51 protein-coding genes (2 of these 51 only partly in view) are annotated in these 57671 nt (G+C 57.4%); 40 read left to right on the forward strand and 11 right to left on the reverse strand.

The window, feature by feature from the left end:
- The 5 genes from AC50YL_RS28420 to AC50YL_RS28440 form a co-directional block, all read left to right on the forward strand.
- Window positions 1-1222: the 3' portion of an MFS transporter gene (locus tag AC50YL_RS28420; RefSeq protein ID WP_494836733.1), read on the forward strand. The gene continues 113 nt to the left of window position 1, outside the view; only the last 1222 of its 1335 coding nucleotides appear in the window; its start codon lies beyond the left edge, outside the window; it ends in the stop codon at window positions 1220-1222.
- A 150-nt stretch (window positions 1223-1372) separates the two neighbouring features.
- Window positions 1373-1945, forward strand: a complete 573-nt coding sequence (locus AC50YL_RS28425) for a cob(I)yrinic acid a,c-diamide adenosyltransferase (RefSeq protein ID WP_494836420.1) — start codon at window positions 1373-1375, stop codon at window positions 1943-1945.
- Window positions 1942-3072 carry an RluA family pseudouridine synthase gene (locus AC50YL_RS28430; RefSeq protein ID WP_494836422.1) on the forward strand — a complete coding sequence of 377 codons (1131 nt, stop codon included), beginning with the start codon at window positions 1942-1944 and terminating at the stop codon, window positions 3070-3072. The genes AC50YL_RS28425 and AC50YL_RS28430 overlap by 4 nt, the downstream gene beginning before the upstream one ends.
- 104 nt (window positions 3073-3176) lie before the next feature.
- Window positions 3177-3536, forward strand: coding sequence for a Spx/MgsR family RNA polymerase-binding regulatory protein (locus AC50YL_RS28435; RefSeq protein WP_494836423.1), 360 nt, complete (start codon window positions 3177-3179; stop codon window positions 3534-3536).
- Between the two features lie 17 nt (window positions 3537-3553).
- Window positions 3554-4759, forward strand: a complete 1206-nt coding sequence (locus AC50YL_RS28440; RefSeq protein WP_494836424.1) for an aminotransferase class I/II-fold pyridoxal phosphate-dependent enzyme — start codon at window positions 3554-3556, stop codon at window positions 4757-4759.
- A 446-nt stretch (window positions 4760-5205) separates the two neighbouring features.
- On the opposite strand, the gene AC50YL_RS28445 is transcribed toward AC50YL_RS28440, so the two are convergent.
- Window positions 5206-5385, reverse strand: a complete 180-nt coding sequence (locus tag AC50YL_RS28445) for a hypothetical protein (RefSeq protein WP_494836425.1) — start codon at window positions 5383-5385, stop codon at window positions 5206-5208.
- Window positions 5386-5602: 217 nt separating this feature from the next.
- Between AC50YL_RS28445 and AC50YL_RS28450 the strand changes: the two genes are divergently transcribed.
- Both AC50YL_RS28450 and AC50YL_RS28455 read left to right on the forward strand, forming a co-directional pair.
- Window positions 5603-7093, forward strand: a complete 1491-nt coding sequence (locus AC50YL_RS28450) for an alpha/beta fold hydrolase (protein WP_494836427.1) — start codon at window positions 5603-5605, stop codon at window positions 7091-7093.
- An 88-nt stretch (window positions 7094-7181) separates the two neighbouring features.
- Window positions 7182-8042, forward strand: coding sequence for a 5'-3' exonuclease (locus AC50YL_RS28455; protein WP_494836428.1), 861 nt, complete (start codon window positions 7182-7184; stop codon window positions 8040-8042).
- Window positions 8043-8202: 160 nt separating this feature from the next.
- Here the strand turns inward: AC50YL_RS28455 and AC50YL_RS28460 are convergent, their stop codons facing one another.
- From AC50YL_RS28460 to AC50YL_RS28470, 3 genes are all read right to left on the reverse strand, one after another.
- Window positions 8203-8409, reverse strand: coding sequence for a hypothetical protein (locus AC50YL_RS28460; protein WP_494836429.1), 207 nt, complete (start codon window positions 8407-8409; stop codon window positions 8203-8205).
- A gap of 113 nt (window positions 8410-8522) precedes the next feature.
- A complete protein-coding gene (locus AC50YL_RS28465) occupies window positions 8523-8699 on the reverse strand; it encodes a hypothetical protein (RefSeq protein WP_494836431.1) in 177 nt (58 codons plus the stop codon).
- 102 nt (window positions 8700-8801) lie between these two features.
- The gene (locus AC50YL_RS28470) at window positions 8802-9044 is read right to left on the reverse strand and encodes a hypothetical protein (protein WP_494836432.1); all 243 of its coding nucleotides are present in this window, start codon (window positions 9042-9044) and stop codon (window positions 8802-8804) included.
- Window positions 9045-9456: 412 nt separating this feature from the next.
- On the opposite strand from AC50YL_RS28470, the gene AC50YL_RS28475 reads away from it, so the two are divergent.
- Window positions 9457-10851: a phosphodiester glycosidase family protein gene (locus AC50YL_RS28475; protein ID WP_494836433.1), complete on the forward strand. Its 1395-nt coding sequence runs from the start codon at window positions 9457-9459 to the stop codon at window positions 10849-10851.
- A gap of 95 nt (window positions 10852-10946) precedes the next feature.
- Here the strand turns inward: AC50YL_RS28475 and AC50YL_RS28480 are convergent, their stop codons facing one another.
- Together AC50YL_RS28480 and AC50YL_RS28485 are read right to left on the reverse strand one after the other, a co-directional pair.
- Window positions 10947-11207, reverse strand: a complete 261-nt coding sequence (locus tag AC50YL_RS28480; protein WP_494836434.1) for a hypothetical protein — start codon at window positions 11205-11207, stop codon at window positions 10947-10949.
- A 151-nt stretch (window positions 11208-11358) separates the two neighbouring features.
- Window positions 11359-11655: a DUF3055 domain-containing protein gene (locus AC50YL_RS28485; protein ID WP_494836436.1), complete on the reverse strand. Its 297-nt coding sequence runs from the start codon at window positions 11653-11655 to the stop codon at window positions 11359-11361.
- A gap of 268 nt (window positions 11656-11923) precedes the next feature.
- Here AC50YL_RS28485 and AC50YL_RS28490 point away from each other — a divergent pair, with 268 nt between their 5' ends.
- Window positions 11924-12934 carry an HRDC domain-containing protein gene (locus tag AC50YL_RS28490; RefSeq protein ID WP_494836438.1) on the forward strand — a complete coding sequence of 337 codons (1011 nt, stop codon included), beginning with the start codon at window positions 11924-11926 and terminating at the stop codon, window positions 12932-12934.
- On the opposite strand, the gene AC50YL_RS28495 is transcribed toward AC50YL_RS28490, so the two are convergent.
- On the reverse strand, window positions 12935-13927 hold the full coding sequence (locus tag AC50YL_RS28495; RefSeq protein WP_494836439.1) for a zinc dependent phospholipase C family protein: 993 nt from the start codon (window positions 13925-13927) through the stop codon (window positions 12935-12937).
- A 332-nt stretch (window positions 13928-14259) separates the two neighbouring features.
- On the opposite strand from AC50YL_RS28495, the gene AC50YL_RS28500 reads away from it, so the two are divergent.
- The 14 genes from AC50YL_RS28500 to AC50YL_RS28565 all read left to right on the forward strand — a co-directional run bounded on the left by AC50YL_RS28500 (window position 14260) and on the right by AC50YL_RS28565 (window position 31021).
- On the forward strand, window positions 14260-14721 hold the full coding sequence (locus AC50YL_RS28500; protein WP_161745473.1) for a chemotaxis protein CheX: 462 nt from the start codon (window positions 14260-14262) through the stop codon (window positions 14719-14721).
- 106 nt (window positions 14722-14827) lie between these two features.
- Window positions 14828-15607: an SDR family NAD(P)-dependent oxidoreductase gene (locus AC50YL_RS28505; protein WP_494836440.1), complete on the forward strand. Its 780-nt coding sequence runs from the start codon at window positions 14828-14830 to the stop codon at window positions 15605-15607.
- A gap of 16 nt (window positions 15608-15623) precedes the next feature.
- Window positions 15624-17111, forward strand: coding sequence for a DEAD/DEAH box helicase (locus AC50YL_RS28510; RefSeq protein ID WP_494836441.1), 1488 nt, complete (start codon window positions 15624-15626; stop codon window positions 17109-17111).
- Window positions 17112-17629: 518 nt separating this feature from the next.
- Window positions 17630-18724 carry a Gfo/Idh/MocA family protein gene (locus AC50YL_RS28515; protein ID WP_494836442.1) on the forward strand — a complete coding sequence of 365 codons (1095 nt, stop codon included), beginning with the start codon at window positions 17630-17632 and terminating at the stop codon, window positions 18722-18724.
- Window positions 18711-19520: a sugar phosphate isomerase/epimerase family protein gene (locus AC50YL_RS28520; protein WP_494836443.1), complete on the forward strand. Its 810-nt coding sequence runs from the start codon at window positions 18711-18713 to the stop codon at window positions 19518-19520. Before AC50YL_RS28515 ends, AC50YL_RS28520 begins: the two co-directional genes overlap by 14 nt.
- A gap of 367 nt (window positions 19521-19887) precedes the next feature.
- Complete coding sequence (locus AC50YL_RS28525; protein ID WP_494836445.1) at window positions 19888-20883, forward strand: LacI family DNA-binding transcriptional regulator; 996 nt, start codon at window positions 19888-19890, stop codon at window positions 20881-20883.
- Between the two features lie 50 nt (window positions 20884-20933).
- The gene (locus AC50YL_RS28530; protein WP_494836447.1) at window positions 20934-21890 is read left to right on the forward strand and encodes an ABC transporter permease; all 957 of its coding nucleotides are present in this window, start codon (window positions 20934-20936) and stop codon (window positions 21888-21890) included.
- An 18-nt stretch (window positions 21891-21908) separates the two neighbouring features.
- Complete coding sequence (locus AC50YL_RS28535) at window positions 21909-22880, forward strand: carbohydrate ABC transporter permease (RefSeq protein WP_494836448.1); 972 nt, start codon at window positions 21909-21911, stop codon at window positions 22878-22880.
- A gap of 53 nt (window positions 22881-22933) precedes the next feature.
- A complete protein-coding gene (locus AC50YL_RS28540) occupies window positions 22934-24886 on the forward strand; it encodes a hypothetical protein (RefSeq protein ID WP_494836449.1) in 1953 nt (650 codons plus the stop codon).
- 324 nt (window positions 24887-25210) lie between these two features.
- Window positions 25211-26437 carry an S-layer homology domain-containing protein gene (locus AC50YL_RS28545; protein ID WP_494836450.1) on the forward strand — a complete coding sequence of 409 codons (1227 nt, stop codon included), beginning with the start codon at window positions 25211-25213 and terminating at the stop codon, window positions 26435-26437.
- Window positions 26438-26599: 162 nt separating this feature from the next.
- A complete protein-coding gene (locus AC50YL_RS28550) occupies window positions 26600-27376 on the forward strand; it encodes an ABC transporter ATP-binding protein (RefSeq protein WP_494836735.1) in 777 nt (258 codons plus the stop codon).
- A complete protein-coding gene (locus AC50YL_RS28555; RefSeq protein WP_494836451.1) occupies window positions 27360-28604 on the forward strand; it encodes an ABC transporter permease in 1245 nt (414 codons plus the stop codon). The genes AC50YL_RS28550 and AC50YL_RS28555 overlap by 17 nt, the downstream gene beginning before the upstream one ends.
- A 668-nt stretch (window positions 28605-29272) precedes the next feature.
- On the forward strand, window positions 29273-30148 hold the full coding sequence (locus AC50YL_RS28560; protein ID WP_494836452.1) for a copper amine oxidase N-terminal domain-containing protein: 876 nt from the start codon (window positions 29273-29275) through the stop codon (window positions 30146-30148).
- Window positions 30149-30166: 18 nt separating this feature from the next.
- Complete coding sequence (locus AC50YL_RS28565) at window positions 30167-31021, forward strand: P-loop NTPase family protein (protein ID WP_494836453.1); 855 nt, start codon at window positions 30167-30169, stop codon at window positions 31019-31021.
- Between the two features lie 24 nt (window positions 31022-31045).
- Here the strand turns inward: AC50YL_RS28565 and AC50YL_RS28570 are convergent, their stop codons facing one another.
- A complete protein-coding gene (locus AC50YL_RS28570; protein WP_494836455.1) occupies window positions 31046-31771 on the reverse strand; it encodes a sulfite exporter TauE/SafE family protein in 726 nt (241 codons plus the stop codon).
- 539 nt (window positions 31772-32310) lie between these two features.
- On the opposite strand from AC50YL_RS28570, the gene AC50YL_RS28575 reads away from it, so the two are divergent.
- Window positions 32311-34614 (forward strand): glycoside hydrolase family 97 N-terminal domain-containing protein, encoded by a 2304-nt coding sequence (locus tag AC50YL_RS28575; RefSeq protein WP_494836457.1) that lies wholly within the window; start codon window positions 32311-32313, stop codon window positions 34612-34614.
- A gap of 128 nt (window positions 34615-34742) precedes the next feature.
- Here the strand turns inward: AC50YL_RS28575 and AC50YL_RS28580 are convergent, their stop codons facing one another.
- Together AC50YL_RS28580 and AC50YL_RS28585 are read right to left on the reverse strand one after the other, a co-directional pair.
- The gene (locus AC50YL_RS28580; RefSeq protein WP_494836459.1) at window positions 34743-36494 is read right to left on the reverse strand and encodes a sensor histidine kinase; all 1752 of its coding nucleotides are present in this window, start codon (window positions 36492-36494) and stop codon (window positions 34743-34745) included.
- Complete coding sequence (locus AC50YL_RS28585; RefSeq protein WP_494836461.1) at window positions 36491-38074, reverse strand: response regulator transcription factor; 1584 nt, start codon at window positions 38072-38074, stop codon at window positions 36491-36493. Before AC50YL_RS28585 ends, AC50YL_RS28580 begins: the two co-directional genes overlap by 4 nt.
- A 335-nt stretch (window positions 38075-38409) precedes the next feature.
- Between AC50YL_RS28585 and AC50YL_RS28590 the strand changes: the two genes are divergently transcribed.
- The 4 genes from AC50YL_RS28590 to AC50YL_RS28605 all read left to right on the forward strand — a co-directional run bounded on the left by AC50YL_RS28590 (window position 38410) and on the right by AC50YL_RS28605 (window position 44802).
- A complete protein-coding gene (locus tag AC50YL_RS28590) occupies window positions 38410-39375 on the forward strand; it encodes an ABC transporter permease (RefSeq protein ID WP_494836462.1) in 966 nt (321 codons plus the stop codon).
- Between the two features lie 108 nt (window positions 39376-39483).
- Window positions 39484-40347 carry a carbohydrate ABC transporter permease gene (locus AC50YL_RS28595; RefSeq protein WP_494836736.1) on the forward strand — a complete coding sequence of 288 codons (864 nt, stop codon included), beginning with the start codon at window positions 39484-39486 and terminating at the stop codon, window positions 40345-40347.
- Window positions 40348-40505: 158 nt separating this feature from the next.
- Complete coding sequence (locus tag AC50YL_RS28600; protein ID WP_494836464.1) at window positions 40506-42155, forward strand: extracellular solute-binding protein; 1650 nt, start codon at window positions 40506-40508, stop codon at window positions 42153-42155.
- 85 nt (window positions 42156-42240) lie between these two features.
- Window positions 42241-44802 carry a glycoside hydrolase family 97 N-terminal domain-containing protein gene (locus AC50YL_RS28605; protein ID WP_494836466.1) on the forward strand — a complete coding sequence of 854 codons (2562 nt, stop codon included), beginning with the start codon at window positions 42241-42243 and terminating at the stop codon, window positions 44800-44802.
- A gap of 238 nt (window positions 44803-45040) precedes the next feature.
- Here the strand turns inward: AC50YL_RS28605 and AC50YL_RS28610 are convergent, their stop codons facing one another.
- Window positions 45041-45562, reverse strand: a complete 522-nt coding sequence (locus AC50YL_RS28610) for a GNAT family N-acetyltransferase (RefSeq protein ID WP_494836468.1) — start codon at window positions 45560-45562, stop codon at window positions 45041-45043.
- A gap of 259 nt (window positions 45563-45821) precedes the next feature.
- Between AC50YL_RS28610 and AC50YL_RS28615 the strand changes: the two genes are divergently transcribed.
- The 12 genes from AC50YL_RS28615 to AC50YL_RS28670 form a co-directional block, all read left to right on the forward strand.
- On the forward strand, window positions 45822-46700 hold the full coding sequence (locus tag AC50YL_RS28615; RefSeq protein ID WP_494836469.1) for a LysR family transcriptional regulator: 879 nt from the start codon (window positions 45822-45824) through the stop codon (window positions 46698-46700).
- A 241-nt stretch (window positions 46701-46941) separates the two neighbouring features.
- The gene (locus tag AC50YL_RS28620) at window positions 46942-47811 is read left to right on the forward strand and encodes a transporter substrate-binding domain-containing protein (protein WP_494836470.1); all 870 of its coding nucleotides are present in this window, start codon (window positions 46942-46944) and stop codon (window positions 47809-47811) included.
- 21 nt (window positions 47812-47832) lie between these two features.
- A complete protein-coding gene (locus AC50YL_RS28625; RefSeq protein ID WP_494836471.1) occupies window positions 47833-48621 on the forward strand; it encodes an amino acid ABC transporter permease in 789 nt (262 codons plus the stop codon).
- The gene (locus AC50YL_RS28630; protein ID WP_161745436.1) at window positions 48622-49332 is read left to right on the forward strand and encodes an amino acid ABC transporter permease; all 711 of its coding nucleotides are present in this window, start codon (window positions 48622-48624) and stop codon (window positions 49330-49332) included. It begins immediately after the preceding gene.
- Window positions 49329-50081, forward strand: coding sequence for an amino acid ABC transporter ATP-binding protein (locus AC50YL_RS28635; protein ID WP_494836472.1), 753 nt, complete (start codon window positions 49329-49331; stop codon window positions 50079-50081). The genes AC50YL_RS28630 and AC50YL_RS28635 overlap by 4 nt, the downstream gene beginning before the upstream one ends.
- Window positions 50082-50102: 21 nt before the next feature.
- Window positions 50103-51125, forward strand: coding sequence for an LLM class flavin-dependent oxidoreductase (locus AC50YL_RS28640; protein WP_494836473.1), 1023 nt, complete (start codon window positions 50103-50105; stop codon window positions 51123-51125).
- A 93-nt stretch (window positions 51126-51218) separates the two neighbouring features.
- Window positions 51219-52391, forward strand: coding sequence for an amidohydrolase (locus AC50YL_RS28645; RefSeq protein WP_494836474.1), 1173 nt, complete (start codon window positions 51219-51221; stop codon window positions 52389-52391).
- Window positions 52392-52580: 189 nt separating this feature from the next.
- Window positions 52581-53060, forward strand: a complete 480-nt coding sequence (locus tag AC50YL_RS28650; protein WP_494836475.1) for a DinB family protein — start codon at window positions 52581-52583, stop codon at window positions 53058-53060.
- 40 nt (window positions 53061-53100) lie between these two features.
- The gene (locus tag AC50YL_RS28655; protein WP_494836476.1) at window positions 53101-54438 is read left to right on the forward strand and encodes an LLM class flavin-dependent oxidoreductase; all 1338 of its coding nucleotides are present in this window, start codon (window positions 53101-53103) and stop codon (window positions 54436-54438) included.
- 183 nt (window positions 54439-54621) lie between these two features.
- A complete protein-coding gene (locus tag AC50YL_RS28660; protein WP_494836477.1) occupies window positions 54622-55857 on the forward strand; it encodes an acyltransferase in 1236 nt (411 codons plus the stop codon).
- Window positions 55858-56291: 434 nt separating this feature from the next.
- Window positions 56292-57254 (forward strand): ABC transporter permease, encoded by a 963-nt coding sequence (locus AC50YL_RS28665; protein ID WP_494836478.1) that lies wholly within the window; start codon window positions 56292-56294, stop codon window positions 57252-57254.
- A gap of 15 nt (window positions 57255-57269) precedes the next feature.
- A protein-coding gene (locus AC50YL_RS28670; protein ID WP_494836479.1) for a carbohydrate ABC transporter permease crosses the window boundary here: on the forward strand, window positions 57270-57671 show its 5' end (the start). 507 nt of this gene lie beyond the right edge of the window; 402 of the gene's 909 nt are visible here — the first part of the coding sequence; it begins with the start codon at window positions 57270-57272; the stop codon falls past the right edge of the window.

A 57671-nucleotide genomic window follows, 5' to 3' on the forward strand; every position in this document is an offset into this window, starting at 1 on the left:
CTTTTGTCCTCGAGCAGGCGTTATAGAAAGGAACTTATCGATCATTATGAATGCCATTGCAGGCTTGCGCGCGTATAATTTTTTGTTTTTTGCCTTATTGGCGATATTCATCTCGTTTCTCCCCGTGTATCTGGACGCCCAAGGGCTGTCGGCCGTGAGGATCGGCATCATCGTCGGATCGGGCGGTTTCGTCTCGATCTTCTCCTCGCCGTTTTGGGGCATGATCAGCGACCGGGCCAAGACGATCCGGGGCGTGCTGCTGGCGCTGATCGCCTGCTCGACCGTCGTCGGGTATTTTCTCTACACGTCGGAGAGCTTCTTCATGCTGGTGCTCTTCACGATGCTGCTTTTCTTCTTCCTGATGCCGATGGATCCGCTGACGGAAAGCCTGAATTTTCAATCCTCGCAGGCGGCCCGGGTCAGCTACGGCTCGATTCGGACCTTCGGCGCGCTGGGCTATGCCGTGATGTCGCTCATCGTCGGCTATGTCATGCTTTATTTCGGGAAAAGCAGCCTCGGTCTCCTGTTCGCGGGCTTCGGCGCGGTGAGCTTCGTCGTCTGTCTGACGCTGCGCGACGCACCCGCGGCGAGCAAGCCGGTCTCGTTCAAGAGCCTGGGCAGATTTCTGAGCCACCGGGAAACGCTGATGTTCCTCTTGCTCGTCTTCGTAGCGGCCGTGCCCTCCCGCATGAACGATACGTATCTAGGCGTCCATCTGCATGCGCTCGGAGGGGGATCCGAGCTTGTCGGCCAAGCTTGGTTTCTCGCCGCGGGCAGCGAGATTCTCGTTTTCGCGCTCAGCTTCTGGTGGATGCGCAGCAGCCGGGAGATGGCGCTTATCGCCTTCGCCAGCTTCTTCTACTTCCTGCGTTTCTTCCTGTCGGCCTGGATTACGGATCCCCATGCCATGACGTATTTGCAGCTGCTGCAGGTGTTCACGTTCCCGATTCTTTATTCGGCGGCGATTCAATATTTGTACCGGATCGTCCCGGACGAATGGAAGGCGACGGGTCAGACGGTGCTGGCGCTCGTATTCTTCGGCGTATCGGGCATCGTGGCTTCTTACGGCGGCGGCTGGCTCTACCAGCGCCTCGAAGGCCATGGCTTCTATCTGCTCCTGTCCGGCATGTCGCTTGCCGCGTTTTTGTTCAGTCTCGTGCTGTTGGCCGTCTACCGGAAAGGGCGCTCGCAGGGTGAATGGAGCAGTAGTCGTTCGGTGTAATACGAAGCGCCGCGGGGCGGCATTCCTTATGCGGGCATAGCGAATGGAGGCGGGAACGGCGCAGCCCGAGCGGTGCCTCGTACCGGCCTTTTATGCTATAGTGAACGTAGTTTAGACCAGATTACAAGGTTGCGGGAGGAGAATTCGCCAATGAAACTTTATACGCGAACGGGAGACGGCGGGCAAACATCGGTCAAGGGCGGACGCGTCCGCAAGGACGATAGCCGGGTCGAAGCGTACGGGACCATCGACGAGCTGAATAGCTTCGTCGGCCAGGCGGCGGCAGCTGCGGCCCGCGAAGGGCTGGGGGAACTGGTCGCGGAGCTGATGGAGATTCAGCAGGAGCTGTTCGACTGCGGGTCCGATCTGGCGTTCCGCGATCCGGCCGGCCGGGAATTCAAGCTGACGGCGGAAGCCTCGGCGCGCCTGGAGGGCTGGATCGACGCGCACGGCGCGGCGGCTCCGGAGATTACCCGTTTTATATTGCCGGGGGGAAGCGACATGTCGGCGCTCCTGCACGTATGCCGGACGGTATGCCGCAGGGCGGAACGCCGTGCCGTGACGCTGAGCGCCGACATCGCGGTGCATGAGCCGGTCATGATGTACTTGAACCGGCTGTCCGATTATTTCTTCGCGGCGGCGCGCGCGGCCAACGCGAAGCTTGGCGTGCAGGATACGGAATATATCCGGAGCGCGGAAGTATTCCGCACGCGCGATTCATGAGCTTGGAGACGTCGTATTACGCGCCGCTCGCGGTACGCGTAGCCGAAGAGGACGACGGCAAAACGGTGCGCGCCGTGCTGGAGCGCCGGCTCGGCGTTTCGCGCAAGCTGTTGTCGCGCCTGAAGCTGACGGAGCACGGCATCACGGTCAACGGCCTGCGCGTCTACACGAACGACCGGGTCGCGAAAGGCGATCTGCTCGAGCTTCGGATGGAGCAGGAGGAGTCGGACGATATATTGCCGGAGCCGATAGCGCTCGACATCGTATACGAGGACGACGACCTGCTCGTCGTCAACAAGCCGCCCGGTCTCATCGTGCATCCGACGCATGGCCACTACACGGGGACGCTGGCGAACGGCGTCGTCCGCCACTGGAAGGAACGCGGGGAACGGGTGCGGTTCCGGCCGATCCACCGGCTCGACGAAGAGACGTCGGGGCTGGTGGCCATCGCGAAAACCGCCTATGTCCACCAGCAGTTGTCCGAACAGCTTCAGAGCGGCGAAGTCGACAAACGCTACCGGGCTTACGTGTATGGCTGTCCCGCGGAGCCGGCGGCCACGGTGAACGAGCCGATCGACCGCGATACGGATAACCCGCATCTGCGGGTCGTGACGCCGGACGGCTATCCTTCCGTTACGCATTACGCGGTGGAGAACGTTTACGGAAACGGCGCGGCGGCGAAGGTGAATTTGAAGCTGGAGACGGGGCGGACGCATCAGATTCGCGTCCATATGAAGCATATCGGCTGTCCGTTGATCGGGGACAAGCTGTACGGCTGCGCCGGTGCGGCGGCCGGGGGCGAGATGGAGGTCAATAGTGCGGCGACCGGTGTCTCAACCGGAGAAGAAGCGGGGATATCGCGTGCTGCCGCGGATCGATTCGCAGCAGCGGACGGTGCCGCAGCCGAAGAAGAAGCAGCTCCCGCACGCGGGATATCGCATGCCGGCGCGGATCTATCCGCTGGTGCAGGCACTACTTCGAGCCGGTTGGAGGCTGCCGTGGACCGCCAGGCACTCCACGCGGCGATCCTGTCGTTCAAGCATCCCATCACGCGGGAGCGAATGACGTTCGAAGCCTCGCTGCCGGACGACCTGCGCCGGCTGGAGGCCGAGCTCGAGAAGCTGTAAGCCTTAGCGCAGGATGAAGCGCATGGACGGAAGCACATACCGCTTGGCTTGACACATGCCTCATTCGTCATGATAGAAACCAATCGATAGGAGCACGCATCACGATGAAGAAACTAACGATCTATGAATATCCCAAATGCGGAACCTGCCGCATGGCGATCAAATCGCTTAAGAGCAAGGGGTACGAGCTGGAGGCGCATAACGTCTTCGAGGCCGCGCCGCCCGTGGACGTGTTGACGGAGCTTGTCGAGAAGAGCGGCCTGGACGTAAAGAAATTTTTCAATACGTCCGGCGAAGCGTATAAGGAAATGGGCCTGAAGGACAAGCTACCCGGCCTGACGGACGGCGAGAAGATCGCCTTGCTGGCATCCAACGGCCGGCTGATCAAGCGGCCCGTCGTGACGGACGGCACCACGGTGACGGTCGGTTTCAAAGAAGAAGAGTTTGACCGCATTTGGAGCTGAACGAGGGGGAGAAGCGGTTGACTACGAAATCATGGCGGGCGGACCGGCTGTCGCGGCTGGGCTCGTCGATCTTCGCGGAGGTAGCGGAGTGGAAGCGGAACGCGGCCGCAAGGGGACTGGACGTCATCGACCTCAGCATCGGCAGTCCCGATCTTCCGCCTTCGCCGGCGATCCGGCGCGCGCTCAGCCAGGCCGCGCTGCGGGAGGATGCCTACGGCTACCCCGGCTCGAAGGGAACGCCGGCTTTTCTCTCGCAGGCGTCCAAATGGCTGGCATTCCGGTTCGGCGTCGCGATCGATCCCGAGCAGGAGCTTGTTTCCTTGATGGGCTCGCAGGACGGCTTGGGGCATCTGGCGCTTGCGCTTTGCAACCCCGGCGATATCGTGCTGCTGCCGGATCCGGGCTATCCGGTCTACGCGGCCGGCCTGGCGCTGGCGGGAATCGAGCCGTACCTGATGCCGCTGCGGGCGGAGAACGGCTATTTGCCCGATTTCTCTGCCATACCGGAGGATGTATGGACCCGTGCCAAATTCATGCTGCTGAATTATCCGAGCAATCCGGTGTCGGCCGTCGCGGACTTGTCCTTCTTCAAGCGTGCGGTCGATATTGCCGCTCGCCACGGCGTCCTCATCGTGCATGATTTGGCTTATTCGGAAATGGCCTTCGACGGCTATCGGCCGCCGAGCATCCTTCAGGTAGAAGGCGCGATCGATGCCGCGGTCGAATTTCATTCGCTGTCCAAAAGCTTCAATATGGCCGGCGGGCGGATCGGTTTCCTTGCCGGCAACCGCGAGGCGGTGGCGGCGATGCGCGAGCTGAAGGCCAATATCGATTACGGCGTGTTTCTGCCTGTCCAGGAGGCGGGCATCGTCGCGCTGGCAGAGGATATGAGGGGAACGGGCCCTGTAGTCGGACCTATATACGAGAAGCGCAGGGACGCATTCATCCAGGCGCTCCAGGAGCAAGGGTGGACGGTCGGCAGCCCGAAAGCGACGATGTTCCTATGGGCCCAATTGCCCGCTATGCGCTGGAATCTGGCCGATTCCTGGAATTCGCGTCGAATTTCCCGGGAAATGCTCGAAAGAGCAGGCGTGGCCGTCATTCCCGGCGATGCGTTCGGGGCTGAAGGCGAAGGCTATGTCCGAATCGCGCTCGTAGAAAACGAAGACCGGCTCCGGGAGGCAGCGATACGCATCGGCGAGTTCATTCGCGGCGAACGTTGATTCGCCTGTAATTGCCGGATACCATCACGGGATACCGATCATGAATAGCGAGCATGAGTAGCGGCCATAAATACATGAACCGTCAGACAGCATCCGGAAACAGATGAGGTCGGACGGTTTTTTAGGCCTTGATCGGCTGAATTCCGGGCCAAGTCCAACAGACTGCTATTCGTTTCAGCGGCGGTCGAAGCTGATCGCGGATCGGCGTCCATGTCGAACGGATGGGGGACATATAGGCTATCTCCGCTTCGATCGAAGCTTTTCCCGTATCGACCGGAGAATATGTTATGCCGACGATCATGGAACTCCTCCGCGTTACCGACGTATATTTCTTTACCGGGTTCAAACAGCTTCCGTGCGGGCATTACAGCCAGTTTTATGCGCTGGGTGATACGTAAGGCGAAACGAAAAAGGACCCTGCCATATGGCCATATGGCGGGCTCCATCTAAAGCTTCGTCGGGTTTCTCGGATTACGGGGACGTTCCTTGAATCGTTCCTGTTCGACGAACGCCTGCGCTTCCGATATTTTCGCGGCGATCGTCTGGAGCAGTTCATGAAACTCCTCCGCGCTACAGGTCGGTTCGCGCAGTCCGTCCGGATTTTCATCCCTATCATTCGTATCCATGGTTTCCTCCCGCGTAACATAATGTCGATCGACATGGCATGATTTAGAGAAGATAGTCGTAATAAATTTTACAAAAAATGTAATATGTGTCGAAAAAGCTGTACCATATGCTAAAATTATAGTAAATCGTACGTTACATAATCGTTACAATTGACGGATCGACAACTAACTTTTCCATAGACTGCCCTGGAAATCGTTCCGATTAGGAGGCTTGAGCTTGTCTGACCTGCGCGTCCCCAGACCGATTATTACTTATCGCCTTAGGCAGTCGAATCAGCCTTCGGCGGAAACGATCATGCTCCTTCATGGAAACGGCTTCAACAGCTCGCTTTGGGGAGAGCTGGAAGACCGTTTGAGCGAAAGCTATCACCTGTTGCTCCTGGATATGCGGCCGGACGAGAATACGGACAACGACGGCTATCCGCAAGAAACGCTTCTATCCTGGGATCTGCTCTGCGGCATGCTTGTCGGCGTGATCGATGCGCTGCATCTCAAGGATGTGCATATTATCGGGCACAGCTTCGGCGGCTCTTTGGCGATTTCTTTTGCCGATCGGTATCCGGAGCGGGTCAAGACGCTCGTGCTGCTGTCGATGGTCGTCTTCTATCCCGCGATCGAGGGCGAACAGCTGCTGGACTACTACTTGAAACTGGTTGCGCGGGAAGGACTGAAGACGGTCGCTCGCCGCGAGCTGCTTCCGTTCCTTACCCTGCATCGCGAAGGAGCGCTCTACGAAGCGGTCAGACGCGCCTACGACGAGATGAACGAGCAGTTCTACTTGAGCTTGTTCATCATGCAGATGCATCATCGTCCGATCGACGGGACGCATAAAGCCGCTTGCCCGACGCTGCTGCTCGCCGGGGAGCGGGACGAGCTCTACCTGCCGACGCTGCAATCGATCACGGCCGGGTATTTCCAGAACGGAACCTTCCTGGTCGTGCCGAATGCCGCCAACGCGATTTTCATCGACCAGCCCGAGCTTACGGCCCAATGGATCACGGATTTTCTTCGGAAGGCCTCGGTGTCGGAGCGTTCTCCGCGGACAAAGTCGAGCTTGTCGGGCCATCTTCCTTCCGTGATCCGTTCCGCGGTGCAAGGCGGAGCGCCGGTTAAACCGCATTCCAATCCGCTATTGAACATCTCGCTGTTCCATTCGTTCGAGGTTCGCCTGAACGGCGTTCCCCTCGCGGCCGGCTGGGACAAACGGTACGCGAAGAACATTCTGGCCTACTTGGGCATGCATGCGTCCTGTACGCGGGAAGAGCTGTGCGACGCGCTTTTTCCGGAGCAGAACCTGCCGAACGCCTTGAATAATTTGAGGGTATACCTGGGGCATTTGAAGAAACTGCTGGAGCTGCCGGACGGAGGTTCGATCTTGCAGATCAGCGGGAAACGCATTGCCCTGCAAGCGTCGGTCTCCTGCGATTTGCTGGACTACGCGGAGGAGCTCAAGCGCAGCTTGTTTATCGAAGACGAATACGCCAAATACGAGGCGATCAAAGCGCTGCTCCCGAAGATCGGCACGGAATCGTTCATGATCGGCATCTACGATCAATGGTTCGTTAATTGCCGCACCGATATCGAGGAGATGATCGGGAGCTTATCCAAATGGGCGGCCGCTTGGGAAGCGCGGATGAACCGGCCGGACTCGGCGCTCTACTTCGAGAAAATCGCGGATCGCGTCCTGGACGGCGGCGAAGCCTTGTAAATGCATCCAATCCGGCAATAGCGTTGCGGCGAGGGGCCTTCTATTCTATGATGGTAGTATATTTCGAGAGAATAGGATGGACGCACCGATGAACGAAAACAAGATTCTGATCGTCGACGGCATGGCGCTGCTCTTCAGAGCGTTTTTCGCCCAGTCGTACGACGCGCGCAGAATGGCCGACGGGACGCCTACGAACGCCGTCTACGGTTTTTTGCAATATTTGTTCGATGCCGTGAACCGGTTCGAACCGACGCATGTGCTCTGCTGCTGGGATATGGGCAGCAAGACGTTCCGCACGGAGATGTACGCGAATTACAAGGCGAACCGGCCGGAAGCGCCGACTGACCTGATCCCGCAATTCTCGCTCGTGAAAAACATCGTCGCGGCACTCGACATCCCGAATGTCGGCATCGAAGGCTATGAGGCGGACGACTGCATCGGCACGCTGTCTCAGAAGCTGAGCGAGCTCGGGCACGTCTACGTGCTGACGGGCGACCAGGATATGCTCCAGCTGGTGTCGGAGCGCATCCATGTCGCGATCATGAAGAAGGGACGCGGCAATTACGCCGTCTACGACCTCGACTTCCTGCGCGAGGACAAGGGCGTGCACCCGTTCCAAATCATCGAGATGAAGGGCTTGACGGGCGACACGTCCGACAATTATCCCGGCGTCAAAGGCATCGGCGAGAAAACGGCGCTCAAGCTGCTGCAGGAATACGAATCGATCGACGGCATCTTGAACAACCTTGACGCATTGTCCAAGAGCATCAAAGCGAAGATCGAAGCCGATCTCGACATGCTGCACTTATCCCGTACCCTCGCCCGCATCAATATCGACGTACCGATCCATTGCGAGCTCGACGCCTGCGCCTGGGCGGTACCGCTCGAAACGGCGCAGCCGGTGTTCGAGCAGTACCGGTTGGGAGCATTGCTGAAGCTGATCGGGTAGCATTGGGTACGATCGTTGGATCGAAATCATTCCTAACGTTTTGGCGGAACAAGGACGGCGAACAACCGCTCCTTGTTTTTATTTTGCGCGCGAATAGGAGGCAGCGCCGGGCGGCCTCCTGAAGTCCGTGTATGTTTTTCGCCATCCGGCCTGGTTCCCGTTATTTATCCCGCTCGTTCATCCACCCGAAAAACCCCGCGCCGATGACCATGAATACGATGCACAGGCCTTGAACAAGCCCTTCCCAATCCAGCCCATGCGGTTCGCCGACTGGACCGGTGCGAGGACGCAGCGGGAGCAGGAACACGATGACTTGCCCGATCAGCAGCACGATCCCCGCGGCGAAAATAAGCTGGAATTTGCGCATCGGCATCCCTCCGTTCCTTAAGCGGCAGATCGTTTACGGTCTTGCGATCGCCGCGGCCGGGCACCGCTTAAATGGCGCCTCCGTCACCTCTGGCGACCTCCTTGCGAATGCCGCTAGAGACGCCGGTTCCGTTTCTCGTTCAGGTAGATATCCAGCGCTTCGATCCCGCGCAGCAAGAATTTGATGAGCAGGTAGAGCGCGTACAAGCCGAGCAAAATAAACAACCCGTACACGATAAACAAGATGATGCCCAATGAAGAAACGATCGAAAAACCCGTCGAAACGTCCATGATGCCGCATTCCTCCTTTTTGTTCGAACAATGTTGGCAGTCGTCGAGCAACAAATAAAATTGTCAATCGATATCCGGTTGTGTTCGCCTTCGCCGCTCGTCTCATTTCTCGGGCATACCGGCTCTAAATTGTCTGTAACGGATGATAGCTCTTGGCAAATTAATGATTCCGATCAGGAAACGCGAGATAAGCGGAATCAGCCGGATGAACGTCACGTGAAACTTTCCGTCTCCGACCGGACCGACCTTAGGTCTATGACTGTCCCATAGCTCGAACAGGAATAAAAGTAGCGGCAGGAGGATGCATACGAGTGCACCAGCCAGATAGACCACGTGTTTGTTCATGCGGAATCTCCATTCGGGAGTCGTTGTTGGTCTTTCATACGGCCCAATGGAGGAGCGGTTCCAATGTTGAAAAACTTGATTGCCCAATGCCAACAAACATTTTTGTAGACGCCAATTGGATGGAAAAGTTTCTTAACTTATAATAATTTCCCAAAATTGTTTGGCCGTCCGATCTTCTTGGGCTTCGCGCAAATGAACGCACCGAGGCCGGCTGATCGGTCTTGGAGTTTTTTGCTTGCTGTCGGCGGAGTCCGTCGTCCGAAGCCCGGCCGAAATTAGATCGCTGCCGATGCGTTCGATGCCGTTCATAATTTCCCGAGATCGACCGACAAATAGGAAAGGAGAACCATGATCCGGCGGTCCGCGCTCGTCGGACTCGCCGGAATCAACGAACAGGGGAGACATACGCAGCATGAAGAAACCGAATATCAAGACTATAGCGGCTGCATCGCTGCTCGCGGCGATGCTTGCGGTTCCGCCGACGGTGCGGGCGGCTCAGGCCGTTCCGGGCAGCGGCGCTTCGGCCGCGCAGAAACAAACCGTCAAATTAACCTATCCCGCTGCCGCCATCAATCTGTCAATGGGCGTCCAGGTCCCGGCCGGCCGGAAGTTGAAATTGTCCGCACCGGTACAAGTGCTATACGCGACGGGAAACCCGGCGGTCGCGAAGGTCAATGCCGCCGGCGTGCTGATGCCGGTCGCGCCGGGCCGGACAACGCTGACGATCAGCGTCTCCCCGGCATCCGCCGGCTACGCGGGCACGCTGAAGCTGCCGGTCACGGTCGTCAAGCCGGCCGCGCCGGTCAAATTGGCGTTCGAGCCGAAGCTCGAGGTCCGCACGGTCAAGGTCGCGGGCAAAAGCTTCGCCGTGCGCACCGTGACGATTCCGAAGGGCATGCCGGTCACGGCGGGCTACGCCAACCGCAGGATCGGGACGACGCAATCGTTGTCGGGCATAGCGTCCGCTTATCGGGCCGATATCGCGATCAACGGCGCCTTCTTCGATTCCTACAGCGGCATCCCGGACCCGTACGGCATGCTTATCAGCGGCGGCCAACCGGCGCATATCGGCAACACGGGCACGACGATCGGGTTCAAATGGGACGGCAGCGCCGTCATGGATACGCTGCGGCTGAGCATGAAAGGCACGGTCTCGGCGGCGGACGGAAGAACGAGTTCATGGTATGCGTATTTCATGAACCGGCTCCCTACGGGCCAATCGGCCGCGACCCTCTTCACGCCGCAGCGCGGCAAGACGCTCGGCTTCGCGGCCGAGAATGCCGTCGTCGTGCAGCGCGGCGTCGTAACCGCGATCCGTCACGGCGCGGATACCGCGATCCCGGCGGATGGGTTCGTGATCGTCTATCAAGGCGGCGAGGCCGGGCAAGCCAAGCGCTTCAGCGTAGGCGCGAGCGTCTCGTATACGCTTCGCACGACGAATCTGGGCGGCGCATCCGTCGATTGGAGCGGCGTGCATACCGCGGTCGGCGCAGGTCCGCGCCTCGTCGCGGACGGGAAAATCGCGCTCGATGCCGCGGCCGAGGGATTTCGAGATCCCAAGATCTTGACAGGCGGCGGGGCGCGCAGCGGCATCGCCATTCGCAAGGACGGGTCGATTCTCATCGCGACGGTGCCCGGCGCGACGATGAAGCAGTGGGCGGAGATCATGATTCAGCTCGGCGCCGGCCAAGCGATGAATCTCGACGGAGGCGCTTCGTCGGGCATGATGTTCCAGGGGCGCACCGTAACGCAGCCGGGCCGCGCGCTCAGCAACGCCCTGCTGTTCGGCAAGCAGCTCCGCTATTGATGCCGCGCGTCGCCGGCGGACAAAAAAGCCCGTTCGGCAAAGGATGTCCGTTTCCGGGCAATCTTTCCGAGCGGGCTGCTTTTTCATGCGGTCAATTAAGGCTCATCTACGGCATCCGGGTAGCTGTCTTCTCCGGGATAGTCGCGTCCGATCCCCTCGTGCAGCTCGCGGTTCTCGTAATCGAACCGGTTCGGCGAGCGCATGTCCATCCGCCAAGGCGTGCTTTTTCCAAGCGATGCAGACTGGATTTCGGAACCGTACGGGCCTTCTGGAAATTCTTCCGCGACAAGGTCGTTGCGTTGGGATTCGACAGATTTGAAATCCGTATACGATTGACGATCTTCTTTTTTGAACAAGTCGGCTGCCTCCTGAAACGGATTTGGGATCCTACGATGCAAGCGATCGCCCGCCGTCCCGCCTTGCTTCTGTTTGTGAGGGAAGGAGCGCGCTCCGCCGCCCGCCGGGGCAGCGTTTCATCGTATTTGTCCCCGTTTCAGTGTACCCCGATCAGTCGGTAAAATTCACCGTGCCGACCACGAATTCAAGAAACTGGCGAAGATCCGCCGCTTCCTCCTCGGTCAGCTTGTAGGTGAATTCCAGGTAACCTTCCTGGTCCAGATCGTCCTGGCCCATGATCGCGGTGCGGCCGCTTTGCAGATCGGTAATGAGCTTCTTGCCGTAGAAGCGGTTCGTCGTCATGATGGCCAAGTCGAAGCGTTTCAAATTCGGCGTGATGAACGTGACGAAACGCGTCGTCGTTTGTTCGGTCGTATCCGACATAAAATCATAATCAGGCAGCTGCATGCGGGCGTTCCTCCTTTATTTCGTCTATCATAGCATCCGGTTCAACGACCGGGCAACAGCTCGCCGGAAGGAACCGTCCGTTTGGCTATTGCCATCATGAAAGCGCTGTGCTATGATGTGAGCAATCAAATCGTTGCACGTGAGGAAGCACCTCTTTTCGCCATTCGTTGGCGTTAAGCAGGTGCTTTTTTTGCGTTCGCGCCGTTGCCGCTTGTCGGCATACGCGGAGCGCTCGGATTTGATCATTACACGCGATGGAGGTGCCTGCATGCAGGTAGTATTTTTGAACACGTTCGAGAAAGCGGGCGGGGAGGACGGCGCGGCGCGCGATGCCCAGCTGTCGATTTGCGAACAGAACGGCGTTTGGTCGGTCATTTGGACGGATTCGGAGGGGAACCGTGACGGCGATCAGGCGGTTTGGTACGAGGGAGGATCCTGGGAAGAGATGATGACCGCGTTCCGGCACGGCATCGCCGTTCGGATGGGAGACGGCTTCACGCCGCTGATCGACGGGATGCTCGAGGAGCGCAAAGGCGCGGAAGGAAGCGGCACGCTGTATTCCATGGTCCAGTGCTACGGAGAGATGAACGGCGATGCGGATTTGTTTAACGCGCTTCGCGATTGGAGACGCGCCAAGGCGGTTTCCATCAAGAAATCGGCGTACCTGGTCGCGACGAACCGGATGCTGTGGATGATCAGCGCGTTCGTGCCCCAACTGCCGGAGGAGCTGCTGCAGATCCCGGGCTGGGGCGAGTCCAAGCAGGCGGCCTATGGCGAGGAGGTGCTGGCGATTACGGCCGCTTTCGCGCGGGAAACGCAATTTCCGCTCGATTGGGTGACGGACACGCTCGATGCGAAGACGTACACGAAGTGGATGTTCAAGCAAAAGGAAATGAAATACAAAGCCTTGCTGGATCGCCAGCAGGAGAAGCGGGAGCTGCTTCGCGCGATCGCCGAAGGGAAGTCCATCGAAGAGCTTCAGGCGCAGATCGACCTGCCTCGCCGGGACTTGATGGAGCGAATCGAGAAGCTGGATACGGAAGGCTACGATCTGGAACCTCTGATCGAGAAGGAGCTGGCGCATATGCCGGCAGCCGAGCAGCAGCAGGTATGGGACGCGATGCACGCGATCGGCGACCGGTACTTGAGGCCCGTGCTGCATCAGGTATACGGCGAAGAAGCGGAGAAGGGAAAGGGCGCCTCGCTCGATCTGCTCTACGACCGCCTGCGGTTGATCCGGCTCCGTTACCGCCGGGCCGGGGGCAACCGGGTCTCCTGATCAGATCGCCCAGATCGGATCCTCGAACCGGATGGACGCGCCGCTGTCGCAGCTCCGTCCGGTTTCGTAGGAACGGTTGCCGATCAAGCGTTCCGCGGCTTCCCGAAGCCGATGCTTGGAAGGCGAGCCGTCGCCGTTTGGCTCCTGCTGCTCGGATTCTTCGCAGCGAAGCCATAGCAGGACGGCTTTCACGATCGGCGTGCTTTCTTCCATCGCTTTGTCCCACAGCATCCACACGTCGTCGTCGTGCCGAGTCCGGCCGTCCGCCGGGTCAAGCCAAGGGCGGCGCGCTTCGTTCAAGATGTCCAGCTTCGGAAGCTGGCGCTTATACACGAACGGCTCGATCTGCTTGAACGTCAATAACCGCTTGATCCCCGTAGGATCATGAAACAACCGCTGCGCCCGGATCATGTCGCGCATCGCGCTCCTCCATTGCTCGCGGCGGATATGCGGTGCCGTCTCCGGATAATGCACGGCCGCAATTTGCTCGAACGCATCCACGATCGGCTCCGGCAGGTCGCCCCGAATATCGATTTCGCGCCAAACCTCCGTTTTCCAGGTCTCTACGCCCAGCAGCTTCCGAACAAGAAGCGTATCCAGCATGACTTCAAAACGCTGATGGTCCCATTTGCGAAAGCCCGAACGGCTGAATACGTAGGGATGCATGACGCGGTCCAATAGATGATGAAGCAGAAATCCCAACGCATAAACGAGCGCGGCGCCTTTGGAAGGATCCCCGTCCGGCGTATGGTCGGCCGCCTCCAGCATGTCCATCAACGCGGGTCCGCAATGCCGCTCGTGCATGGCGCTGCCCAATTCGTTCATCGTTCTGTCTTTCTGCCAAGGCAGAAAATGATGATAGAACAGAAAATCCGGTCCTTGGCAGCCCATGTTGAACATGTGCCTCCGCTCCGGCTGCGCGATCAGCGCTTCTTCGCCGAGCACCTGCAGGCAGCGCTGCCCGAATATCAAATGGGTCCATACGTTAGGCACGTTTAACCTCCTAAAAGTTTTGCGAGCGAAGCCCGCGGCCGGGAATCCGGCGAGGAAAGCAAAACTGCTTCGAAAGCACAGGCTAAGTTTTGCGAGCGAAGCCCGCGGCCGGGAATCCGGCGAGGAAAGCAAAACTGCTTCGAAAGCATAGGCTAAGTTTTGCGAGCAAAGCCCGAAGAACAGGCAATTTGTAGCATGGACATGGGGATAGTCGGGACAAGAGTTCGACATATTTCCGCAAATATTGCAAGGAATAGTATACTTGGCCTAATTAATCCTGTATAATTGTAAGTAGTTTGAAAGAAATCGTCGAAAAGGGGCGCTACTTCAAGATGAAGGCTGAGTATATTAATCCCTTCTTAGAATCCGCTAAAATCGTGATCGAACAAGTGATTCAAATCAGACCTTCAACCGGGCAGCTCGGCATTAAGGACATCAAATTCGTAGAGAACTACATATGGATTCAAATCGGCATCAACGGCCAAATGAACGGGGATATCGTATTCGGCTTAAGCGAGCAGGTAGCGCTCAAAATGGTTTCCGCCATGATGGGCGGCTACGCCATCGCCGAAATGGACGAGATGGGCAAAAGCGCGATCTCGGAGCTCGGCAATATGATCAGCGGCAATGCCAGCACGATGCTGTTCAATCAGGGCGTAAAGGTGGACATCACCCCGCCGAAAGTCGTGCATTCCGCGCAGGCCGCAGGCTTTACAGCGACTAAAGCACTGACCATTCCGCTTATTATGGATGGGATAGGCGAACTGGATATCCAGGTCTTAATTGCATCGTAGCATGATTCAAGCTCCTTTGGGAGCTTTTTTTCTTGTCCGATTTCATGCCTGGCCGCGGATTCGTTTTGCCTATTTGACCCCGTTGAAGTAAACTGAATGTCAGGTGATGCGCGTGTTACAAGGGAAAATCGTACTGATAACCGGCGCGGCGGGCGGCGTAGGAGCGGAGACGGCCAGGCAGCTGGCCGCGCTGGGCGCCATTCCGATCTTGACGGGGCGCGGCAAGGAAAAGCTGGAGCGGATGTCCCGGTCGATCGGCGGCGAGCATGGCGTTTATGAGCTGGACGTGACGGATTTTGACGCCGTGCAGGACGTGGTTCGCCGGGTTGCCCTAACGTACGGCCGAATCGACGTGCTGCTCAACAATGCCGGCTACGGGGTCTTCGAACTGTTCGAGGACGCGCCGCTGGAACGGTTCGAGGCGATGATGGACACGAATTACATGGGCGTGGTGCGCTGCGCGAAAGCCGTACTGCCGGTCATGCGCGCGCAGGGCAGCGGACAGATCGTTAACGTCGCGTCCATGGCGGGCAAAATAAGCACGGCGAAAGCATCCGGCTATGCGGCGACGAAGCACGCGGTGCTGGGCTTTACCAACGCTTTGCGCGCGGAGCTCGCGCCGTTGAACATTGCCGTATCGGCCGTTAATCCCGGGCCGATCGACACGCCTTTCCTGCAGGCGGCGGATCCGGACGGGGCATATGCCAGCCGCGTGCGCAGCTATATGCTGACGCCGGAGCGGGTCGCGGCGGCGATCGTGAACGTGATCCGAAAACGGACGCCCGAGGTGGACTTGCCGATGTCGGCGTCCATCGGCATCCGGTTGTACGGGCTGTTTCCGCGGTTTGCCGACCGGGTCGCGGGACGATGGCTTAATCGAAAGTAAGCAAACGAGGAGTTTGATGACTGTGTCTTGGGAAGAGTTGCAGCTGCAGCCGCAGCTGATCGAAGCATTAAGAAGCAATAAAATCGAGTCGCCGACGCCTGTGCAGGCGGATACGATTCCGCTGCTGCTGGCAGGCCATGATATTTCGGCCAAATCGCAGACGGGCTCGGGCAAGACGCTGGCGTATATGCTGCCGGCGCTCCAGTTGGTCGACACGGCGAACGCCGGCGTGCAGGTGATGGTGCTCGCGCCGACGCAGGAGCTGGCGATGCAAATTTTCCGCGTGGCGGAGACGTACGGCGAGGCTCTCGGCGTGAAGACGCAGCAGCTGATCGGCGGCGCGTCCATGCAGCGTCAGGTGGAGAAGCTGCGCGAGCATCCGCATATCGTGGTCGGCACGCCGGGGCGCATTCACGAGCTGGTCAAATCCGGCAAGCTGAAGCTGCACGCCATCCGGTTCGTCGTGATCGACGAAGCCGATCAGGTGTTTAATCTGGGTTCGACGATCGAAGTGGAAACGTTGCTCAAAGGCATGCTGCGCGACCGGCAGATCGCCTTCTTCTCGGCGACGAGGCCGCAGGCCATGGCGGAGGTGGAAGACCGCTGGATGCGCGACCCGCAGCAGGTCAGCGTCGATGCCGAGCGTCAAGTCGGAAGCCGGGTGGAGCATTATTACGTCGTCAGCGAGCGGCGCGATAAAGTCGATACGGCAAGACGGCTCATCCGGCTGCTGAAGCCGTCCTCCGCGCTGCTGTTCATTAACGAAACGGACGAGATCGCGAATTACGAATCCAAGCTGAAGTATGAGGGATTTTCGGTGGAGACGCTGTACGGCGATGCCGACAAGCAGCGGCGGGCGGCTACGCTCGCCCGGTTCAGGGACGGGCGCTGCCAGATTTTGCTCGCGACGGACGTCGCGGCGCGAGGTCTCGACATCGTGGACTTGCCGCTCGTCGTGCATCTGGACCCGGCCTTGGACGCCGATCATTACGTGCATCGTTCGGGACGGACGGGACGGATGGGCAAGCCGGGCACGGTCGTGTCCATCGTGTTGCGCAATCAGCTGTTCATCATGGATAAATTCCGCAAGCAGCTCGGCATCGACCTGCAAGAGAAGACGATGTACCGGGGGAAATTGTGGACGCCGGGCGAGGAGCAGGGGAATCGTCCGGAACAAGGCTACCGGCGTGAATCCGCTCCGCGGGTCGGGAGCGGAGGCCAAACTTCGGGTGCGCGACAAACGGGCGGGGAACGGACGGAGCGGCCGAACGCGACGCCGGCTCGTTCAGGCCAGGCGGGCGCTTCGATAACAGCGCGCAGCTCGGCCGGCGGAGCGGTCAATGCCGCGGGCGGCCAAGGCGGAACGAAGCCCGCGGGCGCGCCAAGCAAGCCGGGCGCGACGCTGGCCAAACCCGCGAAGTCCAAAAAAGAACTGGAGCGGGAACGGAAAAACAAAGGGGCGCCGAAGTGGCTGAAAGCCAAACGCGACGGCGAACCGCAATAGCACGGCAGCAACCGGAACCAGCCTTGGGCTGTTCCGGTTTTTTTGCGTCGTTTGCGTGCAATTAGCGCGGCGGTCCATAGGACGGATTCCCGAGCATTTGACGAATCGGATCGACTCGGGCGAAGTCGGGTGAGGCGAGTGGCGAATCTGGTGAATTGAAACGACTCGGAACGACTCGGAACGACTCGAAACAAAGACATCCTTCGTTTCGAGTTTTCGGCTGCCAGGAGCGGTCGACCGTTCGTCCGCTCCTGAAGCTTTGCCCCGGCTCTGCAAGTAATTCTCCGCGTCTGAGTCCATACAACCAATCCGAAAGCCAACCCCTCGCTCCGAAATTTAACCGCTGCAGCCGAGTTTTTGCTTGTTCTGGTGAAATGTCTGGTGAAACGCCAGTTATTGTGCCCGGGCACGGAAAAAGCTTTCTTATTCGCGGCAACCTGTCGTTTGCCAGATAAACCATGTTGCAGTAAGATAGCGCTTCCAGGGTATATACCAACCTATCTCATGAGGTGACCAAGATGCGATTTTATTTAATCGGAGCCGGCGTCATAAACCGGACCCACGCAGAGGCGATCTACAAGCTGCAAGAGGAAAGCGGATCGATCGAAATTAAGGTAGCCGACCCGAACCCCGCGGCGCTTGCCGGCTTCGCGGAGCGTTTTCCGAAAGCGCTCGCATTCGCGGACGCGAAGGAAATGCTGCGGGAGGAGCCGCGCGAGGACGACATCGCGATCGTCGGCACGCCGCCGTTCACGCACTTCGCCTTGTCCAAGCTGGCGCTGGAATCCGGGCGCCACGTCTTGTGCGAGAAGCCGCTCGTGATGAACGGCAAGGAAGCCGAAGCGCTGCTTGAAATCGCGCACGCGAACAACCGTCTGCTCGGCTGCTGCAGCGTGCGGTTCCTGCATGTGCCGAAGACCGAAGAAGTGAAGCGGATTCTCGGGTCCGGAGAGCTCGGCGACGTCTATAAAATATCGTTCGTCTTCCGCGGCCAGCGGGGCCGCCCGGGCGTCGAATACCAGCCGGAAAGCCGCTGGTTCCTGGACCGCTCCAAAAGCGCGGGCGGCATCGTCATGGACTGGGGGCCGTACGATTTCTCCGTGCTGAACGATCTGCTGCTTCCGCAAAGCATCGAGGTCTCCGCCGCCTGGATCGGCAAGCCGGAGACGGAGATCGATCCGACGGATACGGTGTACGACATCGAGGGCCATGTCGGCGCCATGCTGAAATTCCGGCAGGACGGCGGCAAGACGGTATGGGTGCAGTACGAGCGGGCCTCCTGCACGCACGGCGAGCCGTATTCCTTCGTGGAGATCGAAGGAACGAGAGGCGCCGTGAAATGGTCGCCGTATTTCGAAACGGATCAAATCCTGGTGAAAACGGACGAGCGCGGCGAGGTGGCGGCGCGGGCGAACGAGATCGCGTACGAAGGCCCGATCGGCTACATGGACCATCCGGTGCATTTCTTCGTCCGGAAAGTGAAAGGCGAGCAGTCGCCGGCGCTCGTGAACGAGCAGGCGGTTTTCAATTTCCTGGCGCTGCAAGCGATCTACGACAGCGCGGCAAGCGGGAAGCCGGTCGTGCTGGGGAGGGGCGTACATGCTCGCGAATAAAGGATTTTCGACCGGGCTGTACGGCTGGCAGGCCGAATACTGGAAGGACGGCCGGGAACCGTCCCTGGAAGAGATCCTCCGCAGCTGCGCGCAGGCCGGGCTGCAGGCGATCGAGGCCGACCCGACCGACGAGATTCTCGCGCTGGCGAAGCGATTCGGACTGGCGATCTCCGGCGCGTATGTCGGCTTGCAATTGCACGAGCATTATGATCGCTTGAACATCGGCGACACCGTCCTTCCGACGGCGAAACGGCTGGCGGAAGCCGGCGGCACCGACCTCGTGATCAACGCCGATCCGAAGGGCGGCTGGGACGAGCCGCAGCCGAAGACGGAGGAAGAGTTTGAGCGCCAGGGCGACAATCTGTCCCGGATCGCGGCCGCGGTGAGCGAACTCGGCCTCATGGTCAGCATGCACAATCACGCGTCGGACAAGCATAACGCGGAAGGCGACCTGCGGTCCGTGATCCAGTACGCCGACGGGCATGTCGGCTTATGCGTCGATACCGGCTGGGCGCATGTCGCCGGCATGGATCCGTCCGAGCTGCTGCGCAGTTGGCCGGACCGCATCCGCGCGTTCCATTTCCGCAACCAATTCGGCCGCGTGCCGAGCGCGGAGCTGGCGGAAGGCGAGATCGACATGCGGGCGCTGATGAAGACCGCGGCAGCGATCGGGTACGAAGGGTGGTTAACGCTCGAGCTGCTGCACGAGGAGGAGACGCGCGCGGCCCTGACGCTGCCGGAAGCAACGTCGAGATCCGTTGCGTTCCTGCAGTCATGCTTGCAAGAGCAACAGTAAGCGGCCCAGCTGCGATGGGCATGTTCAGTGCTGCGAAGAGAACAGCCCCGCGGCATAAGGGTTTTTAATGCCTATTATCGAATCGATTCACCAAAATGGGTGAAACCAGCCAAATAACGCAACAAAAATGCCAGCTGCAAATTGCATAAATACTCCGAATGAAAGCCTTCCATGAGATATTCGTTAGGTTAGTATCTGGTTGTGAATCGTTTCGATGTATGGTGAATTCAATTGACTTTCACCAGATCATCTGCCGCTTCACCGGCGAATCGGGACGGATGATAAGCAGAGAGGCACGGATATCCGGAAATTTTCCGGCAGCTTACGAGACGTTTCAATGGCAAATAAAGATGGAGAGGTACGACACATGGCAGCTACGATCAAGGATGTCGCAAAACTGGCGGGGTTCGCGGTATCGACGGTCTCCTACGCGCTGAACAATTCGCCCAAGATCAGCGAAGAAACGCGCAAGAAAGTGGTACGGGCGGCGAAAGAGCTGAATTACCGTCCGAGCAATGCCGCACGCAGTTTGAAGAAGCAGAAGAGCGAAACCATCGGGCTGTTTTTAAACGCACTCGGGGGACCCTTCTACAGCCAATTGATCGAAGGCGTGCAGGAGGTCGTGGCCGCTCACGACTACAAGCTGATCGTCTGCAGCACCTTCGGCGGGGATAACAGCTCGGCGCACCGGTTCATGCGGGAAAAGTTCGTCGACGGGGCGATCGTCATGGCGGCCGACATTCAGGACGCCCTGATCGTGCAGTTGGCCAATAAATCGTTTCCGATCGTCGTGCTCGACCGGGAATTGAACACCGATTACGTGCACAGCGTGCGGATCGACGACGAGCAAGGGGCCAATGACGTCGTCTCCCATTTGATCAAGCAGGGACGCAAAAAAATCGATTTCCTGAGCGGGCCCGTGGCGGCCTACGACAACGCCAAGCGGTTTGCGGGCTACAAGCGGGCCATGGAGGAGCACGGGCTCCCGTATTCCAAGGTGATCAAAGTGCAGGGACGCTATACCGAGTCGACCGGTTATCAATCTATGAAGCTGATGCTCTCCGCCAATCGGCTGCCCGATGCCGTGTTCGCCGCGAACGACGAGATGGCAATCGGCGCGATCCGGGCGCTTCAGGAAGCGAATCTGTCCGTTCCGGGCGACGTGGCGATCGCCGGGTTCGATAATATCCACCAGTCGTCGTACGTGCGGCCCGCGCTGACGACGGTCGGCCATTCCCGCTACGAGCTCGGGGCGATCGCCACCCAAAGCTTGTTCAATACCGAGCGGGAGGGCAAATCGATCGTGCTGCCCACGGAGCTCGTCATCCGGCAGTCCTGCGGATTCGGGCGCACGGACGGTTAACGGTCGTTTCAAGACGCTGAATTGCAATCGTGAAACAGGAGGATGATCCAGTGGCTGTATTCACCGACAAGCGGAGTCCCGCCCTCAAGAAAAGCAGAGGCTTGAAGGCGCAAAACATCAAGGTGCTGTACTTGTTTCTGCTGCCCGCCGTTGCGCTGACGTTCGTTTTCGCGTATTTGCCGATGTTCTCGAACTATATCGCGTTCCTGGACTACGACTTCAACAAAGGCTGGTTCGGCTTCGGCAGCAAGTTCGTCGGCTTCGACAATTTCGCGAAGTTTCTGAACGACCATAAGTTCTACACGCTCATCGGACGCACGCTGCTGTACAGCGTCACGATGATGGTCGCGACCTTCCCGGCGCCGCTGATCCTGGCGCTGATGCTGAACGAGCTGCGCGGCGAGCGGTTCAAGAAGGTCGTGCAGACGACGTCGTACATCCCGCATTTCGTGTCCTGGGTCACGGTGGCCGGCTTGTTCTACATGTTCCTGACGGTCGACGCGACGGGCCTCGTCAACAACCTGCGCCAGTTCTTCGATCCGGGCGCGGAGCGCATCTCCTACATGCAGGACGCGCATAACTTCCTGCCGGTGCTGGTCATCTCGGAGATATGGAAGGAGACCGGCTGGGGCACGATCCTGTACCTCGCCGCGCTCACGAGCATCGATCCCCAGCAGTACGAAGCGGCGCAGGTGGACGGCGCAAGCCGGTTCCAGCGGCTCATCTACATCACGCTGCCGGGCCTCGTGCCGACGATGTGCATTCTGCTTATCTTCTCGCTGAGCGGCCTCTTGGCCACGAATTTCGACCAGGTGTTCAACCTGCAGAACAAAATGATCCGCCTCGATACCGATACGATCGGGGTCTACACCTACTATCAGGGCCTGGTGAGCGGGCAATATTCTTATTCCGCCGCGGTCGGGCTGTTCCAGGGGCTCGTCGCTTTCTTCCTGATCATGGCGACGAACTATACCACCAAGCGCCTAAGCAACGTCGGCATCATCTAGGGAAGGGAGCTTGAAACGATGCAAGCAACGATCAAAACAGCGGCGAATCCGGCGGAGAAGGCGACGATGCGCGTCACTAAAATCAAGCGGACGACCGGGGAGCGGACCTTCGACGCGCTTAACGTGATCATCATGATCGTCTGGGCGGTCACGGCCATCTATCCGTTCTGGTATATTCTCGTGATGTCCTTCAATACGGGCGCGGACGCGGCGGCCGGTCCGATCTGGTTCTTCCCGCGCGTGTTCACGCTCGAGAACTACGCCTTCGTGTTTCAATACGACCGTCTGCATACCGCGTTCATCGTCACGGCGCTGCGCTGCGTGATCGGGCCGGTGCTGTCCGTTTTCGTGACCATGCTGGCGGCGTTCGCCCTCTCGAAGCGGTTCCTGCCGGGACGCAAAACGATCCTCTTCTTCTTCATGATCCCGATGTTCATCGGCGGCACGATCATCTCGAACTACGTCGTCATCGCGAAGCTCGACCTGTTGAACAATTTTCTCGTCTACGTGCTGCCGGGCGCCTTCGGATTTTTCAGCATGGTCATCATGCGCACGCATATCGAGGAGCTGCCGGGCGAGCTGCAAGAATCCGCGACGATCGACGGGGCGGGCTACGTCCGGATCTTCTTCCAGATCATCCTGCCGCTCTGCATGCCGATCATCGCCGCGTTCGCGTTCTTCTCGGTCGTCGGCAATTGGCTGGATTATTACACCAATCTGATCTACGTCACCGACCGTTCGTTAAGCACCTTGCAGTTCGTGCTCTACGAGATCATCAACCGCGCGGAAGCCAACACGCTGATCGATTTCACCAAGACGACCGGCGCGCAGCAGCGCAGGCTCATGTCGATGGCGAACAATACCGTGCCGACCCCGGAAGTCATCAAGATGACGGTCATGGTCGTCGTGACGTTCCCGCTGCTGTTCGTCTATCCGTTCTTCCAGAAGTATTTTGTCAAAGGGATGCTGACCGGAGCGGTCAAGGCCTAAGCGCCGCCGCCCGTCGGATGTCGAGTTCAACAATAGGGGAGGATTATCGGTTTATGAAAAAGGTCATGGCACTTACGCTCGCAGGCATGCTGACGGTTGCGCTCGCCGGCTGCAGCGGCTCGAACGGCAACGGGAACAAAGCGGACAACACGGCCGCGGACGCGGGGAAAGGGGCGACGGACACCGCGAACGTACCGGCGACGGGCGATTCCGCATCGGGCTTCAAGGAAATGCATCTGGAGGTGCTCAGCCAACTGCCGACCAATCCGCGCAAACCGGTCAAAGACGTCCTCACGCCGATCTGGCGCGAGAAGACGAAGGTCATCCCCGACTTCGTCGAAATTCCGGCGAACACGGACTATAAGAGCTGGCTGCAAATGCAAATCCTCGCCAATACCGTACCGGCCGTCATCGCGAACCAGAACGGGATCGCGGACGATCCGACCAACATGGAGATGCTCAAAAAGGCCGGCATGGCGCGCGAAATCACGCTCGACGAGATGAAGAAATACATGCCGCTGACCGCGGAACGGCTCTCCGACCTAGGCGTCACGATGGAGCAGTGGTACAAGGCGAGCGTCGATCCGACCGACGGCAAGCTGTGGGCGATCCCGTCTCTGCCGAGCCCGCTGCTGAAGGACGACTACCGCAATTCCCCGTACGGCGAAGCCCGGCTCGGGAACGGCGGCTACGCGGTCTGGTTCCGGGACGATATTTTGAAGAAAATCTACCCGGACGCCATGAGCGCGGACGAGCTGAAGAAGCTCGCGGTGGACAACAAAGGCAAGCTGTCGCTCGAGCAAATCATGGATATTCCGATCAAGAATCTCGACGAGCTGCACGATTACCTGGCCAAAGTGAAGGATTTGAACCTGACGGAGAACGGCCATCCGATCACGCCGGGCCATCTGCAATTGGACAACACGCGCGGCGCGCTCTACTGGTCGCTCTTCTCGGCGACGGGGCTCCATCTCAGCAGCGCTTACCCGCTCGTCATCAACGAATCCAAGAACCTGTACATGGACTACGAGCTGACGCCGGAGTGGAAGAACTATATCTCGTTCATGAACCGCAGCTTCAACGAAGGCTTGTTCGGCAAGGAATTCTATATCCAGAAGAACGAGCAGCGGGACGCGAAGGTGATCAACGGCGAGTATGCGGTCGTCAACATGTGGGCGCCGGTTGCCGCCAATCAGGACAAAGTGAAGAAGGAAGGCGGCACGTACGGCTGGCGCTTCTATCCGATCTTCGCGGACGAGCTCGATCCGAACGACCAGGACGCGGCGAACCAGTACTTCTCGCTGACGACCAAGTGGAACTCCAAAGTCATCAACCCGAAGAAAGTGACCGAGGATCAAATCCCGCAAATTCTGGGCTGGATCGACTGGAACTATTCGCTCGAAGCGGCTTCCCTGCGCGCGTGGGGAACGCCCGACATGTACACGGGCGACGGCATGGACCGACGGTACAAGCCGGAGTTCAAGAAGGTCGAGGAATACAAGCTGCTCGGCAAGCAGGACGACACGGGGGACGGCTGGTATTACGGCATCCAAGGCCAGGACGGCACGATGACGAATCCCGAGGTGTACGGACTCGCGATGGCGGACGAGATGGGATACGTGTACAGCCCGTCCATCGTCTATCCGTTCAGCGAGAGCAACTACGATCAGATGACGATGGTGAACCAGGCTTGGCAGCAGCATAACATGAAAAACATGTCCCTCTACGCCGAGCTCCCGGTCGACGACGCCACGCTGACGGCCAAAGCCGACTACGATACGGTGAACAACGACCTGAACAACAACCTGATGGCGCCGCACAACGACGAGCTCGACAACCTGATCGTGAAAGCGATTACCGGCCCCGTAGCCAAATTCGAGGGCAACTACAAGGATTACACGGACGTCCTGTCGGGCGGCGATATCGAGGACGGCTTGAAGCAGCAGAAGGACGCCTGGATGAATTACTACAACCTGCGCAAAAACTTCTTGAAGAAGCTGAATTAATTCGCATGCTTGGCGGACAGGCTCCGGCCGGATGGCCGGGGCTTGTCCGTTCCGTTTTTGGGGCAGACGGCCGTTTCCTTCCGGCTTCCCGCTGCTTGCGGATGTCCGTCGGCCCATGCGGTCGGCGGATTTTTTTGCCGGCTTCGGCGCGGCCGCTCATAGCCGGGAATGCCGCGGCTTTCGGCCGAAGGCGACTGGCGCCGCATGCATCGTACGCCGATGATTTTACCGCTGTACCCCCTGAAAGCCCTTGCAGCCTCGCGAACGATATGGGCGAAGGTAAAAAGCGGCACTGGACCGCATCGCGAGGAGAGTGGCATCACCATGAAAAAAGCCATGTTCAAGAAGGCGGCAGTGACATCGATGGCGTTACTGACCTTGGCAGGAGGCGCGGGAAGCGCATTTGCCGACGGCAAAGGAAACGGGCATGAAGATAAGCATAACAGCGGCAATCATGACGATAAAGGCAATGTCGGCAAAAACGACGATAAAGGCAAGGGCGGGATCAACCTTCATTTCAAAGACGAGGACGATCTCAAATGGGCCATGGAATATATCATTCGCCTCGCTTCCAAAGGCGTGTTCAACGGCTATGAGGACGGGACGTTCAAGCCGCAGCAGCAGATCACGCGCATCGAGTCCATCGTGGCCGCGGTCCGCTTGATGGGATTGAAGGACCAAGCGGAATCGGCGGCGGAGATGGGCACGAAGCTGAATTTCAAGGATGCGGATCAGCTGAAGAAGAAATACCCGTGGGCGGTCGGTTACGTGGCCGTTGCGTTGGAGAAGGACCTCTTCACCGAGACGGACGATGCGATCCAAGCCGATAAACCGGCGACGCGCGTATTCGCGGCGACGCTGCTCGTGAAAGCGCTCGGCCTGGAAGCCGAAGCGAAAGCGAAGAGCAATTCGCAGCTGAATTTCCGCGACGCGGGCAAAATCCCGGCCGGCTCCGTCGGTTACGTGGAAGTGGCCATCGAGAAAAACCTGATCACCGGCTACGAAGACAACACGTTCCGTCCGAACCAACCCGTTACGCGCGCCGAGCTGGCGGCTCTGCTCGACCGTACGGACGACCAGCTTCCGGATCACGACGCGGCGGCGATCACGGGCAAGCTGAAGGCTTCCGCTTCGAACGGCATCATCACGGTCGTGAAATCCGACAACAGCGAAGTGGCGCTGGCGCTCGATCCGAACGTGTTCGTCTTCCGCGACAACGTGAAGGCTAACGTATCGGCCCTGAAGGCGGGCGACGAAGTGCTCGTGCGCACGTTCCAAAACAAAGTCGTGTTCGTCGAAGTGACCAAATCGGCGATTGACCAGCCGGCGGTGACGACGCAAACCGGCAAGTTCAATTCCTTGTCGCTGAACGCGCAAGGCCAAATTGCCACGATTTCGATCACGAAGGAAGTAAACGGCGGGACGCAGGCGTTGGTATTGAACGTATCCCCTACCGTTACCGTCGTCGGCAACGCGGCCTTGCTCGAGAACGGACATGCCGTCGAGCTGACGCTGCTGAACGGCGTCGTCATCTCCATCAAAGTCGTTTAACGCTTCGCGCTGCAACAACTCCGAAGCATTCGAGACCGGTTCCAGTCATGCCACATGACTGGGCCCGGTCTTTCTTATATAGAAGCAACGGGGGCGCGCGGAGGAGCGGCGTTTTTCATTTCTTCGAAAATTTGGTAGTATTCAGGGTAGAACAAAGAGGTGATCGCGATGAAACCTGTATTGGAAGTCAAAGGGCTGACAGGCGGATATAGTCCCCGGCGGCCCGTGCTGCATGATTTGAATTTCGAGGTCGCCGCAGGCGAAATGGTAGGGCTGATCGGCTTGAACGGCGCCGGCAAGAGCACGGCGATCAAGCATATTCTCGGGCTGATGCAGGCGCATGCGGGCGAGATCCGAATCGGCGGGCATACGCTCGCGGAGCAGCCGGAGACGTACCGCCAAGCGTTGGCCTACGTGCCGGAGTCGCCGCTGCTCTTCGACGAGCTGACGGTGGAGGAGCATCTGCGCTTGACGGGCATGGCGTACGACGTGGAGGAAGCGCTCTTCGAGAAGCGCAGCGAAAGCTTGCTGGATGAATTCTACATGGCGCCGAAGCGGCGGTCGTTCGCTTCGCATCTGTCGAAGGGCATGCGGCAAAAGGTCATGATCATGAACGCGCTGCTCGCGCGCCCGTCGCTGTACGTCATCGACGAGCCGTTCCTGGGGCTGGATCCGCTCGGGATCCGCTCGCTGCTGGATAAGCTGGTGGAGGTCACGAAGGAAGGCTCGTCGGTGTTCATGAGCTCGCATATCTTGTCCACGGTGGAGTCGTACTGCAGCCGGTTCATCGTGCTGCATCAAGGCGCGATCGTCGCGCAAGGCACGCTGGCGGACGTCTGCGAGGCGGCCGGCATGACCCGCGGCGGCGGCGCGGGCTCGCTGGAGGAAGCCTTCTACCGGCTGGTGGCGGATGGGGGATCGCATGGATCGTTCCATTGAGTCGTTATGGCGCAAGCGCGCCGGAGACTTCTGGCGCGGCAGCATCCCGTATTTCCGCGACATGACGCAAAGCGGGCTGCCCGGCGTCGTGATTATGCTCCTGCTCGCGGGGCTGGCCGGCTACGCGCTGCTGCTGCGGAATATGCCGGCCTCCTTTCCCTTTACGTTGGTCGGCGTCATCGCATTGACGCCGGTCCTGTGCTGGAGTCCGCTCCGCACCTGGCTGCGGGAGGCGGACATCGTCTTCCTGGTGCCGCGCGAAGCGGAGATGCCCGATTACCTGCGCAGGTCTTTCCGCTATAACGGGCTTGCATGCGCCGCCCTGGTGCTGCTCGTCTGCGCGGTCTACATGCCGCTGTATCTGGCGGGGCCGGCGACGACGCCCGTGCTGGTCATCGTCATATTCGCGCTGCTGCTCAAGCTGATGAACCTGTTCGCGGCCTGGCGCGAGCGGCAGCTTGTCGGGCGCGCCGGCAGACGGGCCATCCGGTTGCTGCGCTGGGCCGCGACCGCGATCGCCGCGGGCGCGCTGCTGCAGACGGAGCTCTGGAAGACCCTGCTGTATCTCGTCGTGATCGGCGGCTTGTTCTGGCTGCTGTATTCGCGGCAGTCCCGGTATCCGCTGCCTTGGCTGACCTTGATCGCCGAGGAGCAGGTGACGCGGCGGCGCTACATGGCCTTCTTCAGCGCCTTCGCCGACGTTCCGTCGGAAACCGCCGCCGTACGGTCCAGGCGCTATCTCTCCTGGCTGGCGCGGTTCGTCTCTTACGGCAAACGGAGCGCCTTTACGTATTTGTATGCCCATACGCTCATCCGGACGGAGCTTGGCGGCATTATCCTCCGGTTAACGGGCCTTGGCATGGTTTCCGGCATGCTGTCCGCCTATTCGGGACTTCTGCAGGGCTGGGGCTCGGCGGCCGTCTGTCTCCTGTTCGTCTGGCTGAGCGGCATACAGTTGGGCTCGCTGGCGCAGTCGCATAGGCATTCCGTCTGGCGGCTGGTCTATCCGCTGCCGGAGCAGACGCGCCATGACGCCGTGCTGCGCGTCGACCGCATCGCGGCCTTGATTTGCGCGGTGCTGATCTGGCTGCCGCACGGCATCCTGCTGCCGGGAAAAGGAGACCTCGCGCCCGCGCTCGTCGCGCTCGCATTGTCGCTCCTGTACGTGCTCGTGCTGCGGCAGACGCGGTTGAAGCGGCTGCTGAAGTTTGATCCGGAGGACGACTAGGGCTCCGGTGTTTGCGATGAGCGCTCTCGTGGTGCTCCGCACCAAAGTCGCGCTCATTCGCAAAACCTGCGCTGCACTTTTTGTGGGCCGGGGCTTCGAAGCGGGCTCCGGTGTTTGCGATGAGCGCTCTCGTGGTGCTCCGCACCAAAGTCGCGCTCATTCGCAAAACCTGCGCTGCAATTTTTGTGGGGCGGGGCTTCGAAGCAGGGCTCCGGTGTTTGCGTTGGGAGCTCCCGTGGTGCTCCGCACCAAAGTCGCTCCCAATCGCAAAACCTGCGCTGCAATTTTTGTGGGTCGGGGCTTCGAAGCGGGGCTCGGGCTTCGGTGTTTGCGATGAGCGCTCTCGTGGTGCTCCGCACCAAAGTCGCTCCCAATCGCAAAACCTGCGCTGCAATTTTTGTGGGCCGGGGCTTCGAACAGGGCTCCGGCGTTTGCGTTGAGCGCTCCCGTGGTGCTCCGCACCAAAGTCGCTCCCAATCGCAAAACCTGCGCTGCGTTTTTTTAAGGCCGGAGCTCCGAAGGGGGCTCCGGTTTTGCGTTTGGCGCTCCTTTCCGTGGTGCTGCAATTCAAAGTCGCAGCGAGCTTGGAGCGATTGGGTAACGCGGCGCAACCATCGTTTAACTCAAGCGTCTAACGAGGATTGATAATAATAGGGGGCGTGATCGTAGTGACCAGGTCAAAGCAGGCAATCGTTCTTCTTGTTCTTTTGGGCAGTCTCTTTTTTTCGCGTTCTTCGGCGTTTGCCGCGTTTTTCGTTAATGGTCATGCCGTGCAGGACGAGGCGATTTCGGTCGAGGGCCGCACGCTTGTCAAACTGCGCGCGCTGACGGATCCGTCATGGCTTGTGTTTGCCTACGACAACAAGACGCATATCGTCACGGCGCATACCAAGGACAACAGCAAGTTCCTGCAGATGAAGGTCGGAGAGAAGACGGCCGCGGTCAACGGCAAGCCCGTCGTGCTCGACGTCCCCGCCGTGGTCAAGAACGGTCTTACTTATGTTCCCTTGCGGTTTATCGGCGAGACGCTCGGCGTGCAGGTAACGAATAATGCCACGGAAAAGCGAGTGATCGTTCGTACGCCTAGAGGGCAATCGGACTATAAGATGCTTATGAACGGCGACCTGACGGAAGCACGGCGAATCGCGATCGGCTTGTCCCGTGTCTCGAACGGCTCCGTCCCTTCGTTTGACGTGAATTGGGAAGGGTGGAGCAGCACGAGCTATTCGTTCCCGGAGGGCGAGACGCTGCGCTTCACGGTGGAAATGGAAGGCGAAACCAGCTACTACGAGGTGAACGACGAAGGGCTTGCCGTGTTGAAAGGAAAGGTTTATCCGGAGAAGAATCAAGCATGGGGGACGGTGCCGAGCTTTGGCGCTTCGGTCTTTTTCTGGGATGAATTCATGGCCGGCCTGTTGGATTACGGAAGAACGGACGTAAACGGAAAACCGCTGCAAACCTGGCGGCTCGGGGATCCGGATAATCCGAATGGTTGGAACATCATGCCGATCGACGGCGAGAAACGTATCGATGCAGCGGCATAGGACAGGAGGCGTGCAAGCATGAGCCCGAAACTAGTGTTGATCGAGGGATTGCCGGGGTTCGGGAAAACGACGACGGCTCGACTCGTTCATGAAATATTGACGGAAATGAACATAGGCGCGCAGCTGTTTCTGGAGGGGAATCTGGATCATCCGGCGGATTACGACGGCGTCGCTTATTTTAAGAACGAAGAATGGGACGCCTTATTGGCTGCCCATGAACAGCATAGAGAACTGCTGCGTGATCGCATGTTTGCGGTAGGCGACGTTTATCTGCTGCCCTATCGAAAACTGCTCGATGAATTCGGTTCGATCTTCTCGGATGAATGGCAGCAGGCGATCTTCACGAGGGATATCTACGAATTATCGCTCGATCGGAACAGGCAGCTCGTGACGGATCGATGGAGATCGTTTGCGGAGCGCGCTTCGGGCGGCACGGACGTGTTCGTTTTCGAATGCTGTTTTATTCAAAACCCCGTCACCATGGGCATGATCAAACACGGGGCAAAGAAGGAAGACGTCATCGGGTATGTTTTAGAACTGGCGGCGATTGCGGAACGTCTGGATCCCTTGTTGATCTATGTGGAGCAGCACGATCTTGATCGTGCCTTCGGGAAGGCCGTGGCGGAAAGGCCGAGAGAATGGTCGGAGGGCTTCATCGACTACTATACGAACCAAGGGTATGGCAAAACGCACGGCTTCAAAGGGTTGGATGGAACGTTGAAGGTTCTGCGGGCAAGGAAGGAGCTGGAAGAGGAGATTTACAACGACCTACGGTTAACCAAAGTGAAGGTCGATAATGCTTCGTTCGATAGAGCTGCGTACAAGCAAGTATTAGCGGACATCCTGTCCGATTATTTCAAGCTTGCACGCTAGCCGGCAATGATAGGCGGGCAGCGATTATTGCATCGCCGCCCACAGCATGGCGATTCCGGAGCAGAGCATCAGGATGTCGAGCACATAACGGAACGAAGCGAGGCTCATGCGATGCACGAGGCGCTTGGACAGGAAGGTTCCGAGCATGAGGGAGGACCCGACGATCAGGCCTTGAAGCACGACCTTCGGCGGTAGCGCGCCCAGCTCGCGGAACGTGACGAGCTTGCTGACGTAGAGCGCCAGCGAGCTGGCCGATTCCGTGGCCAGGAAACCGCCCTTCGCGAGACCGTAGGACGTGAAGGCGGGAACGCTCAGCGGACCCGTGGAGAGCACGATGCCGGTCAGGAAGCCGATGACGGCCCCGGCGATGGCGAGCTGCCATAATCGGATGCGCAGCTTTTTGGCGTCCAGCCAGCGTTTGACGGGAATCATCGCCAGGAAGAACGCGCCGAGCGCGATATCCACGGCATGCACCGGAAGGACCAATAACGTCCGGGCGCCGACGGCAGCGGCGGGAATGCCCGTAACGGAGTACGCGATACACGCTTTCCAATCGATTTCGCGCCGCCACGCGAATGCGCGGGTTAGATTCGCCATGACCGCCGCGAGCGCCATGATGGGCACGGCTTCCTTCGGACCGAACGCCATGACGAGCACCGGCAGCAGCATGATGGACGAACCGGTTCCGATCACGCCGCTGATCGCTCCCGCGGCCAAGCCTACCGCCAAGACAAGCAAATACGCTTCCAATTCAAGCACTCCTAGTCGCACGCCGCGCGCATAGCGGACGTGTCTTTTTGTCTCTCTAAATCCTATCATATTGCGGATCGGCAATCGATAGGAGAGAGGACATGCCGGGAGCGCCCCGGATAGAGGCAGTCTTCCTTACTGGGAGGCTGCCTTTTGCGCGAGATCGAGTCGGTATCCCCGTTGTTGCGATTGGAGCGTGTGTCCGTTCGTCTCTAGCGCCGAGGCAAGATCTTTCGTTTCCGATAGGATTCAGAGGAAATTGTGATAGATGACCTCTCCCCGTTCCCCCGATAATAGAGTCAGTCGGCCGGTCTTAGGCGCGGAAAGGAGGGATATAAAGTGAAAGCGAATGCCCAATCATCCTTTGCAAAACAAGCCAACGAATTGATTTTCCTACGGACCGATACCTTGACTCCATAGGGCATTCGCGGACGATCGGCCAAGCATCCGGAATTCGGGTCTTCCTTATCGGCAAGTATGCAGGGTTCGATCGGATGACGTACTACTTTAGCTTCGAGCGATTAATTGAGGGAGGGAAAATGATGTCATTCAAGAAAGTAGTAAGCTTCATCATGGTATGGACGATTATGCTTACGTTTGTTCCTTCGGCTTTTGCGATCGATTCCGGAACGCAGCAAACCACATCTTCGCCTAATGGCTCGCTCACGGCGACGATGTACTTGGAAGGCGGGGAATTATTCTATACCGTTACCAAAAACGGCACGACAATCGTCGAAAAATCGCGGTTAGGCCTAAAGACCACCGCTACGGATTTCTACTCGGGCATGTCGTTCGTATCCACCGGCACAACGTCGTGGAACAATACCTACTCGATACCGGGCGGCAAAAAAAGCCTCTACACGGATAACGGGGTACAACGGGAATACGTCGTGTCGAAGGGCTCGGCTCAGCTTAAAATCTACATGCGGGTCTATAACGATGGATTCGGTTTCCGATACTATCTTCCCGGGCAGGGAGAGACATTTATTGAAAAGGAATATACCGAATACAACTTTCCTAACGGAACAGGCGGATGGGGATACCCGCCGGTCAACACGTACGAGGGAACTTGGCAATATTACAATTCCACGACGTTAGACAGCAGTACGGTTACCATGCCTTTTTTGGCCTCGATCAACAACAACGCTTATTGGGCTTTATTTACCGAAGCGAATGTCTATAACGCCGGCGGGACTTATTGCCCTTCGATTCTCACCGGGAGCTCGGGACAGAACATGAAGTTTTCCTGCGGGGCCGACCAAGCGCAGTACGGAACGCAGATTCAAGCGGCTTTGCCTTTTCAGACGCCGTACAGGGCCGTGATCGTCACCGACAATCTGAACGATCTCGTCAATTCAACCCTGGTGCAAAACCTGAACCCGCCGTCCAAAATCGCCGACACCAGTTGGATCAAGCCGGGTAACGCCGCATGGTCTTGGTGGTCCGAGGACTATTACGGCGACCCGGGCGTTCCCGAAGGCTATCGCGAAGTGCCTTTTACTTACGCGCGCCAAAAAGATTATGTGGATTTCGCAGCTTCAATGGGATGGAAATATGTCACCGTCGACGCCGGATGGGTGAAATGGACCGATGGTACCATCGCTGATCTCGTCCAATACGCCGCCGCAAAGAACGTGGGCATCTTCATATGGGCAAGTCCGTATGTTCATACCCCCTATGGCGCGAGCAGGATGAATTTGCGTACATGGGCGAGCTGGGGCATTAAAGGCGTAAAAGTAGACATGACCGCAAACGAATCGCAGGTCGGGATGAGCTTCCTGGAGTCGGTAGCCGATTATTGCGCCGAGCTTCATCTGATGGTCTATTTTCACAACGCCACGAAGCCGGGCGGAGAAGAGCGTACTTGGCCTAATATTATAGGTTCGGAAGGGGTGCTGGGCTCCGAACGCTATAAATTGTACTGGCCGCCGGCTCCGACCGCCGTTCACAATACCACGCTTCCATTCACGAGAAACGTGCTGGGCTCCATGGATTATACGCCCGTCGCGCTTAGCAACACGAACAAAAACACGACGCAGGGCCACCAGTTGGCGATGTCGATCGTCTATGAAACCAAAATTCAAAATTATGCCGACTCCATCGACATCTACGGCAACTGGAAAGGCACGGAGCTTCTGCACGTCGTGCCGGCCTCATGGGACGAGACCAAGCTCCTTGACGGTTTCCCGGGTAGTCACGTCGTGATGGCAAGGCGAAGCGGTTCGGACTGGTATATCGGGGCGATGACCGACGGCGCGAGGACCGTCACGATTCCTCTTTCGAGCCTGAACCTGGGTTCCGGCAACTACACGGCTTATGTTTATAAGGACGGAGCCACGGGAGAATCCATCAGTAAAGTGACAAGTACGGTGACATCCTCCTCCACGCTGACGATTCCTCTTCTTGCAACCGGAGGAGCCGCGGTTTTGATCTCAAAGACTACGGTGCCGAGCATGCCTAACGATCCTTATACGTACTACGAAGCGGAGGGCGCTACGCTTACCGGCTCCGCTAATGTCGTAAGCTGCGTCAACTGCTCGAACGGCAATAAAGTCGGCAACCTGGGCAGCAATGGAGGCTCCGTGCAATTCAACGTGACCGTACCGGCAGCGGGGGCATACAAAGTCAAATTGAACTACCTGGCAGCCGACGAGAGGTGGCCTAACTACAGTCTGAATGGCGGAGCGAATACGTTGCTTAAAATCAGACTGGATTCGGGAAGCTTTAATGTCGTTCGCAGCTATGTGACAACCATGAATTTGAACGCCGGCAGCAATACGATCAAGTTCTCCTATCCCAATTGGGGGGCTGAAATCGACAACCTCGGAATTCTGGTACCGTAGCGATCATTCGCGTTGCTCGGAGGCGGCAATCGAACAAAACAAAGCAAAGGCGATGCCGGGGTAACATCCCCTGCACCGCCTTTGCTTTGTTTAGTATCGTCCATGCGCTCGGTTCGATTTTAGCGATGTCAACCGTTGTTCGGAAGTTGCTGCAAAGGCAGGATGATCATGATTTTCGTGCCTCGTCCGGCTTCGCTATGAATGGTTACGCCGTAGTTTTCCCCGTAAGCAAGCTGCACGCGTTCGTGAACGTTTTTGATTCCATACCCGGCTTTCGATTCCGAGAGCAACAGGTTCTCTGCTTGTTCGGAAGACATTCCGCAGCCGTCATCTTCTACTTCGAGCAAGAGCGCCGGAACGCCGACGTGTACGGATCGGTAAGCGCGGATAGCGATATGCAGGCATTGTTGATCATCATGCATGGCGTGATTAATGGCATTTTCGACAAAAGGCTGCAGCAGCAATTTTATTATTTTCTGCGCGGCTAAGCTTTCGTCAATTTCCCAGCGCTCGATAAAGCGGTTATCAAAGCGCATATGCTGGATGGCCAGATAGTGTTTGGTAAGGGCGAGTTCTTGTTCCAGCGTAATATATTGATCCCCCATATTCAGCGAGGTTTGATAGAATCTTGCGAGATGGTTTACGATTTTGCTTACTTCGACATCGCCGTTTTGAATGGCCAGAGACGAGATGCCAGACAGCGTATTATAAAGAAAATGCGGATTAATCTGGCTTTGCAAGGCATAAAGCTCCGCATCGCGCTTGGCGATTTCCTTGACATACAGCTTGTCTATCAAATCTTTGAGACGCGTGCTCATCTGGTTGAAAGCCGCCCTTAATTGACCGATTTCGTCCGTGCTGTAATCATCGGGCAAGAGGGTGAAATTGCCTTGCTCGATTTGCGCTGCCTGAAGGTTTAATTTACGCAGACGGCGCGAAAGATATTTGGCGATGACAACGATCATCGAGATGGATAAGACAAGGCTGAAAAGCGCGATGACGACGATTTGCAAAGCCGTTATGCGGGATGAACGCATGATTTCATCAAGCGGGGTGAGGGATACGGTTTTCCAACCGTGGTACATGGTGTTATACACCAGCAAAGCGGGATGTCCGTTTAGGGTGACGACTTCTTTATTGATTGACAGCTCGGGGCCGATGGCCTCGCTGAAGGACCGGTTTAAAAGCGATTTATCGGACGCGGAGATGATTTGATTATGTTCGTTGAGCAAGAAGACGCGTTTGTTTTGCTCTTCTTTTTCGATTAATCGGTAGAGCAATTCTTCATTGAGACCGATCGTAACCATTCCGTAAGATTGGTTTTGGGTATTATAGTTAAGAATACGTCCCAAATAAACGACATTTTTCCCGTTTTTTTCTTGAATGATGTTGCTGAATATATTATTTCCATAGGTTTGATGTAATTGAGAAAGAAACTGAGTCGCCAGAAGGTCAGGCGTAATATGTTTGAGAAACAGACCGTCCTCCGGGAGCGTTTCATTTTTTACGTAGAGGTTAATGCTTGAAAGGTTGTTGTTCGCGGACAGCAGGCTGTATAAGAGTCCATCGATATATTTGTAGGCTTCGACGATAGGAATGTCGCTCGAGTATGGTTTCGTAAGATAAGCCTGCAAGGTTTCATCCGTATAAATCAAAGATAAAATTTGGCTAAGATTATCCAATTGCGCATTTACGTTGCTGCCGATTTGTTGGTTGCTGCTATACATATTTTCGTAGGTCAATTCCAACAGCCGTTTCTCGGTACGATCATAGAAGAAAATCGTAATGATTAGAAGCGGGATGATCGTGACGGCAATGAACATGATTAATAATTTTTGCAATAAAGATGAATTTTTGGAAATTCTTCTCAGTACATTCATGCTCGCTGTCCCTTTTCCGCGTGCGTACGGTATTGGTTCGGCGTGAGCCCCGTGCGTTTGAAAAAGACGGCGCCGAAATAGGAGGGGCTTTCATAGCCGACTCTTTTTGCAATGTCATGAATTCTAAGATTCGTGTCCCGCAGCATGATGCAAGCATTGTCCATGCGGATCTGAGTGACGTATTCAAGCAATGTTTTCCCGGTAATATCCTTGAAAATAGCTCGGAGATAGTTTGGGGAAAGGAAGACCAATTCCGCCAACATTTCGATCGAAATAACCTGTCCGTAATTTTTTTGGATGATCCCGCAAACTTCGTCCACAAGCTTGATATGGCGGTCGACTGGAGACGCTTCCAATTCGTCCATCATCATGTTCAATATTTGCCTCATGAGCGTTTTCATCGATTGCATGCTTTCCATCAGGGAAAGGCGTCCAAAGAACTTGGCATCCTGCACGATAATTTCCTTCAAATGGCGGTTGTTAGCCGCAATTGCGGACAGCAGCGAATCGAATACCGACTTGGTATCGACAAAAACCTGACTGATATTTCCGGGGGGCAGACCGCCGTCGAAAAAGTCATGGAGCCATTCTTCCGCTTGGTCTCTGCGTTGTTGTTGCACGGCGGCAATCAAGTGCTCCGTTTTCGGAAAAGGCGTCTTGCGCCATGCGACGTCCATGGTTGCCCAATCGTCGCTGATAAGTCCCGTGCCTTGAGTAGCAACCAGCTGTTTGCGCATTTGCAGCATCTTGGACCATTGTATCGTAAAGGAATGCAGCGTTAGCGGGCTGCTTGCGAGGAATAGGGAGATCCAATGCATCGCATTCGCATTCTGATTGCGCCAATGCTCAAACGCGGCACGGTCCGATTGCCGAGTGGCAAAGATCCATTGGCCGTCGCGCAGTTTGGTCAGTACGCCGGGAATAAAACTCGGCAATCCGGCGATGAAAAATTCCAATCTTTCCACGATGGAAAAATCATTGGGAGGTACATCGATCAGGAGCGGATTCTCTGCCAACAGCATATATTCGTCGATGCTGATAAAAACAAAGGTAAACGTTTTGTTATCGGCGGGAAGATGCAAATGTTGATTGTAAATAGAGGTCACTTCATCCGCTAAGCCGGAGAGCAGATTACCGCCGATCTGGAGAAGCTCGCGCAGATATTCTCCGGATTTTATGAGGGTGGAATTGTGATGCTTCTTCTGCTCGTCGCAACGCTGACGAACGATCTCCATCATGGCGGCCAGTTCTTCGTGGTCGACCGGCTTCAACAAGTAGCCGCAAGCTCCGTGTCGCAGCGCGGCGCGAGCATAATCGAACTCATTGTATCCGCTGAGAAAAACGATCTGGATGCTAGGGAAGCGGGCATGTACTTGCTTGCAGAGTTCAATGCCGTCCATGACGGGCATTTTAACGTCGGTAATCAGAATATGCGGTTGCAGGGCTTCTATCTTTTCCATTGCTTCCCGTCCGTTGTTGGCGGTGGCAATGACACGGCAGTGCATTTGTTCCCAGTTCACGTAATTGGCAATATTGTCCAAGGTGAGTCGTTCGTCATCGACTAAAACAACAGTGTACATAGATCCTCCGCGAATATCGTTAATAGTTAAGCGGGAACAAATAAGCCTAGCCCATACGGAAAAGTGAAACTGGAGAAAGTATATGATCGAACGTAGATAATGTCAACGACAAAGAGCGTGGGATGTCCATCGCCATCGCACCGGTTCGCGGTGGGGGCTGCCATCGCCTTCGCTTTTTTTTACATTGATTTACCTTAAACGCATCGCTCATCCTTCAATAGGGTGAAAGTTCTTTCGTTTCGGAGATAAATCAGAAAATCGTGAGATAGAGATCGAATTTAGGATTCCGTATGATGAATACATCGATAAAAGTTTGGCGAAGAGGAGGCGGGGGAATGGGATTGAAGGGTGAAAGCAACGCGGGAATGCCTCTGCTGAAGCATCCTACCGTTAAAAAGATGGTTCGGCAGCGATACGTCTATTTACTATTGATCCCCGGAGTCGTTTGGGCAGCGTTATTTTCTTATGCGCCCATGGTTGGCCTGTACATGGCGTTCACGGACTACAAGCCAGCTTTAGGGAATTTCTGGGGTTCCCTCTTTCATGCGAAATTCGTGGGATTTCAGTGGTTTGACTTCTTTTTCACGGGGCAAGATTTTGGGCGAGTGATGCGCAATACCTTGGTCTCGAGCGTGTTTACGCTGTCTATCGGGTTCGTTGTTCCGATCTTCATTGCCATCACGTTGAATGAAGTCAGAATCAATTGGTTTAAGCGGATCGTACAAACAACATCCTATTTCCCCTTTTTTATTTCATGGGTTGTCGCTGCAAGCATCGTGATGACGTTGTTGTCGACCGAAGGACCCGTAAATCAATTCTTGATGAATATCGGCGCCGTCAAACAAGGCGTTTTGTTCATGCAGGAAGGAAAGCTGTTCTGGATCATCATTGCCTTGTCGAATGCGTGGAAGGATATGGGATATAACTCCATCATGTATTTGGCGGCCATTGCCGCGGTTCCGCCGGCGCTATTCGAAGCCGCAAAAATAGACGGCGCCGGTCGCATGAAGCAAATCTGGCACGTCTTGCTGCCGACGATACGGCCAACGATTATTATTCTTTTGATTTTAAACATCGGCAATTTGATGAATACCGGATTCGATCAATATTTTTTATTGGGGAATTCCCTGAACAGGTCGTATTCCGACGTGGTTGATACCTATGCGTTCCGTTATGGCATTCAAAACGGCATGTTTTCGTATGCAGCTGCGGTTAGCATGTTCAAATCGGTCGTCGCCTTTATTTTGGTGGTAAGCGTCAACAGCATCTCTAAAAAAATGGGCCAAACCCATCTGTTCTAAGTCATACGCGCGGTCGGGAGGAGCAAGGAAATGCAAAATGGAGTTGCACGGCGTTACAAGCCGGGTTCAATAAGCGAGTGGTTACGGCAACATATAGTGGAAACGATTATGGCAAATATCATCATTTACGGTTTCCTGTTGCTTATATTCGCCATTACGTTCTTTCCTTTCTGGTACATTTTTGTATTGTCGCTCAATGATGCGTCCGCCCCTACGTATGGACAATTTATGCTGTGGCCGAGCGATTTCAGCTTGGGCAGCTACCGAACCGTGTTGCAGGACGAAGAAATTTTAAACTCTTTCGTGGTGACGGTCGGCCGAACCGTCGTCGGCGTGCCGCTTACGCTGGCTTGCGTTTCGATGGTGGCGTATGCGCTAAGCAAAAGAGAGCTCGTGGGCTGGCGCGGCTTTAATTTGTATTTTGTATTTACGATGTACTTCAGCGGCGGCTTGATTCCCACCTATATGGTCGTGCGCAGCTTGCATCTCATCGATAATTTTTGGGTGTTCATTTTCCCCGGGATCATGAGCATTTTCTGGATGATCCTCGTGCGAACCTACATGGAGGGCATGCCGAAAGAAATGGAGGAAGCGGCACAAATAGAAGGCGCGAACGACATTCAGATTTTTTTGAAAGTCATGATACCCGTGTGTACGCCGGTGCTTGCCACGATTACCTTGTTTTCGGCCATCAGTCATTGGAACGCATGGTACGATTCTTATATTTATACCTATAAAGATTCTTTGAAAACATTGTCGGCCGTGTTGGTGAAAATTCTCAATCAGTTCCAGACAAATGATATGCTGAACACGTCGCAGCAGCTTGCGAACGATCAGCGAAAATTGCCGGTGTCCAGCGAGAGTATCCGTATGACGGTTACGATGGTAGCTACGCTGCCCATTATTGTCGTCTATCCGTTATTGCAAAAATACTTCCTACAAGGAATGCTCATCGGGGCAGTAAAAGGCTAATGGTTACGAATCACGAGGAAGTATTTTATCCGACTCTCCGAATCTTTTTCCGGTTCGGGACGCGGACTAAATAAAATCCCCTACAAGAGTAGGAGTGTGATGGTTCATCTGATTCGGCGAATAAAGAGAAGCTATTTACTAAACAGGAGGGTATGAAAATGAAAAAGAGATTCGTTTTGACAGCGGCGCTTGCAAGTATTTTGCTTTTGAGCGCGTGCGGTTCCGGAAACAAAAATTCGGATGTTAACTCGGCCAAGGATGAATCAACGAACAGCAAAGCAACAAACGGCAAAGCAACAAACGATACGCCGAAGAAGCCGATTACGTTGACTTTATTCGACAAAAACGTGGGCGATCCGTTTACGAACCCCGTGGCGCAAGAAATTACGGATCGTACGGGCGTGTTTATCGAGATTCAGCAACCCACGGGCAATCCGGACGAGAAACTGAACTTGATGTTGGTCAGCGGAGATTTGCCCGATATCGCGCTGATCGACAGACGCGAGGCTACCTTGAACAAATACATTGCCGCCGGTGCTTTGATTCCTCTGAACGATTTGATCGAAGAGTACGCTCCGAATATCAAGAAGCGTTATGGCGACGTACTTTCCAAAAGCGTGTACGAGGACGGCAAAAATTATTATTTGAATAACTGGTACGGATTGGATCCGGATCCGAACTGGGCCATCAATATGCGCATGGATATCCTGGAGGAGTTTGGATACGGCGAGCGCGCTGCGGCCGGGGATTCCTTTACGCAGGATGAATTTTTGGATTTGCTGAGAAAGTTCAAGGCGAAATATCCCGAGGTAGACGGAAAATCTTCCATACCGATGACGGTAAGCGCTGATCATATGCCTACCATCATCGGCTCGTTCAAGGCGATGTACGGAATGAAAACGTACTATGAGCATGATGGCCGCCTTGAATTCGATGTCAGGGATCCGCAGTACTTGGCAATGATCAAATTCATCAATACGCTCTATTCGGAAGGCTTGCTCGACCGCGAGTGGGGAATCAATAAAGCGCAAAATTATGCGCAGAAAACGGCCAGCGGACGCGTATTCGCAACGGCGGGCGGTATCGTGAACGAAGCCAACAGCGCGTTTCGAACGCAATACGGCGAAGATACGCATCAACTGTTCTACGGATTCAAAGTGACCGCCCCGGGCGTCGATCCGAATAAAACGACTTACGGGCCGCGCAGTTCTTTGGGTTGGGACGGAGTCGGCATTACGAAAGCGAACAAGCATCCGGTGGAAACGATCAAATTTTTGGACTTCCTGGCGAGCGAAGAAGGCCAATATTTGCTGATGTGGGGCAAGGAAGGCATGAACTGGAATATGGAAAACGGCGTTCACGTGCCGACGCAGGAAGCGCTGGATGCCATCAGCAAAGATTGGGCGGCATTCTCGAAAACGACAGGCGCTCGCAAATGGACATGGATGATTCGCAACGGATTGGGCGAAGACGGCACTCCGTATGACTTAATGTTCCGTTACAAAAGAGATAACGTGAATCAGCATGCATTGAAATCGATGGCCGGTTCGACCTGGGATACCGCGCTTTACGATGATCTCGGTCCAAAGAGCGGCACGCCCGACGCATTGAACGAACAAAAAATCAAGGATATTATCGACACCGGCTTTTCCAATATGGTGTATGCGCAGTCGCATGATGAAATCGACGGTATGTATGCGAAAATGATTGCCGAAATCGAAGCGAACGACGCGGTGAAAATCGAAGGCATGTACACGGAAAACTATAAAGCTCGCATGGCATTGTACAATGCGGCCGAACAAAAATAAGCCTTTGGCAATCCCAAAGTGATTCGCTTTATTCCGGGGCAGGGTAACCCTGCCCCTACACCAAATGAATGGGCAGGAGATTACGATGATGTGGGAACTGCGTTCGCCTAATAAGGCTATTCGCATGACGGTCAGCAGAAATGCCGAGGGAGAGCTAGGGTACGCCGTCGAGCGCAATGGCCGTGCGGTCATAGAGCAAAGCAAGCTCGGCTTTGAAAGCGATTTGGAAAATTTCGCGACGGCTTTTCGTTTTATAAAGGAAACGCGCGCGATCGTTGACGAGACCTACTCGTTACCGGCGGGGAAAAAGGCGGTCTATGATAACCATGCGAACGAGATGTCCCTGCAGTTTGCATGCGGAGCGTATACGTTCGTGCTGTGCGCTCGCGCGTATGACGACGGGGCTGCTTTTCGCTATCAAGTGCTGTCCGATATAGAGAAGCCTATGCAGGTCATTCGCGAAGCGACGAATTTCGCTTTGGCGGAGACCTACGACGATTTGTGGCTGCAGCATTTGAACAGCAGCTATGAAGCAACGTACGACCATACCGGATGGGAAGACAAAGCGGGCAGGGATTACGGAATGCCAAGCTTGTTCCACGCCGACAATGGCGGTTGGGTCATGCTGACGGAAGCGCAGGTGTATAACACGAACGGCAGCTATTGCTCTAGTCACTTGCGCGGAGCCGGAGGCCGCAGCCTGTCTTTGGAGTTCGCCCCGGAAGAAATGGGAAGGCCGCTCTCCTGCAAGCTGCCGTTCTCCTCTCCTTGGCGCGTCATCGTGGCGACGGACGATCTCAACGAATTGGTGAATACGACGATCAACTATAACTTGAATCCGCCTTCCGCGATCGAAGACACAAGCTGGATCAAACCGGGGCGTTGTTTATGGGGTTGGTGGGAATATATGAACAGCGCACAGCTCTACACGGAGCAAAAACGCTATGTGGATTTCGCGGCGGGGGTCGGATTCGAAGGACTCACCGTGGACGCGGACTGGGATATGACGTGGCTGAAAGAGCTGTGCGATTATGCCCATTCGAAAGGCATCGTCGTATGGCTGTGGAGCGCCATGCAGTATATCGATACGCCCGAAACGGCGCGCGAGAAAATTGCGTTGTGGGCAAGCTGCGGGGTAGACGGGCTCAAGGTGGACTTCTTCCAGAACGATTCCCAGCACACGATGCGGCAATACGAGATGATTGCCGAGGTCATGACCGAGCATCGGTTGATGATTAATTTCCACGGGGCGACCAAATGCATGGGCGAAGGACGCACATGGCCGAATTTCCTGACGGCGGAAGGGATCCTGGGCCTTGAACACTATATGTGGAGCGGCTTGCCGGACGCCGAGCACAATTGTACGGTTCCGTTTACGCGCAACGTGGTCGGTCCGATGGATTATACGCCGACCGGATTCTCGAACAAAAACCGCAATACGACGTTAGCGCATCAGATGGCGCTTTCGGTCGTATTCGAATCAGGCGCCGCGCACATTGCCGCTTCCATTTATTATTTGGAAGCGTGGAGAGGGACGGATTTCTTGCGCCGCATGAAGCCCGCTTACGATGAGGTCAAGGTGCTGTCCGGATATCCGGGTCATCATGCAGCCATTCTGCGCCGCTCCAAAGAAGAATGGTTGATCGGCTGCATCACGAACGAAGCGATGATCGTGCGCCTGAAAATGGATTTTCTGCCCGAAGGCGAATTCGCGGCCGAAGTTTACGAGGATGACTCCAGCGGCGAAATGATGAAAGTAAGACGCTGCAAAGTGACTAGCGGGACCGTGATCGAACTTCCGCTTAAGAAAAGCGGAGGCGCCGGCATTTATATCGCCAAAGAGATTTTGCCGTTGCCGACAGGGATTGAATCCGGCTATATGAGCGGTGCAAGAACGGAATATTCGGCGCAAGAGGCACAAACGCGGCAAGGGAGCGAGCCTGTCGTATACGAGAACGATCAGCAAGCCGTATTGCTGAATTTGAACGGCCGTCTTGTCTTTTCGGTGAAAACAACGGCCGAGCCGCAAACCGTAAGGCTGTTCTACGCGGCAAAAGAACCTTGGAACGTGCGTATTAGCGACGGAATCAACCAAGTGGAACAGGAAATGCCGCAAAGCGGATCCGTTAAGATATTTATGACGAAAGACGTGGTATTCCCTTTTTCGGGCGGCGAGAACGCTCTGTCCATCGAACGTATTGCAGGATCCGTGCCCGCGTTGGAAAAAATCCATATTATCGCTAACAAACCGCAGCCGGAATTGTATGTGCCCGTTGGACAAGGCATCTTGAGCGGCGGCGCGGAATTCGTGTTGGACGCATCGGGCGGCGAGAAGGTTACGGGTCTTGGCAATGGAGGCGAGCTTAAGTTTGACTCCGTTATGCTGCCGAAGGAGGGCTATTATTTGATGCGCTTCGACTATTGCGCGGGGGAAAGCAGAGACCTCAGCGTAGAAGTGAACGGCGGAGCCCACACGTACAGGACGAATTTGCACACCACGGACGGCTGGGATTTCCCGACTTGGAGTATCAAAGATCAGCGCGAAATCCGCATCCGGATGCAAGCGGGCAAGAATACATTGCGTCTATACAATGATCAAGGCCGGGCAGCTCATATATACGGTTTTGCGATTACGGCGGATGAATGAGAATGGACACGGTTGAATAGTGTTGCACGAAACAAAGCATCCTCGGGGGCGAAGCCTCCTAAGGATGCTTTGTTCTTGACAGGGGTTGCCCCAATCGTTTTTCCCGTCCCGCCGATGGTTATCCGTATATTTCGTTTTCGTCCATCCTTTTGCCGGGTCATGAATGGTTTCGTCAGCCGTTGCACATGTACAAGGGAGAGAGGACAGGCCGGGAGCGCCCGGATACCGGCAGTCTTCCTTACAGGGAGGCTGCTTTTTGCGCGAGATTCAGGCGGTAGCCCTTGACCAGCGTTTCCCCGTTCATGATGTCGGTCTCGACGGCCCGTTCGAAGCCGAGTCTCTCGTAGAGGCTGACGGCGGAAGCCATCATATCCGAGGTGTGCAGGTTCAGCCAGTCCGCGCCGAGCCGGACCGAACGCGCGGCGGCTTCGCGGATGAGCGCCGTGGCGATTCCTTTGCCCCGATGCTCCGGCGGCACGGCAAGCAGGCGTATGATCGGGTTCGTAATGCCGAGCTCCGGCGCGCCGTAGGCGGCTTCCGAGGAGAGAAACAGCTGCACGGAGCCGACGATGCGGCCGTCCTCCTCCGCGACGATTCTCGCCGCCGGCCCGTCGCCGTCGAAGGAAGCGAGAATGGAATCGCGGTATGGCTCCCATCTGTCCGCGGGCAGCGACGCCGAATATTGCCCATAGGCGCCTATGGTGACCCCGATGACCGCATCGCGGTCGGCATTTGTCACATCCCGAATGATCAACCCCATCGTGAATACCCCCTAAATCGTTTGACGTGCGAGGACGCCTGCAAGTAAAGCTACGATATCGTTTAATTCCGACCATTGAAATAGGAAATAAAAAAATTCAATCCATCGATAGAAGGAAGCTATCGTTCGTTTATGGGATTCGTGAACCCAGCCAGTATAAGGGCCAAGCCCGGATTGACGCCGCATGAGCGTTGCTTTAGAATATTTGTAATTCCTAGTTAACGCATGCGAATAATAAAATATAAGGAGCGGACCGGATATGAACATCGAGAACATCGAGGCCTTCGTGTACGTGAATCATTACGGGAGCTTCAACAAAGCGGCCGAGGTACTCTTCCTGTCCCAGCCTTCCGTCACGGCCCGCATTCAAACGCTGGAGCGGGAGCTGGACTGCAGGCTGTTCGACCGGCTGGGCAAGCAAATCGCGCTGACCGAGAAGGGCAAGCAGTTTCTTCCCTACGCCCAGCAGATCATGCAGACGTTCCAGAAAGGCAAGCTGCACATGCAGCAGCGCAAGACGGTCCCGCACGAGCTGCGGATCGGCGCGACGGTGTCCGTCTCGAATTATCTCATTCCGAGCCTGCTGCCGAGATTGAAGCAGCGTTACCCGGAGCTTCATATCAAGCTGTTCACGTCGGGCACCGACGAGCTCGTGCACAAGCTGCACAACAAGGAGATCGATCTGGCGTTCGTGCGGAAAGTAGCGCACCCGACGTTGGCGTCTTATAAATTTTACGAGGATCCGATCAAACTATACGTGTACGAGGGGCATCCTTTTACGCGGAAGCGGGATGTCTCGATCGCGGAGATCAGCTCGCAGCCGCTCGTCTTCTTCGAATGCGGGTCGCTCGATTGGATGCGGGTGCACCGGGTGTTCGACAGCCTCGACCGGCAGCCGAACATCGAATACCTCGTCGATAACTCCGAGTCGGCCAAGAAGCTCGTGCTGGAGCGGGCAGGCATTTGCTTCCTGCCGGGGCTGTGCGTGGAGCAGGACGTGCGGGAGAAGCGGTTGTTCCCCATCGAGTTCGCCGAGATGAACGGCATCACGCTGCAAACGAACCTGATCTCCCGGAGCGGCGAGCATTCCCTGTTCGCGGATTCGCTGCAGGAGATCGGTCAAGAGCTGTTCGGCTAGCGCGATTGCGCCGTTATTTATCGATGATCGAATCTCTCCATCGATGAATAGAAAATCTCTATCGAAAACCGGATTGACCGATGGGAGCCCCGGATGATAAATTAGTTTCAACCTAATTCCGATTAAATCGATTGGAATTATAAAATTTATAAAAACGGTGATCTACCATTCCTGTGGAGGTCCGCATGCGATCTTGGCCGGAGTGCCGAGGCAACTCAAACACAGTGGGGGTAGATGAACGATGAAGAAGACAATGATCGGCACGGCGGGATTGGCATTGGTGGCATTGACGGTGGTCGCGACGGGATGCGGCTCGAAGAACGACGCGAACGAGGCAGGCGCGAATGCGTCCGGCAGCGCGCAGACGGACAATGCCTCCGGCGGCAATGCGGCGGCGGACGCGAAGAAAATCATCGTCGGCACGGGCACGCAATTTCCGAAGGTATGCTTCCTGGACGAGAACGGCAAGCTGACGGGCTTCGACGTCGAGCTGGTCAAGGAAGTCGACAAGCGCCTGCCGGGCTACGAATTCGAATTCCAGACGCTCGATTTCTCCAACCTGCTGCTCAGCCTGGAGACGAAGAAGATCGATTTCGTGGCGCACGAGATGGAGCAGAACCCGGACCGGGCGGCGAAATACTTGTTCAACAAAGAAGCGTACGCGCACTGGAAAACGAAGATCATCGTGCCGAAGGAGAGCAAGGCGACGTTCAAGAACCTCGACGACCTGAAGGGCAAAAAGGTGCTGACGACCGCGACGAGCGCCGAGGCGACGCTGCTCGAAACCTACAACAAGTCGCATGACGACGCGATCAAGATCGTCTATACGAACGGCGCCGCCAACGATACCGTCAGCCAGCTGACGAGCGGACGGGTGGACGCTACGCTGGGCGCGGACTTCACGCTCTCGCTGATCGATCCGCAGGGCAAGTTGGAGTCGGTCGGGGACGCGCTGGAGGAAGCGGACGTGCAGTTCGTCTTCCGCAAGGACGATCCGGACGAACAGAAGCTCGCGGACGCCGTGGACGGCGCGCTCAAGGAAATCAAGGACGACGGCACGTTGAGCAAGCTGAGCGTGCAATGGTTAGGCGCGGATTACACGCAAAAATAAAGCCGAAGGAGGGAAAGGAAGATGGGCGAAAAGTTCGACATCAGCTATGTCTTCACGTTTTTCCCCAAGCTGGCGGGCACGCTGCAGACGACGCTGCTCATCGTGGGCGGGGCCTTGCTGACGGGGCTGATCGTCGGCTTCCTCGTGGCGCTTCCCCGTTTGTACAAGGTACCGGTTCTGCAGCGGCTGTCTCAGCTCTACGCTTCCTTCTTCCGGGGCACGCCGATTTTGATCCAGCTGTTCCTGTTCTACTACGGGCTCCCGGAAATCCTCAAGCTCGCGCACATCGACGTCAGCCGGGCGCCCGTTCTCGCGTTCGTCATCCTGACCTACGGCCTGCATACCGGCGCTTACGTATCGGAGACGATCCGATCAGCGGTCGCCTCGGTCGACAGGGGGCAAGTCGAAGCCGCGTATTCCGTCGGCATGTCGGGTTACCAAGCGTTCACCCGTATCGTCATGCCGCAGGCGTTGGCGATCGCGGTGCCGGTGCTGTCCAACGTCATCCTTGCGCTGCTCAAGGATACGTCCCTCGCCTTCTCGCTCGGCGTGATGGAGATGACGGGCAAATCGCAGTCGCTGGCGACGCTGACCAATCATTTCGTTGAAAGCTATATTTCCTTGGCGCTGATCTACTTGGTCATCAGCATTATCCTGGAGCGGCTGCTGCTGTTCCTGGAGCGCAGGCTGCTGCGGCATGAGAGCCGGCCGGCGGAAGCGTACCCGGTATTCCGGCGCGAGCGGTACGGCCGTCTCCGCCAGTTCTTCGCCCGCGAACGCCGCGTTCGCTTCAGAGAGGAGACGAGGTAAATGAAGCTGGATCCGTCGTTTATCTGGGAAGCCTTCGTCAAGCTGCTGCCCGTGATTCCGACCACGCTGCTGATCACCGTCGTGTCCGTCGCGTGCGGCTTCGTCATCGGGACGGCGGTCGCGTTCGTCCGCATCTACAAGGTGCCCGTGCTGCATCCGATCGCTTCCGCGTACGTCACGTTCATTCGGGGCACGCCGATGCTCACGCATCTGCTGATCATTTATTTCGGACTGCCGATGATCATCGACGCCGTGAGCGCGCAGCTCGGACTCGGCTTTCGTTCGGCATCCATCCCGATGATCGATTTCGCGTTTCTCGCCTTTTCCATTACGGCGGGGGGTTACATGTCGGAAGTCGTGCGCTCGGGCCTTCTGACCGTGAACCGCGGACAAATCGAGGCCGCGTACTCCGTCGGCATGACGACGCCGCAGGCGATCCGCCGCATCGTGTTTCCGCAAGCAATGGCGGCCAGCATTCCCAATCTGGCGAATTCGTTCATCGGCATGCTGCACGCGTCGACGCTCGCTTTCACCGTGTCGGTCGTGGAGATCTTCGCGAAGGCGCAGATCGTCGCCTCGACGAATTGGAAGTTTTTCGAGGCTTACCTGGCCGCCGCCGTCATCTTCTGGGGGCTTACGGTCCTCATCGAACGCGTTGCCGTCATCCTGGAGAAACGGATGAATCTGTACAATCGAGGTGGAGTCGCATGATCAAGCTGACGGGAATCACGAAGTCGTTCGGCAGGAATCAAGTCTTGCAGGGCATCGATCTGCAGGTGGAGAAAGGCGAGGTCGTGGTCATATTGGGTCCGAGCGGGTCCGGCAAAACGACTCTGCTGCGCTGCATCAATTATCTGGAACGTCCGAACGCGGGACGAATCGCGATCGGCGATTTCGAGGTCGACTGCGAACGCGCCGGCAAGAAGGACATCCATGCGCTGCGCGGCAAATCCGCGATGGTGTTCCAGCATTATAACCTGTTCAAGCACAAGACGGTGCTGGAAAACGTCATGGAAGGTCTCGTGATCGTGCAGCGGATGCCGAAGGAAACGGCGCGCCGCCGAAGCGTCGAGGTGCTGGAGAAGGTCGGGCTCGGCGAGAAGCTGGACGCGTACCCGAGCCAGTTGTCGGGCGGCCAGCAGCAGCGCGTCGGCATCGCCCGGGCCTTGGCGCTGGGTCCGGAGGTCATCCTGTTCGACGAACCGACCTCGGCGCTCGATCCCGAGCTGGTGGGCGAGGTGCTCGCGGTCATCCGGCGGATCGCGAAGGAAGGCATCACGATGATCGTCGTCACGCACGAGATGGGCTTCGCCCGCGACGTCGCAAACCACGTCGTGTTCATGGACGGCGGCGTCATCGTCGAGGAAGGGTCGCCGAAGGATATTTTCAACAAGCCGCGGGAAGAGCGGACGAAGCAATTCTTGAAACGGATCATGCCGGAACCGGCCTATTCCATCTAACGTCGCCAGGAGGGGAAAGCAATGGGCATTACGCTAAGCATATTGGATCAAACGCCGATTTATCCGGGGGAGACGGCGACGGACGCTTTTCGTCATACGGTGACGCTGGCCCAGCGCGCCGAAGCGCTCGGTTACAGACGATTGTGGGTATCGGAGCATCACGACTCGGAGCAGGTCGGCGGCTCGTCCCCGGAGGTGCTGATCTCGCACCTGCTGGCCAAGACGGAGCGGATCACGATCGGCTCGGGCGGCATCATGCTGCAGCATTACAGTCCGTATAAGGTCGCGGAAAATTTCAACGTGCTGTCGTCGCTCGCGCCGGGACGCGTCGATCTCGGCATCGGCCGGGCGCCGGGCGGGCTGCCGCGGTCGACGCAGGCGCTGCAGCGCGGGGTTCAGGACCCGCCATCCCTGACGGACAAGATCGTCGAGCTGGAGAAATTCATCCACGACAGGCTGGAGGACGGACATCCGCTCGCGGGATTGAAAGCCTCGCCCTTGCCGGAGACGGCACCGGAGCTGTACGTGCTCGGCACGAGCGTCGGCAGCGCCGAGATCGCGGCATCGCTTGGCCTGCCGTACGTGTTCTCGCAGTTCATCAACGGCGATGAAGACGTCGCGCTGGCGGCGTTCGCGGCGTATCGCGGGCAATTCAACTTCGAGAGCGGCCGGCAGCCGCAGGCGATCTTCGCCCTGGCCGCGATCGTCGCGGACAGCGACGAGGAAGCGGAAGAACTTGCGGGGAACCTCCAGCTGGTCAAGATTCATCTCGAGAGCGGCCGGACGTTGACCGTCGGCACGATCGAGCAGGCGGAGGAATACGGCAGGCAGTCCAACGAGAAATACCGCATCGAGGTGAAGGCGCCCGAAGTGACGAAGGGGTCCAAGGAGTCGGTGCGCGCCAAGCTGCTGGCTTTGCAGGAGAAGTTCGGCGTGGAGGAGTTCATCGTTACGACGAACGTGCCCAATTTCGAGAAGCGGCTGCGCTCGTTCGAGCTGCTGAAGGAAGCCTTTGCGGAAGTGCCGGCTGCAACGGTATTGTAGACGAGAGAAGCCTTGCCGCCAAGGCGGGCACGCGGCTGACCGCGGCGACCCTTGGCGGGGGCAAGACGCGTTTGCGCGCAAGGAGGAATCGACATGGCAGAACGATTGATCGAAGACGGGGAGGCAGGGCTTCAGGAAAAGCTGGTCGGCATCCGCCGCGAACTGCACCGCAATCCGGAGCTGTCGCTGGAGGAATACGAGACGACGGCGGCCATCCGCCGCTGGCTGGAGGAAGCCGATATACGGGTTCGCGACTACGGTCTGCGCACGGGACTCGTCGCGGAGATCGGCGGTCGGCTGCCGGGTCCGGTCGTGGCGGTGCGCGCGGACATCGACGCGCTGCCGATCCAAGAGGAGACGGGGCTGCCGTTCGCGTCCCGGATCCCCGGCCGGATGCATGCCTGCGGCCACGATTTTCATACCGCGGCCGCGATCGGCGCGGCGCTGCTGCTGAAGGCGCGCGAGGGCGAGCTGCGCGGCACGGTCCGGCTGCTGTTCCAACCGGCGGAAGAGAAGGCCAAGGGCGCGCAGCAGCTGATCGCCGCCGGTGCATTGGAAGGCGTCGGCGCCGTGTTCGGCATGCACAATAAGCCGGACCTGCCGGTCGGCACGGTCGGCATCAAGGAAGGCCCGCTCATGGCCGCGGCCGACGGGTTCGTCGTCGAAGTCGCGGGGCAAGGCTCGCACGCGGCGGTTCCCGAAGCGGGCATCGACCCGATCGTGGCGGCGGCGCATATCGTCACGGCGCTGCAGACGATCGTGAGCCGCAACGTCGGACCGCTGCAAAGCGCGGTCATCAGCGTAACGAAGCTGCATGGCGGCACCGCCTGGAACGTCATTCCGGACAAAGCGGTGCTGGACGGCACGATCCGCACGTTCGACGAGCGGGTTCGGGAACAGGTGCTGCGGAGGTTCCGGGAAGTGGTCGAGGGCGTTGCGGCGGCCTGCGGGACGACGGCGGAGGTCCGCTGGATTCAAGGGCCGCCGCCGGTGACGAACGATGCGTCGCTCGTGCCTGTTGCCCTGCGGGCCGCGGCGGACGCCGGGCTTCGGGCGGTTACGCCGATGCCGTCGCCCGCGGGCGAGGACTTTGCGTTCTATCAGCGCGAAGTGCCCGGGCTGTTCGTCTTCATGGGCACGTCCGGCGAACGCGAGTGGCATCATCCGGCTTTCGATCTCGACGAGCGCGCGCTGCTGCCGAGCGCGAGATTTTTCGCCGGGCTGGCCGAGACGGCGCTGCTCGAGCTGGCGGCAGTAGAGCAATAGCCGAAGCCCTCGGCGTTCGCTTCGCCCGAAAAACATAGCCTATGCTTCCGAAGCGGTTTTTCTTTTGCGCCGAAGCCCTCGGCGTTCGCTTCGCTCGAAAAACATAGCCTATGCTTCCGAAGCGGTTTTTCTTTTGCGCCGAAATCCTCGGCGCCCGCTTCGCTCCAAAAACTTTAGGAGGTCCAACCCATGACAGCCAATCAAATTGAAACGCTGCTCTTCGATTATTCGGTGCTTCATCAGCAGTTGAAACAGACGATCGCGGGCTTGACCGAGGATCAGCTGACATGGAAAGCGGCGCCCGGCGTGTGGAGCGTGACGGAGGTGCTGTCGCATCTGGCGGATCACGCGATCGTCGTCGGTTTTCGGATCCGCGAGATCGTGTCGGGCTCGGAGGCGAAGCTGCCCGGCTTCAAGCAGGACGCATGGGTGGCGTCCGGGCGCGCCAACGAAGGCGCGGCCGGCGACATTTTGGCTTTCTACGAGGCCTATCTGACCTACAATCTGCTCCTGCTGAACCGGCTTTCGCCCGAGGATTGGGCGAAGACGGGCATCAACTTCAAGGACGAGACGGTTGCGCTTCGCGATGTCGTCTGGGGCTTCGTCAAGCACGTGCATAACCATATCGCGCAAATCGAGCGCATCGCGTCGGCATACGTCGTCGTGTGAAGCTGCGGCTTGCCCGCAGCGCATAGAGGAGGAGAAATCGATGAGCAAACCGCGGAAACAACTGAAACTCGGCGCGCTGCTGCACGGCGTGGGCGGCAATCCGGCGATGTGGCGTCATCCGGACGTACGGCCGGACGCGAGCGTGAATTTCGAGCTTTACAAGCAATGGGCGCAGAAGGCGGAGGCGGGCAAGCTGGATCTGATCTTCATTGCCGACGGCCTGTATATCAACGAGAAATCGATTCCGCATTTTCAGAACCGCTTCGAGCCGATCTCGCTGCTCAGCGCGCTGGCTTCGGTCACCCGGCACATCGGTCTCGTCGGGACGCTCTCGACGTCATACAGCGAGCCGTTCACGGTCGCGCGCCAGTTCGGCTCGCTGGACGTGCTGAGCGGCGGACGCGCCGGATGGAATATCGTCACGTCGCCGCTGGAGGGTTCGGCGCTGAATTACGGCAAGAAGGAACATCCCGAGCATGACTTGCGCTACCGGATCGCGACGGAATACCTGGAAGTGACGCGGGGGCTATGGGATTCCTGGGAGGACGACGCGTTCGTGCGGGATAAGGCGTCCGGGGTGTTCTTCGACCCGGCGAAGGTCCATGCGCTGAACCACGAGGGCGAGTTCTTCTCGGTGAAAGGCCCGCTCAACATCGCGCGCTCCAAGCAGGGCCGGCCGGTCATTTTCCAGGCAGGCTCCTCCGAGGTCGGCAAAAATTACGCGGCCAAGGAAGCCGACGCCATCTTCACGGGGCATGAGACGATCGAGGACGCGATCGCGTTCTACCAAGACGTGAAAGCGCGGGCGGTCTCCTTCGGCCGCTCGGCGGACGACGTCCTCGTCTTCCCGGGCATCGGGCCGATCGTCGGCGCGACGGCGGAAGAAGCGGAGCGCAAGTACCAGGAAGTCGCCAACCTCGTAACGATCGAGACGGCGCTGAACTACCTCGGCCGGTTTTTCGAGCATCACGATTTCTCCCAATATCCGCTCGACGAGCCGTTTCCGGAGCTTGGGGACCTCGGCCGCAACAGCTTCCAGAGCGGCACGGACAAGATCAAGCGCGATGCCAAGGCGCGCAACCTGACGCTGCGCCAGGTCGCGATTCAATCCGCCACGCCGAGAAGCAAGTTCATCGGCACGCCGGAGCAGGTCGCGGACATCCTCGAGGAATGGTTCGTTCGCGGCGCGGCCGACGGCTTCATGCTGGCCGAATCGGTTCCGAACGGCTTGACGGACTTCGTGGATCTCGTCGTGCCGATCCTGCAGCACCGCGGCTTGTTCCGCACGGAATACGAGAGCGGCACGCTCCGCGGCAACCTGGGTTTGGCCATTCCGGCCAACCGGTACGCGGAGGCGAAGGAAGAAGCATCCATTTAATAGAAGAGCCGCCTTTCGGGCGGCAGCGGAGGCGGTTTCGCGGGGTCGAAGATCCTTGCGGAGCTGCCTTTTCCCGTATCGCTGTTATTTTTTTCCTTGGGGCTCATAGTTTCAAATCATTTTGAAAACAGTATAAATAAGCAGGGCCGCACAGCGGCGCACGGGAAGGGAGGACATGCCACGATGACGTCGAGACAGGATGCCGCCGGAAGTCTGCCGCGCAAAGAACGGGTGCCGGAGCTCGAGATGCTGCGAGGCATCGCGATATTGGGCGTGATGATGGTGCATGCCACGTCGTCGGCCGTGGTGACCGTGCAAAATTCCTTGCCGCGGGATGCGTACATCATCCTCAACACGTTCTCGCTGTTCTGCGTGCCGGCGTTTATCTTTCTCTCGGGCTTCGTGCTTTTCTATAATTATGGCGACCGGCCGTTGACGCTGTCCGGGCTCCGGACGTTTTACGCTAAGCGATTCCTGCAGCTGATCGTGCCGTATGCATTCGTATCGCTGGGCTACGAGCTGGTCGAGAACGCGCTGAAGCATCGCTCGCGGGAGTCCGCCGAGATGCTGCGGCTGTTCGGAGAGCATCTGCTGACCGGCAAAGCGTATCCCCACTTGTATTACGTTGCGATCACCATTCAGCTGTATGCCTTGTTTCCGATCTTGCTGCTGCTCTTCCAGAAGCTACGCCTGCCGGTCCGGCTGGCCGTTCCGCTCGGCTTCGCCGTCCAATGGGGCTTCTATCTGTTGAACCGGAACTACTGGCACATGGACGCGAAAGGAAGCTGGGCGTTTTCGTATTTCGCGGCGTTCCTGATTGGCGCCTATCTGGGCATGCGGTCCGACCGGTTCGCGCATTGGTTTCGAGGCAGCGACGGCGCGAATCGGCACCGGAGAGCCGGCCTGTTGACGGCGTCTGCGCTCCTATGGCTGATCGCGACCGCCGGATTCCTCAGCATGTATATCGCGTACCGCACCGGCGCGTCGACGCCGAACGGCTATTGGTTCGAGATCGGCTACAACCTGTTCACGGTTCTGACCACGCTAGTCCTCTTGTTCGCTTGTTTCCGGCTCGCCAAGCTGCGGGCCGCTCGCCCCCTGTCCGCCGTGCTGTCCGATCTCGGCGCGCTTTCGTTCGGCTTGTACCTCGTGCATCCGTTCTTCCTGCTGCTGTACCACCGACTTAAACCGGCAAGCGGGCAGCCGCTCGTCTATCATCTCTGGACGGCGGGCGGCTTCGTCTTCGCGCTCGTCGCTTCCGTGCTCGTCTTGCTCGTCGCCCACCGCTATATCCGCGGCGCCTGGCTCGTCCTGGGGCAGGCGCCGGCCAAATTCCGCCCGCGGCCCGAACCCGCTGAGGAAGCGGAGGCCGAGCACGGCCAAGCAGCCGAAAGGCGGCTAACGGAAGCGACGGAATAGGGAGCGCCGGGCAACGCGAAAGCTTTCGCCATCAGGAGACTTCAATAGCATAAAGAAGCGCAGTAGGCTGCTCCGAACGGAGCGGCCTTTTTGATATGTCATTTTTGCTCTCGCGTCGCGTAGCCTTTCAGGCCGTTCGATGCGGGTCGAAACGGGTGTCATGCAGGCTGCCGCCCAGTCCGGCCCGATTGGCCAAAATTGCTTTCTATGCCAAAACAGCCCGTAACCCCGCAAAAACGACATATTGTCCGCCTGGCGGGCGGATAGGCCAAACTTGCGCCAGGCCTTAAGTAGAGCGCTTTCAACAAGATGACGGAAATGACATATTTACGTTGCGCTTGCCGTCCTCTATCGTTGAGGATGTAGACGCGTCAGATAAGCTCACATCTTGACGCACAGATAATCTAACCCACCGATCAGAAGGGAGTGATCCTATGCAGGATACGGATGCTGTCATCGCAAGCAGCACATTGTCCAAAACCGTACCGCCCAATCGAAGCCTATGGAAGAAGATCGTCCGCAACTGGGAATTGTATATCTTCGTTGCGCCGGCGTTCCTCTACTTCCTTATCTTCTCCTATGGGCCGATGTACGGCATTCAAATCGCGTTCAAGAGCTACATTCCGACAAAGGGAATCCTGGGAAGCCCGTGGGTCGGCTTCGATCACTTCGTCCGCTTCTTCCATTCCTATTACTTCTGGGACTTGATCTGGAACACGCTGAGCATCAGCTTGTACGAGTTGGCCGTCGGCTTCCCGATCCCGATCATCCTGGCGCTCGCGTTCAACGAGGTGAGAACGGGCTTCTTCAAGAAGCTGGCCCAGACGGTGACGTACGCGCCGCATTTCATATCGGTCGTCGTCATGGCGGGGATGATCATCACCTTCCTGTCCCCGTCGACCGGGATGATCGTCCGGCTCATCGAAGGACTCGGATTCGGCTCGCCGGATTTTCTGACCGATCCGCGCTGGTTCAAGACGATGTACGTCCTGTCGGGCGTCTGGCAGAGCGCGGGCTGGGGCACGATCATTTACTTGGCGGCGCTGTCGGGCGTCGATCCCGGACTGCACGAAGCGGCCATCATCGACGGGGCATCGCGTTTCCAGCGCGTCCGTCACATCAACGTTCCGACTTTGCTCCCGACGATGACGATCTTGCTCATCTTGAACATGGGCAGCCTGTTCGGCGTCGGCTTCGAGAAAATATTGCTGCTGCAAAACCCGCTCAACATGGATTCGTCGGACGTGATCTCGACGTTCGTCTACCGGTCGGGGCTTGTGGATGCGCAGTACAGCTTCTCGACGGCGATCGGCCTGTTCAATTCGGTGGTTAACGCCGCGCTGCTGGTGCTCGTGAATCAGATCGTCCGCCGGACGAGCGAGAATAGTTTGTGGTAGGGAGGAGGGACGCGAATGTTAACCGGCGTGAAAGAAACCGGACAGGACAAACTGTTTTTGATCTGTAATTACCTCTACGTATTCGCTGCTTTCCTGATCGTGTTTTATCCCGTGGCGTATATCGTCAGCGCCTCCGTCAGCGATCCGAAGTACGTCGCCTCCGGCGAGATGTGGTTGTGGCCGAAGGGCATTACGTTCGACGGGTACCAAAGGGTGCTCGAGAATTCGAATATATGGATCGGCTACTGGAACACTATCGTCTACACGGCGGTCGGCACCGCGATCAACCTGGCGGTGACGCTGCCGGCGGCGTACGCGCTGAGCCGAAAGGATTTTGTCGGGCGCCACTTCTTTACCGGCATGTTCATGGTCACGATGTTCTTCGGCGGCGGCTTGGTTCCGACCTACCTGCTTGTC

Source organism: Paenibacillus sp. J22P277 (genome assembly GCF_059383675.1).

What these genes read in the sequence shown, in the direction of transcription:
- AC50YL_RS28615 (WP_494836469.1), top strand. Translation starts at nt 45,822, where the DNA reads ATGAACATCGAGAACATCGAGGCCTTCGTGTACGTGAATCATTACGGG.
- AC50YL_RS28655 (WP_494836476.1), top strand. Translation starts at nt 53,101, where the DNA reads ATGAGCAAACCGCGGAAACAACTGAAACTCGGCGCGCTGCTGCACGGC.
- AC50YL_RS28470 (WP_494836432.1), bottom strand. Translation starts at nt 9,044, where the DNA reads ATGAACAAACACGTGGTCTATCTGGCTGGTGCACTCGTATGCATCCTC.
- AC50YL_RS28430 (WP_494836422.1), top strand. Translation starts at nt 1,942, where the DNA reads ATGAGCTTGGAGACGTCGTATTACGCGCCGCTCGCGGTACGCGTAGCC.
- AC50YL_RS28465 (WP_494836431.1), bottom strand. Translation starts at nt 8,699, where the DNA reads ATGGACGTTTCGACGGGTTTTTCGATCGTTTCTTCATTGGGCATCATC.
- AC50YL_RS28605 (WP_494836466.1), top strand. Translation starts at nt 42,241, where the DNA reads ATGATGTGGGAACTGCGTTCGCCTAATAAGGCTATTCGCATGACGGTC.
- AC50YL_RS28575 (WP_494836457.1), top strand. Translation starts at nt 32,311, where the DNA reads ATGATGTCATTCAAGAAAGTAGTAAGCTTCATCATGGTATGGACGATT.
- AC50YL_RS28475 (WP_494836433.1), top strand. Translation starts at nt 9,457, where the DNA reads ATGAAGAAACCGAATATCAAGACTATAGCGGCTGCATCGCTGCTCGCG.
- AC50YL_RS28510 (WP_494836441.1), top strand. Translation starts at nt 15,624, where the DNA reads ATGACTGTGTCTTGGGAAGAGTTGCAGCTGCAGCCGCAGCTGATCGAA.
- AC50YL_RS28600 (WP_494836464.1), top strand. Translation starts at nt 40,506, where the DNA reads ATGAAAAAGAGATTCGTTTTGACAGCGGCGCTTGCAAGTATTTTGCTT.
- AC50YL_RS28435 (WP_494836423.1), top strand. Translation starts at nt 3,177, where the DNA reads ATGAAGAAACTAACGATCTATGAATATCCCAAATGCGGAACCTGCCGC.
- AC50YL_RS28555 (WP_494836451.1), top strand. Translation starts at nt 27,360, where the DNA reads ATGGATCGTTCCATTGAGTCGTTATGGCGCAAGCGCGCCGGAGACTTC.
- AC50YL_RS28650 (WP_494836475.1), top strand. Translation starts at nt 52,581, where the DNA reads ATGACAGCCAATCAAATTGAAACGCTGCTCTTCGATTATTCGGTGCTT.
- AC50YL_RS28625 (WP_494836471.1), top strand. Translation starts at nt 47,833, where the DNA reads ATGGGCGAAAAGTTCGACATCAGCTATGTCTTCACGTTTTTCCCCAAG.
- AC50YL_RS28580 (WP_494836459.1), bottom strand. Translation starts at nt 36,494, where the DNA reads ATGAATGTACTGAGAAGAATTTCCAAAAATTCATCTTTATTGCAAAAA.
- AC50YL_RS28520 (WP_494836443.1), top strand. Translation starts at nt 18,711, where the DNA reads ATGCTCGCGAATAAAGGATTTTCGACCGGGCTGTACGGCTGGCAGGCC.
- AC50YL_RS28645 (WP_494836474.1), top strand. Translation starts at nt 51,219, where the DNA reads ATGGCAGAACGATTGATCGAAGACGGGGAGGCAGGGCTTCAGGAAAAG.
- AC50YL_RS28500 (WP_161745473.1), top strand. Translation starts at nt 14,260, where the DNA reads ATGAAGGCTGAGTATATTAATCCCTTCTTAGAATCCGCTAAAATCGTG.
- AC50YL_RS28525 (WP_494836445.1), top strand. Translation starts at nt 19,888, where the DNA reads ATGGCAGCTACGATCAAGGATGTCGCAAAACTGGCGGGGTTCGCGGTA.
- AC50YL_RS28610 (WP_494836468.1), bottom strand. Translation starts at nt 45,562, where the DNA reads ATGGGGTTGATCATTCGGGATGTGACAAATGCCGACCGCGATGCGGTC.
- AC50YL_RS28545 (WP_494836450.1), top strand. Translation starts at nt 25,211, where the DNA reads ATGAAAAAAGCCATGTTCAAGAAGGCGGCAGTGACATCGATGGCGTTA.
- AC50YL_RS28590 (WP_494836462.1), top strand. Translation starts at nt 38,410, where the DNA reads ATGGGATTGAAGGGTGAAAGCAACGCGGGAATGCCTCTGCTGAAGCAT.
- AC50YL_RS28485 (WP_494836436.1), bottom strand. Translation starts at nt 11,655, where the DNA reads ATGCAGCTGCCTGATTATGATTTTATGTCGGATACGACCGAACAAACG.
- AC50YL_RS28620 (WP_494836470.1), top strand. Translation starts at nt 46,942, where the DNA reads ATGAAGAAGACAATGATCGGCACGGCGGGATTGGCATTGGTGGCATTG.
- AC50YL_RS28515 (WP_494836442.1), top strand. Translation starts at nt 17,630, where the DNA reads ATGCGATTTTATTTAATCGGAGCCGGCGTCATAAACCGGACCCACGCA.
- AC50YL_RS28640 (WP_494836473.1), top strand. Translation starts at nt 50,103, where the DNA reads ATGGGCATTACGCTAAGCATATTGGATCAAACGCCGATTTATCCGGGG.
- AC50YL_RS28445 (WP_494836425.1), bottom strand. Translation starts at nt 5,385, where the DNA reads ATGGATACGAATGATAGGGATGAAAATCCGGACGGACTGCGCGAACCG.
- AC50YL_RS28455 (WP_494836428.1), top strand. Translation starts at nt 7,182, where the DNA reads ATGAACGAAAACAAGATTCTGATCGTCGACGGCATGGCGCTGCTCTTC.
- AC50YL_RS28630 (WP_161745436.1), top strand. Translation starts at nt 48,622, where the DNA reads ATGAAGCTGGATCCGTCGTTTATCTGGGAAGCCTTCGTCAAGCTGCTG.
- AC50YL_RS28585 (WP_494836461.1), bottom strand. Translation starts at nt 38,074, where the DNA reads ATGTACACTGTTGTTTTAGTCGATGACGAACGACTCACCTTGGACAAT.
- AC50YL_RS28460 (WP_494836429.1), bottom strand. Translation starts at nt 8,409, where the DNA reads ATGCGCAAATTCCAGCTTATTTTCGCCGCGGGGATCGTGCTGCTGATC.
- AC50YL_RS28540 (WP_494836449.1), top strand. Translation starts at nt 22,934, where the DNA reads ATGAAAAAGGTCATGGCACTTACGCTCGCAGGCATGCTGACGGTTGCG.
- AC50YL_RS28425 (WP_494836420.1), top strand. Translation starts at nt 1,373, where the DNA reads ATGAAACTTTATACGCGAACGGGAGACGGCGGGCAAACATCGGTCAAG.
- AC50YL_RS28635 (WP_494836472.1), top strand. Translation starts at nt 49,329, where the DNA reads ATGATCAAGCTGACGGGAATCACGAAGTCGTTCGGCAGGAATCAAGTC.
- AC50YL_RS28490 (WP_494836438.1), top strand. Translation starts at nt 11,924, where the DNA reads ATGCAGGTAGTATTTTTGAACACGTTCGAGAAAGCGGGCGGGGAGGAC.
- AC50YL_RS28660 (WP_494836477.1), top strand. Translation starts at nt 54,622, where the DNA reads ATGACGTCGAGACAGGATGCCGCCGGAAGTCTGCCGCGCAAAGAACGG.
- AC50YL_RS28505 (WP_494836440.1), top strand. Translation starts at nt 14,828, where the DNA reads ATGCGCGTGTTACAAGGGAAAATCGTACTGATAACCGGCGCGGCGGGC.
- AC50YL_RS28565 (WP_494836453.1), top strand. Translation starts at nt 30,167, where the DNA reads ATGAGCCCGAAACTAGTGTTGATCGAGGGATTGCCGGGGTTCGGGAAA.
- AC50YL_RS28665 (WP_494836478.1), top strand. Translation starts at nt 56,292, where the DNA reads ATGCAGGATACGGATGCTGTCATCGCAAGCAGCACATTGTCCAAAACC.
- AC50YL_RS28595 (WP_494836736.1), top strand. Translation starts at nt 39,484, where the DNA reads ATGGCAAATATCATCATTTACGGTTTCCTGTTGCTTATATTCGCCATT.
- AC50YL_RS28535 (WP_494836448.1), top strand. Translation starts at nt 21,909, where the DNA reads ATGCAAGCAACGATCAAAACAGCGGCGAATCCGGCGGAGAAGGCGACG.